At 70.9% G+C, this 55949-nt stretch carries 53 protein-coding genes, 1 tRNA gene and 2 pseudogenes (2 of these 56 only partly in view); 16 read left to right on the forward strand and 40 right to left on the reverse strand.

Annotation, left to right across the window (positions count from 1 at the left end; genetic code table 11):
• The 5 genes from IH68_RS0116540 to IH68_RS0116560 form a co-directional block, all read right to left on the reverse strand.
• On the reverse strand, positions 1-329 hold the beginning of the coding sequence (locus tag IH68_RS0116540; RefSeq protein ID WP_030935498.1) for a transporter substrate-binding domain-containing protein. The gene continues 694 nt to the left of window position 1, outside the view; the window shows 329 of its 1023 coding nt (coding positions 1-329); the start codon lies at positions 327-329; its stop codon lies beyond the left edge, outside the window.
• A gap of 52 nt (positions 330-381) precedes the next feature.
• Positions 382-1179, reverse strand: coding sequence for an amino acid ABC transporter ATP-binding protein (locus tag IH68_RS0116545; RefSeq protein ID WP_030935501.1), 798 nt, complete (start codon positions 1177-1179; stop codon positions 382-384).
• A complete protein-coding gene (locus IH68_RS0116550) occupies positions 1176-2156 on the reverse strand; it encodes an amino acid ABC transporter permease (RefSeq protein ID WP_030935504.1) in 981 nt (326 codons plus the stop codon). Before IH68_RS0116550 ends, IH68_RS0116545 begins: the two co-directional genes overlap by 4 nt.
• Before the next feature lie 161 nt (positions 2157-2317).
• Positions 2318-2476, reverse strand: coding sequence for a hypothetical protein (locus IH68_RS56375; protein ID WP_159403681.1), 159 nt, complete (start codon positions 2474-2476; stop codon positions 2318-2320).
• A 111-nt stretch (positions 2477-2587) separates the two neighbouring features.
• Complete coding sequence (locus IH68_RS0116560; protein WP_030935506.1) at positions 2588-3451, reverse strand: glutathione S-transferase C-terminal domain-containing protein; 864 nt, start codon at positions 3449-3451, stop codon at positions 2588-2590.
• A gap of 408 nt (positions 3452-3859) precedes the next feature.
• Here IH68_RS0116560 and IH68_RS0116565 point away from each other — a divergent pair, with 408 nt between their 5' ends.
• Positions 3860-5128: a hypothetical protein gene (locus IH68_RS0116565; protein WP_030935508.1), complete on the forward strand. Its 1269-nt coding sequence runs from the start codon at positions 3860-3862 to the stop codon at positions 5126-5128.
• A 25-nt stretch (positions 5129-5153) separates the two neighbouring features.
• On the opposite strand, the gene IH68_RS0116570 is transcribed toward IH68_RS0116565, so the two are convergent.
• The 12 genes from IH68_RS0116570 to solA form a co-directional block, all read right to left on the reverse strand.
• Positions 5154-6437, reverse strand: coding sequence for an NAD(P)/FAD-dependent oxidoreductase (locus IH68_RS0116570; RefSeq protein WP_030935511.1), 1284 nt, complete (start codon positions 6435-6437; stop codon positions 5154-5156).
• A 40-nt stretch (positions 6438-6477) separates the two neighbouring features.
• Positions 6478-7143: a haloacid dehalogenase type II gene (locus IH68_RS0116575; protein ID WP_030935514.1), complete on the reverse strand. Its 666-nt coding sequence runs from the start codon at positions 7141-7143 to the stop codon at positions 6478-6480.
• A gap of 47 nt (positions 7144-7190) precedes the next feature.
• Positions 7191-8129 (reverse strand): aldo/keto reductase, encoded by a 939-nt coding sequence (locus tag IH68_RS0116580; protein WP_030935517.1) that lies wholly within the window; start codon positions 8127-8129, stop codon positions 7191-7193.
• Between the two features lie 22 nt (positions 8130-8151).
• Entirely contained in the window at positions 8152-9597 is a 1446-nt protein-coding gene (locus tag IH68_RS0116585) for an aldehyde dehydrogenase family protein (RefSeq protein ID WP_030935520.1), read from the reverse strand.
• Positions 9594-10547, reverse strand: a complete 954-nt coding sequence (locus tag IH68_RS0116590) for a succinylglutamate desuccinylase/aspartoacylase family protein (RefSeq protein WP_030935523.1) — start codon at positions 10545-10547, stop codon at positions 9594-9596. The genes IH68_RS0116585 and IH68_RS0116590 overlap by 4 nt, the downstream gene beginning before the upstream one ends.
• A 26-nt stretch (positions 10548-10573) precedes the next feature.
• A complete protein-coding gene (locus tag IH68_RS0116595; protein WP_030935526.1) occupies positions 10574-11965 on the reverse strand; it encodes an aminotransferase class III-fold pyridoxal phosphate-dependent enzyme in 1392 nt (463 codons plus the stop codon).
• Entirely contained in the window at positions 11962-12828 is an 867-nt protein-coding gene (locus tag IH68_RS0116600) for an ABC transporter permease (protein WP_030935530.1), read from the reverse strand. The genes IH68_RS0116595 and IH68_RS0116600 overlap by 4 nt, the downstream gene beginning before the upstream one ends.
• Entirely contained in the window at positions 12825-13745 is a 921-nt protein-coding gene (locus IH68_RS0116605) for an ABC transporter permease (RefSeq protein ID WP_051833484.1), read from the reverse strand. The genes IH68_RS0116600 and IH68_RS0116605 overlap by 4 nt, the downstream gene beginning before the upstream one ends.
• A gap of 5 nt (positions 13746-13750) precedes the next feature.
• Positions 13751-14884: an ABC transporter ATP-binding protein gene (locus IH68_RS0116610; RefSeq protein WP_030935536.1), complete on the reverse strand. Its 1134-nt coding sequence runs from the start codon at positions 14882-14884 to the stop codon at positions 13751-13753.
• On the reverse strand, positions 14877-15980 hold the full coding sequence (locus tag IH68_RS0116615) for an ABC transporter substrate-binding protein (protein ID WP_030935538.1): 1104 nt from the start codon (positions 15978-15980) through the stop codon (positions 14877-14879). The genes IH68_RS0116610 and IH68_RS0116615 overlap by 8 nt, the downstream gene beginning before the upstream one ends.
• Before the next feature lie 52 nt (positions 15981-16032).
• On the reverse strand, positions 16033-17004 hold the full coding sequence (locus tag IH68_RS0116620) for a succinylglutamate desuccinylase/aspartoacylase family protein (RefSeq protein WP_037884880.1): 972 nt from the start codon (positions 17002-17004) through the stop codon (positions 16033-16035).
• A 102-nt stretch (positions 17005-17106) separates the two neighbouring features.
• A complete protein-coding gene (gene solA / locus IH68_RS0116625) occupies positions 17107-18222 on the reverse strand; it encodes an N-methyl-L-tryptophan oxidase (protein WP_030935543.1) in 1116 nt (371 codons plus the stop codon).
• 272 nt (positions 18223-18494) lie between these two features.
• On the opposite strand from solA, the gene IH68_RS0116630 reads away from it, so the two are divergent.
• Positions 18495-19244 (forward strand): IclR family transcriptional regulator, encoded by a 750-nt coding sequence (locus IH68_RS0116630; RefSeq protein WP_030935546.1) that lies wholly within the window; start codon positions 18495-18497, stop codon positions 19242-19244.
• A gap of 120 nt (positions 19245-19364) precedes the next feature.
• Here IH68_RS0116630 and IH68_RS0116635 read toward each other — a convergent pair whose 3' ends face one another.
• Entirely contained in the window at positions 19365-20921 is a 1557-nt protein-coding gene (locus tag IH68_RS0116635; RefSeq protein ID WP_030935549.1) for a hypothetical protein, read from the reverse strand.
• A 316-nt stretch (positions 20922-21237) separates the two neighbouring features.
• On the opposite strand from IH68_RS0116635, the gene IH68_RS0116640 reads away from it, so the two are divergent.
• Positions 21238-22842 (forward strand): PucR family transcriptional regulator, encoded by a 1605-nt coding sequence (locus IH68_RS0116640; protein ID WP_030935552.1) that lies wholly within the window; start codon positions 21238-21240, stop codon positions 22840-22842.
• A 185-nt stretch (positions 22843-23027) separates the two neighbouring features.
• On the opposite strand, the gene IH68_RS0116645 is transcribed toward IH68_RS0116640, so the two are convergent.
• On the reverse strand, positions 23028-23930 hold the full coding sequence (locus tag IH68_RS0116645) for an EamA family transporter (RefSeq protein WP_030935555.1): 903 nt from the start codon (positions 23928-23930) through the stop codon (positions 23028-23030).
• 69 nt (positions 23931-23999) lie between these two features.
• Here IH68_RS0116645 and IH68_RS0116650 point away from each other — a divergent pair, with 69 nt between their 5' ends.
• Together IH68_RS0116650 and IH68_RS0116655 are read left to right on the forward strand one after the other, a co-directional pair.
• Positions 24000-24902 (forward strand): LysR family transcriptional regulator, encoded by a 903-nt coding sequence (locus IH68_RS0116650; RefSeq protein WP_037884882.1) that lies wholly within the window; start codon positions 24000-24002, stop codon positions 24900-24902.
• Positions 24903-25020: 118 nt separating this feature from the next.
• The gene (locus IH68_RS0116655) at positions 25021-25314 is read left to right on the forward strand and encodes a hypothetical protein (protein ID WP_030935561.1); all 294 of its coding nucleotides are present in this window, start codon (positions 25021-25023) and stop codon (positions 25312-25314) included.
• Between the two features lie 8 nt (positions 25315-25322).
• Here the strand turns inward: IH68_RS0116655 and IH68_RS0116660 are convergent, their stop codons facing one another.
• A complete protein-coding gene (locus IH68_RS0116660; RefSeq protein WP_234341382.1) occupies positions 25323-27227 on the reverse strand; it encodes an ABC transporter ATP-binding protein in 1905 nt (634 codons plus the stop codon).
• A 200-nt stretch (positions 27228-27427) separates the two neighbouring features.
• Here IH68_RS0116660 and IH68_RS55205 point away from each other — a divergent pair.
• From IH68_RS55205 to IH68_RS0116680, 4 genes and pseudogenes are all read left to right on the forward strand, one after another.
• Positions 27428-27812, forward strand: a pseudogene (locus IH68_RS55205) (aldo/keto reductase); the annotation flags it as partial.
• A gap of 229 nt (positions 27813-28041) precedes the next feature.
• Positions 28042-28965 (forward strand): LLM class F420-dependent oxidoreductase, encoded by a 924-nt coding sequence (locus tag IH68_RS0116670; RefSeq protein ID WP_030935567.1) that lies wholly within the window; start codon positions 28042-28044, stop codon positions 28963-28965.
• A gap of 87 nt (positions 28966-29052) precedes the next feature.
• Positions 29053-29877, forward strand: coding sequence for a DUF1684 domain-containing protein (locus IH68_RS0116675; RefSeq protein WP_030935570.1), 825 nt, complete (start codon positions 29053-29055; stop codon positions 29875-29877).
• Between the two features lie 588 nt (positions 29878-30465).
• Positions 30466-31695 carry a SpoIIE family protein phosphatase gene (locus IH68_RS0116680; protein WP_030935572.1) on the forward strand — a complete coding sequence of 410 codons (1230 nt, stop codon included), beginning with the start codon at positions 30466-30468 and terminating at the stop codon, positions 31693-31695.
• 88 nt (positions 31696-31783) lie between these two features.
• On the opposite strand, the gene IH68_RS0116685 is transcribed toward IH68_RS0116680, so the two are convergent.
• Together IH68_RS0116685 and IH68_RS0116690 are read right to left on the reverse strand one after the other, a co-directional pair.
• A tRNA-Pro gene (locus tag IH68_RS0116685) sits at positions 31784-31857 on the reverse strand.
• Positions 31858-31969: 112 nt separating this feature from the next.
• A complete protein-coding gene (locus IH68_RS0116690; RefSeq protein WP_030935573.1) occupies positions 31970-33418 on the reverse strand; it encodes an MFS transporter in 1449 nt (482 codons plus the stop codon).
• A gap of 237 nt (positions 33419-33655) precedes the next feature.
• Here IH68_RS0116690 and IH68_RS56380 point away from each other — a divergent pair, with 237 nt between their 5' ends.
• On the forward strand, positions 33656-34228 hold the full coding sequence (locus IH68_RS56380) for a TetR/AcrR family transcriptional regulator (RefSeq protein WP_037884883.1): 573 nt from the start codon (positions 33656-33658) through the stop codon (positions 34226-34228).
• Positions 34229-34344: 116 nt separating this feature from the next.
• Positions 34345-35046: a M56 family metallopeptidase gene (locus IH68_RS0116700; RefSeq protein WP_030935576.1), complete on the forward strand. Its 702-nt coding sequence runs from the start codon at positions 34345-34347 to the stop codon at positions 35044-35046.
• Here IH68_RS0116700 and IH68_RS0116705 read toward each other — a convergent pair.
• The 3 genes from IH68_RS0116705 to IH68_RS0116715 all read right to left on the reverse strand — a co-directional run bounded on the left by IH68_RS0116705 (position 34982) and on the right by IH68_RS0116715 (position 38499).
• Entirely contained in the window at positions 34982-36061 is a 1080-nt protein-coding gene (locus IH68_RS0116705) for a DUF4037 domain-containing protein (RefSeq protein WP_420718990.1), read from the reverse strand. The genes IH68_RS0116700 and IH68_RS0116705 overlap by 65 nt on opposite strands.
• 343 nt (positions 36062-36404) lie before the next feature.
• Positions 36405-37406, reverse strand: coding sequence for an ABC transporter permease (locus IH68_RS0116710; RefSeq protein WP_234341385.1), 1002 nt, complete (start codon positions 37404-37406; stop codon positions 36405-36407).
• A 52-nt stretch (positions 37407-37458) separates the two neighbouring features.
• Complete coding sequence (locus tag IH68_RS0116715; protein WP_051833488.1) at positions 37459-38499, reverse strand: substrate-binding domain-containing protein; 1041 nt, start codon at positions 38497-38499, stop codon at positions 37459-37461.
• 307 nt (positions 38500-38806) lie between these two features.
• On the opposite strand from IH68_RS0116715, the gene IH68_RS0116720 reads away from it, so the two are divergent.
• Together IH68_RS0116720 and IH68_RS0116725 are read left to right on the forward strand one after the other, a co-directional pair.
• Positions 38807-39568, forward strand: a complete 762-nt coding sequence (locus IH68_RS0116720; RefSeq protein ID WP_078912484.1) for an ATP-binding cassette domain-containing protein — start codon at positions 38807-38809, stop codon at positions 39566-39568.
• 92 nt (positions 39569-39660) lie between these two features.
• The gene (locus IH68_RS0116725; protein ID WP_030935590.1) at positions 39661-40095 is read left to right on the forward strand and encodes a VOC family protein; all 435 of its coding nucleotides are present in this window, start codon (positions 39661-39663) and stop codon (positions 40093-40095) included.
• A 32-nt stretch (positions 40096-40127) separates the two neighbouring features.
• Here IH68_RS0116725 and IH68_RS0116730 read toward each other — a convergent pair whose 3' ends face one another.
• The 14 genes and pseudogenes from IH68_RS0116730 to IH68_RS0116795 all read right to left on the reverse strand — a co-directional run bounded on the left by IH68_RS0116730 (position 40128) and on the right by IH68_RS0116795 (position 52442).
• Positions 40128-40343, reverse strand: a complete 216-nt coding sequence (locus IH68_RS0116730; protein WP_030935593.1) for a hypothetical protein — start codon at positions 40341-40343, stop codon at positions 40128-40130.
• Between the two features lie 115 nt (positions 40344-40458).
• Positions 40459-41334: a VCBS repeat-containing protein gene (locus IH68_RS51760; RefSeq protein ID WP_051833490.1), complete on the reverse strand. Its 876-nt coding sequence runs from the start codon at positions 41332-41334 to the stop codon at positions 40459-40461.
• A 60-nt stretch (positions 41335-41394) separates the two neighbouring features.
• Positions 41395-42141 (reverse strand): PP2C family protein-serine/threonine phosphatase, encoded by a 747-nt coding sequence (locus tag IH68_RS0116740; protein ID WP_030935600.1) that lies wholly within the window; start codon positions 42139-42141, stop codon positions 41395-41397.
• A 138-nt stretch (positions 42142-42279) separates the two neighbouring features.
• Positions 42280-42924 (reverse strand): response regulator transcription factor, encoded by a 645-nt coding sequence (locus tag IH68_RS0116745; protein ID WP_030935604.1) that lies wholly within the window; start codon positions 42922-42924, stop codon positions 42280-42282.
• A gap of 32 nt (positions 42925-42956) precedes the next feature.
• The gene (locus tag IH68_RS0116750) at positions 42957-44318 is read right to left on the reverse strand and encodes a sensor histidine kinase (RefSeq protein ID WP_030935606.1); all 1362 of its coding nucleotides are present in this window, start codon (positions 44316-44318) and stop codon (positions 42957-42959) included.
• A 77-nt stretch (positions 44319-44395) separates the two neighbouring features.
• Positions 44396-45016, reverse strand: a pseudogene (locus tag IH68_RS0116755) (ATP-binding cassette domain-containing protein); the annotation flags it as partial.
• A 113-nt stretch (positions 45017-45129) separates the two neighbouring features.
• Entirely contained in the window at positions 45130-45915 is a 786-nt protein-coding gene (locus IH68_RS0116760; RefSeq protein ID WP_030935610.1) for an alpha/beta fold hydrolase, read from the reverse strand.
• Positions 45916-46006: 91 nt separating this feature from the next.
• Positions 46007-47332, reverse strand: coding sequence for an MFS transporter (locus IH68_RS0116765; protein ID WP_030935611.1), 1326 nt, complete (start codon positions 47330-47332; stop codon positions 46007-46009).
• A gap of 118 nt (positions 47333-47450) precedes the next feature.
• Positions 47451-48401, reverse strand: a complete 951-nt coding sequence (locus IH68_RS0116770; RefSeq protein ID WP_030935619.1) for a VOC family protein — start codon at positions 48399-48401, stop codon at positions 47451-47453.
• Complete coding sequence (locus IH68_RS0116775) at positions 48398-49510, reverse strand: 4-oxalomesaconate tautomerase (RefSeq protein WP_030935622.1); 1113 nt, start codon at positions 49508-49510, stop codon at positions 48398-48400. The genes IH68_RS0116770 and IH68_RS0116775 overlap by 4 nt, the downstream gene beginning before the upstream one ends.
• A complete protein-coding gene (locus tag IH68_RS0116780; RefSeq protein ID WP_030935625.1) occupies positions 49507-50211 on the reverse strand; it encodes a 4-carboxy-4-hydroxy-2-oxoadipate aldolase/oxaloacetate decarboxylase in 705 nt (234 codons plus the stop codon). The genes IH68_RS0116775 and IH68_RS0116780 overlap by 4 nt, the downstream gene beginning before the upstream one ends.
• Positions 50208-50957: a PIG-L deacetylase family protein gene (locus IH68_RS0116785; RefSeq protein ID WP_030935628.1), complete on the reverse strand. Its 750-nt coding sequence runs from the start codon at positions 50955-50957 to the stop codon at positions 50208-50210. Before IH68_RS0116785 ends, IH68_RS0116780 begins: the two co-directional genes overlap by 4 nt.
• Positions 50958-51145: 188 nt before the next feature.
• Positions 51146-51796: a GntR family transcriptional regulator gene (locus tag IH68_RS0116790; protein ID WP_030935631.1), complete on the reverse strand. Its 651-nt coding sequence runs from the start codon at positions 51794-51796 to the stop codon at positions 51146-51148.
• A gap of 142 nt (positions 51797-51938) precedes the next feature.
• On the reverse strand, positions 51939-52442 hold the full coding sequence (locus IH68_RS0116795) for a MarR family winged helix-turn-helix transcriptional regulator (protein ID WP_030935634.1): 504 nt from the start codon (positions 52440-52442) through the stop codon (positions 51939-51941).
• Positions 52443-52742: 300 nt separating this feature from the next.
• Between IH68_RS0116795 and IH68_RS53150 the strand changes: the two genes are divergently transcribed.
• From IH68_RS53150 to IH68_RS0116810, 3 genes are all read left to right on the forward strand, one after another.
• Positions 52743-53186, forward strand: coding sequence for an alcohol dehydrogenase catalytic domain-containing protein (locus IH68_RS53150; protein ID WP_234341389.1), 444 nt, complete (start codon positions 52743-52745; stop codon positions 53184-53186).
• The gene (locus IH68_RS0116805) at positions 53071-54066 is read left to right on the forward strand and encodes a sensor histidine kinase (protein WP_234341392.1); all 996 of its coding nucleotides are present in this window, start codon (positions 53071-53073) and stop codon (positions 54064-54066) included. Before IH68_RS53150 ends, IH68_RS0116805 begins: the two co-directional genes overlap by 116 nt.
• A gap of 120 nt (positions 54067-54186) precedes the next feature.
• Positions 54187-55662: an MFS transporter gene (locus IH68_RS0116810; RefSeq protein ID WP_030935658.1), complete on the forward strand. Its 1476-nt coding sequence runs from the start codon at positions 54187-54189 to the stop codon at positions 55660-55662.
• 58 nt (positions 55663-55720) lie between these two features.
• Here IH68_RS0116810 and IH68_RS0116815 read toward each other — a convergent pair whose 3' ends face one another.
• Positions 55721-55949 carry the end of a maleylacetate reductase gene (locus IH68_RS0116815; RefSeq protein ID WP_030935660.1) on the reverse strand. Its footprint extends 854 nt past the window's final position, so 229 of the gene's 1083 nt are visible here — the last part of the coding sequence; its start codon lies off the right edge, out of view — the gene reads right to left on this strand; its stop codon occupies positions 55721-55723.

Raw genomic sequence — 55949 nt, forward strand, 5'->3', positions numbered from 1 at the left:
CCGGTGAGGGTCCTCTGGTCGCTGCCGACGTAGGCCAGCGGCGCGAAACCGGCAGGCAGCGCGCCGATGCCGATCTCCAGCTTGCCGCTGCTCTTCACGGACTTGGGCAGTTCCGCGCTGATCGACTTCACCTCGGAGACCTTGAGGCCGGTCTGCTCGGCGGCGCCGTTGGAGAGCTGACCGACGGTCACGCTGCCGGAGGCGGCGCCGGTCGTGGTGGCGGCGTCGCTGTCCCCACCGCAGGCGGCGAGCCCGGTGGCGAGGGAGGCGACCGCGGTCGCCGCGGTGATGCCGCGTATCAGGCTGCGTCGGGTGAAGTGGACAGACATGGCCGTTCCTTGTCGCTGAGAGGGAGAAGGTGATGAGGGAGAAGCGGTGCGGTCAGAGGACCTTGCTGAGGAAGTCCCTGGTCCGCTCGTGCCGGGGCTTGTCGAGGACCTCGGAGGGCGGGCCCTGTTCGATGATCTTTCCGCCGTCGATGAAGACGACCCGGTCGGCGATCTCGCGGGCGAAGCCGATCTCGTGGGTGACGATGACGAGAGTGGTGCCGCTGGTCGCCAGGTCCTTGATGACGGCGAGGACTTCGCCGACGAGTTCCGGGTCGAGGGCGGAGGTGGGCTCGTCGAAGAGGATGACGCCGGGGCGCAGGGCGAGGGCGCGGGCGATGGCGACGCGCTGCTGCTGGCCGCCGGAGAGCCGGCGCGGGTAGGCGCCGGTCTTGTCGGCGAGACCGACCCGGCCGAGCAACTCACGGGCCAGTTCCTGCGCTTCGGGCTTGCTGAGCCTGCCGGTGGCGACGGGGGCGGCGGCGACATTGTCCAGGACCGTCAGGTGCGGGAACAGGTTGAAGTTCTGGAAGACGAAGCCGATGCGGCCGCGCTGGGTGAGGATGGCCCGCTCGCTCAGCTCCTTCAGCCGGTCGCCGTGCCGCTTCACGCCGATCAGCTCGCCGTTGATGCTGACGTGGCCGATCTCCGGCTTCTCCAGGTGGTTGATGACCCGCAGCAGGGTGGACTTGCCGGAGCCGGACGGGCCGAGGATCACGGTCACCTCGCCCGGGCGCACCGTCAGGTCGACGCCGTTGAGCACACGGTGGGCGCCGTACCACTTGTGCACGTCGTGCACCTCGACGGTGGCGGCCTCGACGTCGGCCAGGGGCTTGAGGGTCTGGGCGCTCATACGGCGGCCTCCCTGCGGATGCGGGCTCGCAGATCGCTGAGACCGGCGCGGAGCTTCTGCAACGGCGTCGGCGGCAGGCTGCGGGTGGCGCCCCTGGCGAAGTACCGCTCGACGTAGAACTGGATGACGGAGACGATGCTGGTCAGGATCAGGTACCAGACGGTTGCGACCAACAGCAGCGGCACGATGTCGCCGGGGTAGGTGGCGCCCATGGACTGCGCGGTGCCGAACAGGTCCAGCAGCGACACGTAGAAGACCAGCGAGGTGCTCTTGATCAGACCGATGAGCTGGTTGACGTAGTTCGGGGTGATCGAGCGCAGCGCCTGCGGGAAGACGATCCTCGTGAACTGGTAGCTCTTCGGCAGGCCGAGGGCCGCCGCTGCCTCGTGCTGGCCCTGGTCGACGGAGAGGATGCCGCCGCGGACGACCTCGGCCGCGTACGCCGCCTCGTTGAGGCTGAGGCCGATGACGGCGACGACCATGTCGGTGGCGAGCCTGGACTCGTCGAAGGAGACGAAGGCCGGTCCGAAGGGGACGCCGACGCTCAACGTCTTGTACAGGGCGCTGAAGTTGTAGAGGAAGAGCAGGACCACGATGAGCGGGATGGAGCGCAGCGCCCAGATGTAGGTCCAGCTGACGGCGCGCAGCACCGGGCTCTTGGAGAGCCGGGCCAGGGCGAGGACGATGCCGCCGGCCAGGCCCAACACCGCGCTGTAGGCGGCGACTTCGAGGGTGATGAGCAGTCCGTCGAGGATGTTGGGCCGCAGGAACCAGTACCCGAAGCGGTCCCACTGGTAGAACGGGTTGGTCGTCAGGCCGTGCACGAACTGGGCGGCGAGGACCAGGACGACGGCGGTGGCGATCCAGCGTCCCGGCCTGCGCAGCGGCAGAACTCGCTGGGCGGCCAGGGGTTTTGACGGTTCGTCGGCGGGCGGCGCCTCGGCGAGGGCGACGGCCGCGCCAGGGGGTTCACTCATGGTGGGCTCCGGCGGAGTCGGACACCCCCGCAGGCCGCGGCAGCCGTGCGCGGGAGCGGATTGCTCAGCGCACGGGTGTGCAGGGGCACCGGGGGTGGGGAGGACAACGGCACACCGCACGGGCGGTGTTCGTCAGGGAGTGCGGGGGCTGCGGGGAGGTGTCAGCCCCGGCAGCGGGCACAGCCCGGTGCGGTACACAGTGCGCTGCTCACGCGGAGCAGATCGACGGCCCGGTTGGCGGCGAACAGGTTCAGCAGGTTCGCGTACGGCTGTACGCAGCCCTGAGGGCGGCGGGCGGCCGTCCTGGGAGCTGCGTACATGGCGTCACCATCACTGTTCCGGCCCTTGTGGGCCTCGCACTTACCGAAAGGTGGGCAAAGTTAAGACAGTTGCCGGAGGGAATGTCAACGCCGGTCCACCGAGTGGAACGGCTAGCGGGCGGCGTGGGCCGTCCAGTCCAGGATCTGGACGGCGGCTCCGGCCGCCTCCAGGCCCTGGCAGCGGGCGTGGTGGCGCCGGGCGATGCCGTCCAGGTCGAGGTGGGTGCCGAAGGCCGGGTGGGCGGCCAGACGGCGGGCGTAGGCCCACAGGGTGGGATGGTCGGCGATCTGTTGGACGGCACAGGCGTCCAGGTGATTGCGGTGCACGGTGTCGAGTTGGACCAGCGCGACCCACAACTCGACGTCCGCGGCGGTGACTTCGTCACGGATCATGTACGTCCGCCCCACCAGCCACCGCTCCAGTGCACCGAGGGTTTCGAGCAGCGTCCCGAGCGCCGCCGCGCGCTCCGACTCCTCACCGCCGGCCGATCCGGCGCGCTGCGCGGCGTCCTCGATGCCCTGCGCGCACATCCGCTCGACAGCCTCGATCTCCGACTCCGCGCCGCACGGGTAAGGCGAGGGTCGGTCGCTGCCGAAGCGGCGGGCGAGGTCGCGCATGATGTCCGGGGCGTGCGTGCTGACGATCCGTCCGGACCAGTCGTCGCTGAGCACGGGTGCGACGGCCGGGCCGGTGTAGTGGTGGGCGCTCGCCTCGTACAGCGGGCGCAGGGCGCGGTGGCTGCCTTCGGGGGTGTCGGGGACGGCGGGCAGGAAGGTCGCCGGACAGACGGTGTCCAGGCCGAGCAGGCTGTGGGTGACGGCGATGCGCAGGCCGTCGGGACACGCGGTCGACAGATGGAGGCGGTAGCGGCCCGGTACGGCGTAGTGGCCGCTGCGGGCGTCGCTGCCGATCCGGCCGCGGAAGGCGGGCGCGGGCTGGGCGAAGGTGTGGGCGGCCAGAGGCGTGACGGACATGGATCTCCCCGGGAGAGGGCGCGGACGTACGCGCGGCGGAAGCGACGTCGGGCAACTCAGCCCTGGGGGCTGATCGCACTGCAGACACGCTGCAGATCGATGTGACGGCGGCAGGTGAGGAGAGGCGAACGGATCACTCGGACGGTGACCGGCTCAAGGCGCCCCATGCGTTTCCCTACCCATTCACTAGGATTCTCCTCTGGAGTGTCGTTCCGGCTCGCAGCCACGTCAAGAGGGCCGTCCCGCAATGCGGACAGCGCGGTGGACACACCCCACCCCCTGGCGTCACCGCCGCATCGCCGACCCCGGTGCAACCATTAGCCGCCCACGCATGTCTCCTGTGGGTGAACTGGCGTTACCGCGCGGTTCGTTCGTCCGTCGCCGATGCTTCACCCAGAGGACCCCCACATGCTGCACCGCTCCCCCCGCCTGCGCCCGCTCCGACAGACCGCCGGCGTCCTCGGCGCCGTCGCCCTGATCGCACTGGGTGCCGCGCCGGCCGTCGCGGACGACGACTCCGGAGCCGTGCTGACGCTGGGAGTCATCGACCCGATCGACGGGGTGAAGCCGGGCAGCACGGTCGCGGTGCCCGCCACGTTCACCAACAGCGGCAGCGCCGCCATCGACAAGGTCTATCTGTCGTACTCCGTCACCCGCGGCCTCAGCCACACCGAGCTGCCCTCCAACTGCCTACGCTACGAGGTGGCTTCGTTCGACGAGGAGCCGAGCAAATCCGTTGCGGTCTGTGAGTTCGACCAGACGGTGAAGACCGGCGTCGTCTACGCGCCCGAGAAGCCGTTGACGCTGAAGGCCCAGGACCACGCCCTGTACGACAGGCTGCGCGTGACCGTCGACACCGACGACCCCGCCCCCGGTGACGGCGCCTCCGCACCCGTCCGCGGCACGGCCCCCGCGGTCAGGCTGGCCGAGCAGCCCGGCGCCACTGCGGCCCGTCCCGGCTACCGGCCGCACCCGAGCTGGGACGCGGAGGACGCCAAGGTGACCTCCGACAACACCGCCGACTTCCAGGTGACGGGAGCCCGGCTCAAGGGCAAGGTCGGGGACACGGTCGGGCTGACGGTGAAGTTCACCAACGCCGGGCCCGGCTGGGTGCTGCGGGACGGGGACATCCCGGTCACCAAGGTCAGGATCAAGGTGCCGGCCGGTACGACGGTGACCAAGGCCCACGACTACTGCGACAAGGTGGCCACCGGAAGCTACGAGTGCGGCACCAGCGAGTCCTGGGAGGACGAGGGCGAGGGAGAGACGTACACCTTCAAACTGAAGATCGACAAGGCCGTGCCGGGCGCCAAGGGCTCGGTGGCGCTCGCCGGTGCCTCCCGGCCGTTCGACAAGCACAAGGCGAACGACACGGCCGACATCGCGCTCGACGCCACCGGCAGCAGCGCCTCGACGGGCGGTACCGGCTCGACCACGTCCACCGGGGGCAGCGGCACGGCGTCCACGGGCGGCTCCGGTTCCAGCGGTAACTCCACCTCCACCGGGGGCGGCTCGTCCACCGGCGGCACCTCCACTGTCTCCTCCTCCGACAGCGGCGACCTGGCGAGCACCGGCTCCGGCGCGACCCTGCCGATCGCGGGCGCGGCGGCAGCGGCCCTCGCCGTCGGCACGGGAGCCGTCGTCGTGGCACGCCGCAGCCGCGTCGCCCGGCGGTAGGCCCGACGGCGAGACGCACCCGGGATCAGCGCAGCCGGTCCTTCGCCTTGTAGTACGCCCCACCGAACGGCAGGAACCAAGCGGTGCCGTTGTAGAAGGGGACCGGGACCTTGGGGAAGCCGAGGCCGCGCAGTGGGTTGGCCTCCGGGCGGCCGTCCATCATCTCTGCGACCGCCCGGCCCATGTACGTGGCCATCTGGACGCCGTGGCCGCAGTACCCCATGGAGTAGTACAGGCCGTTCGCCTCGCCCGCGTGCGGGAGGCGGTCCCAGGAGAAGCCGACCATGCCGCCCCAGACGTAGTCGATCCGCACGTCGGAAAGCTGCGGGAAGATCTCCGCCATCTCCCGCTTCAGGATGTCTCCGCTCTTGATGTCGGAGTCGGGGTTGGAGGGGGCGAAGCGGGCCCGGCCGCCGAAGGCGAGGCGGTTGTCGGGGGTGAGGCGGATGTAGTGGCCGATGTTCTTGGAGTCGACCACCAGGCGGGCGTTCGGGATCAGCTCCTTGGCCCGGGCCTCCCCCAGCGGCTCGGTGACGACGATGAAGCTGCCGACGTTGATGAGCCGTTTGCGGAACCAGGGCAGCGCCTTGTCGGTGTAGGCGTCCGTGGCCGCCATGACCTGCTTGGCGCGGATGGTGCCGTGCAGGGTCTCCACCAGGAAGCCGCCGGCCGGGAGGCGGGTCAGGCCCGTGGCCGCGTTGCGTTCGTGGATCTCGGCGCCGGCGCGTTCGGCGGCCTCGGCGAGGCCGTGGACGTACTTGCCCACGTGCAGTCCGGCGCTGAGGGGGTCGAGCAGGGCGCCGTGGTAGTAGTCCGAGCCCAGCTCCGACCTCAGTTCGCTGCGGGTGAGCAGCCTGGTCTCGTGGCCGAAGTTGTCGGCCAGGTCGCGCTGGGTGGCCTGCATCGACTCGAAGTGCTGCGGTTTGAAGGCGACTCCGAGGCGTCCCGAGCGGTGGAAGTCGCAGTCGATCTGCTCCTTCTGCGTCAGCTCCTCGACGACGTCCACGGCGTCGCGGAAGGAGTCGTACAGCTCGCGGGCCCGCTGCTGGCCGTAGCGCTTGCGGGCCTCGCCGACACCGATGGTGATGCCCTGGGTGCACATGCTGCCGTTGCGGCCGGAGGCGCCCGAGCCGACCTTGTCCTTCTCGACGAGGACGACCCCGGCTCCCTTGCCGGCGGCGTGGTAGGCGGTGGACAGGCCGGTGAGGCCGCCGCCGACGACCACCACGTCCGCCTCCTCGGGCAGGCCCTTTCCGGAACGGTCGGGCAGGGCGGGGGCGGTGTCGAGCCAGTAGGGGATCTGTTTCATGCCGTGCGTCCTCACATCCGTCTCACATCCGTACGAAGGTTCAGCAGCCGAGCAGCGCCGGCAGGCCCGACAGGTCGCGCAGCTCGTCGTACGGCTGGTAGTCGGTGCTGCCGGGGCGGCCGTAGCGGTTGATCCACACCCGGCGCTTCAGGCCGAGGTCGCGGGTGGGGATGAGGTCGTACTCCCAGCCCTGGGCGGTGTGGATGACCTGGGAGGCGTCGACACCCATGGTCTTGTACGCGTGCTCGAAGGTCTGCCGGTCCGGCTTGTAGGCGCTCGCTTGCTGGGCCGTGATGACGTGGTCGAACTCGACGCCGATGTTGGCGACGTTCTGCGCGATGAGGTTGTCGTCGGTGTTGGAGATGATGGCGATCTCGTACCTGCTCTTCAACGCGCGCAGGGCGTCCGGGACTTCGGGGAAGGGGCCGAAGGTGGGCACGGCCTCGACGAGGGCGTCGCCGTCGGACGTGCGGTACTCCAGGCCGTGCAGGCGCATGGCGTTCCGCAGGCTGGAGTGCAGGACCTCGTGGTAGGGCCGGTACGCCTCCAGGACGGCCTGGAAGCGCATGACGCGGAAGTCGTCGAGGAACTCGTCGACGTCCAGGCCGTCCAGATCGAGCCGGTCGGCGAGGACCTTCAGGGTGGTGGGGGCGAGCTGGAAGTCGATCAGCGTGCCGTAGGCGTCGAAGGTGACGATCTCTCGCATGGTGCGGTCAGCCTCAATTCGCTTGGTTTGTAGGGGAGTTGACTGCTTCAGACGATGCGTTCGCCGGGGGCGACGATCGCGTCGAGTGCGGTCAGGTCGGCCGCGTCGGGGATCCAGTCGGCCGCCGCCGCGTTGGTGGTGATCTGCTCGGGGGTCATCGCGCCGCAGATGACCGAGCCGACGGCGGGCAGTGCCGCGAGTGAGCCGACGGCGACCTGGAGGAGGGTGAGGCCGCGTGCGGCGCCGTACGCCTTGAGGGCCTCGACCAGGTCGAGGGCCGCGTCGGTGAGCCAGCCCTGCCGCCAGGACAGGCGGCTGCCGGGAGGCGGCTGTTCGCCGCGCCGGTACTTGCCGCTGAGGAGGCCGTTCGCGAGGGGGTAGTAGGGCAGCAGGCCCACACCGTGGTGCAGACAGGCAGGGATCAGGTCGATCTCGGCGCTGCGGTCGAGCAGGTGGTAGCGGGCCTGGGTGGAGACGAAGGCGTCGGTGAGTTGCCCGGCCGGAAGGTTGGAGCAGCCGAAGTACTGGATCTTGCCCTCGCCGACCAGTTCCCGGAGCGCGGCCACCGTCTCGTCGAGCGGGGTGACGCCGTCCGGCTCGTGGTACTGGAACAGGTCGATCCGGTCGGTGCCCAGGCGGTGGAGGGATGCCTCGACGGCGTGCCGGATGTAGGGGCGGGCGCCGCGCGGGCCGTACCGGTCGGCGTCCGGACCCATCTCCATGCCGAACTTGGTGGCCAGTACGACCTGGTCGCGGTGGCCCTTGAGGGCGGCGCCGAGGAGTCGTTCGCCGTCACCCCGCGCGCCGCCGCGGTCGCCGGATCCGCCGTACATGTCGGCCGTGTCGAACAGGGTGATCCCGGCGTCGAGGGCCGCGTGGACGACGGCCCTGGTGCCCTCCTCGTCCAGACGGGAGCCGAAGTTGTTGCCGCCGACGCCGACCACGGAGACGGCCGGGCCGCGGTCGCCCAGCGGGCGGTATCTCATGGCCGGGCCTCTCTCTCGGCGGTCATGTCCGGTCTCCGAAGCCGATGCAGACGTTCTTGGTCTGTGTGTAGCTCGCCAGTGCTTCGAGGCCCTTCTCCCGGCCCCAGCCGCTGTGCTTGTAGCCGCCGAAGGGGAGTTCCACGCCGGTGCCGACGCCGGTGGCGTTGACGAAGACCTGGCCGGCCCGGATGCCTTCGGCCAGGCTCATCGCCTGGTCGAGGTCGCGGGTCCAGACGTAGGAGGACAGGCCGTAGGGGCTGTCGTTGGCGATCTGCAGGGCCTGGTCGGCGTCGTCGAATTCGATGACCGTGACGACGGGGCCGAAGATCTCCTCGCGGGCGAGTCGGGACTGGTTCGTCAGGCCGGTGAGGACGGTCGGCTCGATGTAGTAGCCGCCGGCCAGTTCGGGGGCGGACGGGGCGCCGCCGCCGACGCGGACCGTCGCGCCCTCCTGCCGGGCCAGGTCCAGATAGCCCAGCACCCGGTCGCGCTGCCGGGCGGCGACCAGGGGGCCGATGTCGGGGTCCGTCAGGCCGGGACCGACGCGCAGGGCGGCGATCTTCTCCACCAGTCGGTCCAGGAAGTCCTCGGCACCTCGCTGGAGCAGCAGCCGCGTCCCGGCCGAGCACATCTGTCCGGCGTTGCTGAAGGAGGCGCCCATGATGGCGGTCAGTGCCAGGTCGAAGTCGGCGTCGGCGAAGACGACGAACGGCGACTTGCCGCCCAACTCCGTCACGGCAGGTACGACGTTGGCGGCGGCCGCCTGGGCGACCTTGATGCCGGTGGGCACCGAGCCGGTGAAGGTGACCTGGTCGATGCCGGGGTGTCCGGCGAGGGCGGCGCCCGTCTCGCCGTCGCCGGGGACGACGTTCAGAACCCCGGGTGGCAGGCCGCATTCGAGGGCGATCCTGCCGATCTCCAGCGGGGTGAGCGGCGCCTCCGGCGACGGCTTGAGCACCACCGTGCAGCCTGCGGCCAGCGCCGGGGCGGAGCCCCGGGCGGTGTTCTGGAGTGGGTAGTTGAAGGGGATGATCTGCCCGGAGACACCGATCGGCTCGCGGACGGTGTAGTCGATCAGGCCGGGGCCGAGGGGGATCGTGGAGCCGCTGAGCTTGTCGGCGAAGCCGGCGTAGAACTCGAAGTAGCGGGCGGCGGCCTCGACATCGGCCTCGGCCTGGCTGAGGGGTTTGCCGACGTCCTGGCTCTCCATCCGGGCCAGGTGTTCGCCCTCGGCTCGGATCGCATCCGCGATGCGGTGCAGCAGCCGGCCCCGGTCGGCTGCGCGCATCTTGGCCCACTCGGGTGCGGTGAAGGCCGCGCGGGCCGCCGCCACCGCCTGGTCCACGTCCGCCGGACCGGCCTGCGCCACCCGGGCGATGGTCGTGCCGTCGGACGGGTCGAGGACGGTGAAGGTCCGTCCGTCGGCCGCGGGGGCTTCCTTGCCGTCGACGAGTAGCAGCCGGGTCATGGCCGGATCTCCCCCTGCACCTCGCCGAAGATGACGACCTCGTCGCCGGGCCGGACCGTGCGGATGCGGCGCACCCACAGGATGATGCCGTCCTGCGGGGCGCGGACCTCCTCCAGCGTGTTGCCGTAGTGGTCGACGATGTGGGCGATCAGATCGCCTTCCTTGCAGCTCTCCCCCGGCTCGGCGTGTCCGACGAAGAAGCCGCCGGCGGCGGCGCGGGCGAAGGTGCCGGAGACCGTGGTGTAGGTGTCGCGGAGCTTCGACTCGCCCTCAGTCATGTCGAGTTGGCGCATGATGTTGCGGATCGAGTCGATGTGCAGTTCGACGGTCTGCTCGCGATAGGTCCCGCCGCCCGCCTCGATGGTGATCGCGGGCTTGCCCGCCGCGAGGGTGGGGTGGCGGACCGTGCCGCCCCACTTCCCACCCTTCCAGACCAGTTCGTGCCCGGCGGCGAGGGCGAGGTCCGTGGCCAGGTCCTCGTATCCGCCCTGGAGGATGACGAGCGGGGCGATCTCGCCGAAGGTGCCGCCGGTGTGCAGGTCGACCAGGGCGTCGATGGCGGGGACGACCTGCTCGACGAAGGTGGCGGCCAGCCGCAGGGAGTACGAGCCGTCCGCGTCGCCGGGGAAGATGCGGTTGAGGTTGAGGTGGTCCAGGCCGCCGGCGCGGGCGGCGGCCTCGAAGGCGGGGGTGTTCATGCAGGGGATGCCGACGACGGTGCCTCGCAGCGTGGACGGGTCGATCTCGGCGAGCACGCGGCGGACGGCCTCCTGGCCGTCGTACTCGTCGCCGTGCACACCCGCGTCCACGCACAGCACGGGGCCGTCCTGGGCACCGTTGACGACGATCAGCGGGATGCCGAGTTCCACACCGTAGGTGCTGGTGCCGACCGGGATGAGGCCCTGGGCGCGCTCGCCGGGGGCGACGGTCAGCGGACCGATGGAATACATGAGGTGCTGCCTTTCGAGTGCGGGGGTCACAGGCGGGCGGACGCCTCGTCGAGGGTGTCCGCGATGATCTCGGCGATACGGTCGAGGAGCCCGCGGTCGCTGATCAGCGGGGGCGCGATCTGGACCAGCGGGGCGGTGCGGTTGTAGACGCGGGCCAGCAGTCCGGCCTCGCGCAGCCGGCGCGGGATCAGGCCGGCGATCAGGTCGGTGCGGGCGGTGTCGCTGAAGGCGCCGTCGTCGAGGTCTCCGGCGAGTTGGAGGGCGTAGAAGAATCCGGCGCCGCGGACGTCGCCGACGATCGGCAGGTCGGCGAGGGAGGCCATGCGCTGCGCGAGGTGGTCCTGGTGGCCGCGGACGTTGTCCAGGATCCGGTCGCGCTCCATGATCTCCAGGCTGCGCAGGGCGATCGCGGCGCTGAGCGGGTGACCGGCGAAGGTGTAGCCGTGGTTGAGGACCGCGCCGGGTTGATTGATGACCTCAACTACGCGGTTGCTGACCAGAGTTGCGCCCATGGGGGCGTATCCGGCGGTGATGCCCTTGGCGACGGTGACGATGTCCGGGCGGGCGTCGTAGCGGTCGCCGCCGAACCACTCCCCCAGTCGCCCGAACGCGGTGATGACCTCGTCGGCGACGAGCAGGAAGCCGTAGCGGTCGGCGAGTCGGCGCAGCCCCGGCCAGTAGCCCTCGGGCGGGGTGATGCAGCCGCCGCGGTTCTGCACCGGTTCGGCGATCAGCATCGCAATGGTCTCCGGGCCCTCGGCCAGGACCGCGGCCTCCAGCTCGGCGAGCAGCCGGGCGGTGTATGTCTCGTCGTCGACGTATTCGGGCGCGAGGCCGAAGCGGTTGGTGTGGGACACGAACCGGGTCTCGATCGCGCCGGGGCCGTAGGGCTCGCGCAGCCCGGGGTCGTCGGTGAGGGAGAGGGCGCCGATGGTCAGGCCGTGGTAGGCGCCGCGCCGTGCGATGGCCTTCACCCGGCCGGTCTCGCCGCGCAGGGCGTGGTAGCGGCGGGCGATCTTCCAGGCGGTCTCCACCGCCTCCGCGCCGCCGCCGGAGAAGAAGGTGTGCTCGATGTCGGCCGGGGCGATCCGGGCCAGCCGTTCGGCGAGTTCGATGGCCGTGGGGTGCGCGGAGGCGGACCACAGCGGGCTGAAGCACAGCTCGCGCAGCTGCTTGTCCGCCGCCTCGGCGAACTCGGGGGCGTAGGAGTAGCCGAGCTGGCAGCAGTACAGGCCGGAGAGGCCGTCGATGTAGCGGCGGCCGTCCGCGTCGTCGACATACGGTCCCTCGCCGCGCCGTATGACGAAGAGGTTCTCCCCGTCGGCACCGAGCGAGCCGTTGGGGGTCATGTTGAGCAGGAGGTGTCTGGCCGCGGTGGCGGACAGTTCACCGGCGGGGGTGCGGGTGCTGGTGGTCATGGAGTCTCACTTCCGGCGGGCAGGACCACGGCGGGCTCCGTGGGCAGCAGGCCCTGCTGCCTGCCGGAGCCGCTGAGCCGGCGGACGACGCCGACCAGGGCGAGGGCCACGACGGCGACCGCGATGAGGATCGCGCTGACGGCGGTCACGGACGGGTCGACGTTGTACTGGAGGACGTTGAACACCTGGACGGGCAGGGTGACGGTGTCGACGGAGGACAGGAACTGGGAGATGAAGAACTCGTCGAAGCTGGTGATGAAGGAGAAGATCGCGGCGGCCACCACTCCCGGCATGGCCAGCGGGAAGGTGATGCGGCGGGCGATGGTGAGGCGGCCCGCGCCCATGCTGGCTGCCGCGTCCTCCAGGCGTTCGTCGATGCCCTTGAGCGTGGCCATGAGGATCATCACGGCGATCGGTGAGGCGAGCACGGTGTGGCCGAGCGCTATGGCGATCGGGCTGCCGAGCATGGCGGCCGGTTCGAAGAGCAGGAACAGGCCGAGGGCGATGACGACCTGGGGGATGATCAGCGGGGCGAGGACCAGGCCGTAGACCGCCGAGCGCAGCGGCAGTTCGCTGCGGACCAGGGCGGTGGCCGCGGTCATGCCCAGGATGAGGGAGAAGACGGTGGTCATGGCCGCCACCAGGGCGCTGAGGGCGAGCGCGGCGGGCCACTTGCTGCCGTCGGCGAACAGCTGCTGGTACCAGCCGAACGTCCAGGCGCTGGGCGGGAAGTTGCCGAAGGCGTCCTTGCCGAAGGAAGTGACGACGATGACGACGATCGGCAGGGCCAGGAACAGCAGGATCAGGGTGGACAGGACGGCCAGGGTGATACGTCCGGCGACGGTGGAGCGAAGCTCGATCATGACGTCGTACCCCGCTTCTTCAGCGCCTCGCCCGCCGATTTCAGCAGCCTGAGCAGCAGCAGTCCGGCGAAGGTGAGCAGCAGCAGGATGATGCCGAGCGCGGAGGCGCCGTTCCACTGGTTCTGCTTCATCACCTGCTCGTCGATGAGCGAGGCGACCATGGTCTGCTTCTCGCCGCCCATCAGGGCGGGGGTGAGGTAGTAGCCGAGACAGAGGATGAAGGACAGGACACCGGCGTTGACCAGGCCGGGGGCGACCAGTGGGACGTACACCCGGCGGAAGATGGTGATCCGTCCCGCGCCCATGCCGGCCGCGGCCGCCATCAGCCGGCGGTCGATGCCCTTCATGACCGCGTACAGCAGCAGGACGGAGTACGGCAGCATCACGGCGGTGGTGCCGATGACGACGCCGGTCTCGTTGTAGAGCAACTGGAAGGGTGCACCCGGGAAGTGAAGGTCCGTCAGGACGTTGTTCACGACGCCGTTGTCACCGAGCAGGATGATCCAGCCGTAGGTGCGCACCAGCGCGCTGATGAAATGCGGGACAACGACCACCAGCATCACCAGGCCCGCCCACAGGGGCTTGAGGCGGGAGATCGCGGAGGCCAGCGCGAAGCCGACGACGAGGGCGAGCAGTGAGGTCTCGACGGAGATCCGCAGGGTGGTGAGGAGGATCTCCAGGTTCGCGCCGCGGAAGGCGTCGGTGTACCAGTGGAGGGTGAAGCCGCCGTCCGCGCCCTTGAGGCTCAGCATCAGGGTGCTGAAGATCGGATAGACGAAGAGGATCAGCAGGTAGACGACGACCGGGGCGGCATTGAGCAGTCCGAAGCGGGTGCGGCGGTCGGACAGCGCGCGGCTCAGCCGTTTCCTGCGGGGCACCGGAGCGGCGGAGCCGGACACGGGAGCGAGTACGGCCATGGCTGTCACCCTCCGTGTTCCGCGTCGGAGAAGACGCTGACGTTGGCGGGGTCCGCGGTGAGGCCGACGCGCTCGCCGAGGGCGGGGGCGTGGCCGGCGGGCAGTTCCAGCCTGACCGGTTCGGTGGCCGCGCCGCCGGCGGGGCGGACGGTGACGCGCACGAGGGTGCCCACGTAGGTCACTGTGTCGACGGTCCCGGTACAGAACCCGTCGCCCGGCGGACACAGGGCGAGCCGGCCGGGCTGGATCGCCGCACGAACGCGTGCACCGGCGGGGACGTTCTGCGGGCGGGCCGTGAGCAGGCCGCCGTTGTCCAGCCGTACCCGCGTGTAATCCGCCGTGTGCTCCTCCACCTGCCCCGGAAGGAAGTTGGCGGCGCCGAGGAAGTCGGCGACGAACGGAGTGCGAGGACGCTCGAAGAGCTCCTGCGGGGTGTCGAACTGGTCGATCCGCCCGTCCCGCATCACCGCGATCCGGTCGGAGAGGACCAGCGCCTCCTCCTGATCGTGCGTCACATAGATCACCGTCAGGCCGAGTTCCTGCTGGATGCGCTTGATCTCGGTCTGCAGCTGGTCACGCAGCTTCTTGTCGAGGGCGCCGAGCGGCTCGTCCATGAGGATCACCGGGGGCCGGTAGACCAGGGCCCGGCACAGGGCGACGCGCTGCTGCTGGCCGCCGGAGAGTTCGCGGGGGCGGCGCCGCGCCATGGCGGACAGTCCGGCCATCTCCAGGGTCTCGCCGACCCGGCGGCGCAGCTCCGCCTTGGGTGTACCGCGCAGTTGCAGCGGGAAGGCGACGTTGTCCCACACCGTCATGTGCGGGAAGAGCAGGTACTGCTGGAAGACGAAGCCCAGGCCGCGCTTCTGCGGGGCCAGGCGGGTGACGTCACGGCCGCCCACGACGATGCTGCCGGAGTCGGGCTCGCAGAAGCCGGCGATCATCATCAGGGTGGTGGTCTTGCCGGAGCCGGAGGAGCCGAGAAAGGTGACGAACTCGCCGGCGGCGATCTCCATGGAGACCTCGTCGACGGCCGTGACGCCGCCGTAGGTCTTGCGAAGTCGCGTCACCGACAAGGGTTTTCCGCTGCCGGTCAGAGTCTGCGACACGGCTGGTGAAGGCCTCACGTCGGTCTCAGGCATGCGACCACTCCTGCCAGCGCTTGGACACCGCGTCCTGGTTCTTGATCCACCACTCGACGTTCAGGTCGAAGCCGGAATCCAGGTGCGCGGGCGAACTGCCCAGGTTGGCGGCCGTGGTGGCGGAGAGCTTCTTGTACGCGGCGGGCACGGAGGGTGCCATGGGGTAGATCTCGGCGTACGCCGCCTGCACCTCGGGCCGCAGCGAGAAGTCGACGAGCTGGTAGGCGGCGTCGAGGTTGGCTGCGCCCTTGGGGATGCCGAGGCCGTTGCTCTGCCGGCGGGCGCCGTTCCACTGGTAGGCGAGCGGCGCGCCGCCCTTGATCAGGGCGTCCAGCCGGCCGTGCCAGACGCTGGAGGCGTCGACCTCCTTGCGGCCCAGCAGGACTCCGGGCAGGGCGCCGGTGTCCCAGAACTTGCGGACGTGGGGCTTGATTTCGCCGAGCAGCTTGAAGGCGCGCTCCACGTCGAGGGGGTAGAGCTTGTCCAGCGCCACACCGTCCGCGAGGAGCGCGAACTCCAGCTCGGGCAGGTCGGCGTCCAGGGCCTGCAGCGAGCGGTTGCCGGGGAACGCCCTGGTGTCCCAGAAGTCGGCCCACGAGGCCGGCTTCTTCCCGCCGAAGGCGTCGGTGCGGTACGCCATCACGCTGGCCCAGTAGTTCTTGCCGACCGCGTTGGAGGTGACGAGGTTCTTGGCGATGCCGGCGCTCTTGAAGTTCTTCAGCCGGTCGTAGTCCAGTTCCTCGGTGGCGCCCTCCTTCTTGAAGAGCACGAAGTCGGCCATCGAGTCGTCGATCACGTCGAACTGCGGGCGGCCCTGCTTGATCTGGGCGAGCATCTGGGCGTACTCGATGTTCACCACCTTGACCTGGATGCCGGTCTCCTTGGTGAACGTGTCGTAGACCGCTTGCTGGTTGGCGTCGCCGTAGGTGCCGCCGCTGTTGCGGACCACGAGGGTCTTGGAGCTCTTGCCGCCGCTGCCGACGGACCGGCTGGTGCCGGTGCCGCAGGCACTGAGCGAGGTGGCGGCGGCCATGCCTGCGGCAAGGCCGCCGACTCCGCGAAGGAACGCTCTGCGGTCTGTCCGGACTTCTCTCACCGGGATCCTCCTGGTGGTGCGGTACGTGATCAGGGGAGCGTGGGGGGCGGGGTCAGTGGGGAGCGGGGGCTGCGATGGCGGCTAGTTCGGCGCCGGGGGCGACCGTCAGGCCGCGCATGCCGTAGAAGATCCGCCCGCTGGCGGGGGTGTGGACCTTGTGCTCCTGGCCGTCGACGGGGTCGATGACGTGGCCGATGACCTGGCCCTCCGTCACGTCGTCGCCGACGGTGAATTCGGGGTACCACAGGCCCGTGGCCTCGGCGGTGACGCCGGCGGCCCAGACCCATGCGCGCACGCTGGGCGTCTCTTTCGGCTCCGTGTCCGTCGCGCCGAGGCGGCTCAGCACGCCGTAGAGGCCGTCGACGAGCCGGCGGGCGGTCTCGGGGTCGCGCTCGCCGAGTTGGCCGGTCTCGACGAGGATCGCCGGGACGCCCTGGCGGGAGGCGGCCGCGTGGCTGTTGCCACCGTCGGCATTCAGGCCGACGATGACGTCCTCGATGCCGACGGAACGGGCCATGTCGGCGGTTGTGGCGTCGAGTTCGGGGTCCTGGGTGAGGCGGTATCCGACGAAGTCCGTGAGGCCTTCGTCGATGCCGCCGGAGTGCAGGTCGACGTATGCGTCGGCGCCGTCGAGGAGATGTGCGAAGAGCCAGGCGGCGAGCCGTTCGGTGGGGCTGCCGTCGGGGTCGCCGGGGAAGACACGGTTGATGTTGATGCCGTCGAGCGGGGAGCTGCCGAGGCGGCCCTGGTAGACGGCCGGCGGGTTGGCGACCGGGCAGACGATCAACTGGCCGTGCAGCTCGCCCGGTTCGAGCAGGGCCGCGAGCCGGGTGGCCGCGTCGATACCGACGAACTCACCGCCGTGCACGCCTGCCGTGATGACGACGCGAGGGCCGGGACGGGCACCGTTGACCAGGGTCAGCGGAATGTCCACGGTGAGGCCGCCGAGGTCGACGGGGACGCTGCCGCGCACCTTGGTACCGGGCTCGGCGCACAAGGCGCCGATGGACAGGGCATCAGTCATGGTGGTCAGGCCTCCGCTCGGCCGAGAAGGCACAGACCGGCCCGGACACTGCCGCGCACCTTCGCGCAGGGCTCAGCACGCAGAGCGCCGACGGACAGGACGTCAGTCACGGCGGAAGTCGGTGGGCTGCGGCGAGGTGCCGTCGAGGGCGAGGTCGGCGGCGATGTCGCCGAAGGCGGGCGAGAGCTTGAAGCCGTGGCCGGAGAATCCGGCGAGCAGGACGACGTTCTCGGCGCCGGGCAGCGGGCCGACCAGCGGGCGGCTGCTCTCGGTGTAGCCCTCCATGTAGACGGAGAGGCGGATCGGGTCGGGGTCGAGGTCCGGCAGGTAGCGGCCGATCAGCTCGGTGAAGATCTCCAGCTCCGCCGGCTCCACCGTCCGGTCCAGCCGGTTCGGGTCACCGGCCGGGCGGTGCAGGGCGCGGGAGAGGCCGAGCTTCACGGAGACGCCGTCCGGGGAGGGCAGGCCGTAGCAGTGGGTGGGCGCGGTGCGGATGAAGGCCGGGCGCTCCTCGCCGGACCAGGCGTCGACGGTGGGCACGTACCAGGCGCTGATCAGCCGTCGGACGTCCACCTCCCACGGCAGGTCCGGCAGCAGGTCGTTGACCCACGGGCCGGGGCTGACCACGGCCGCGTCGAAGCGCTCGGATCCGGTGTCGGTGCGGATCTCCACGCCGTTCGGGAGAGGGACGATCTCACGGACTGTGGTGTAGCGGTGGATACGCGCGCCCAGTTGCTCGGCGCGGCGGGCGGCGGTCTGGATCGTCAGCTCGGGTCGGATGAAGCCGGCCCGGCGGTCCAGTACGGCCGCGTCGCCGTCCTCGATGCGGAACTGCGGGAAGCGCTTCGCCAGGGATTCCGCGTCGAGCACCTCGTGGTCCAGGCCGTGCTCGGCGATGGACTGAAGGACGGTGGCCATCTGCTGGTGTGCGGTCGGGCCCATCAGCAGGCAGCCGGTCAGGCGGCGCAGTTCGCGGCCGGTCTCCTGCTGGAGCTGTTCCCACAGTCCGTCCGCGTGCTGGAGCAGCGGCACATAGCGGGAGTCCTCGAAGTGGGCGCTGCGGAAGATCCGGGTCTCGCCGCCGGCGGCGCCGCGGTCGTGGCCCGGGGCGAAGCGGTCGTAGCCGACCACCTCCGCTCCGCGGGCCGCCAGGCGCCAGGCGGCCTGGCAGCCCATCGTTCCGACGCCGACGACGGCAACGCGCTTGCTGGCTGACACGAAGGTTCCTTTCGTACGCCGGGGGCAGAAGTGCTGAACGCCCGGTATGCGGACTCTTGGCTTCCGGCGGAGGCGGCCGCTGCGGATTCGGCGGCTACGAGGTCGCGTCTGGCGCTGTCCGGAGCGATGGGCTCAGGTCGCTCTCTTGAAGGACCGTGCCACATTGTGGAACGCTGTGCTAGAATCTGGCACGAGCTTGACAGTGGCTTTCGGAGGGAGTCAAGGGGTGTGCGCTAGGGATCCGCAGAGTTAACGGGGGAAATCAGATGGAAATGAAGAGCGTCACGAGGTCACTGCGGATCCTTGAGGCAGTGGCGCAGCACCAGCCGGTGACCGTGGGGGAACTGACCAAACTCTTCGGGCTGCCCAAGTCGACCGTGCAGCGCACCCTGGTCACGCTCAGCGAGGCGGGATGGCTGCGCGCGAACCGCAAGGACACGACACGCTGGGAGATCGGCGCCCGGGTGCTCGCCGTCCGGCCTGCGGCACTTCAGGGATCGAGCCTGTTCGCGGCCGCGCGGGAGCCGATGATCCGGCTGCGGGACGCGGTGAACGAGACCATCCACCTGTCGGTGCCGGACGCCTTGCAGTGCATGGTGGTCGTGGACCGGGTGGACTGCGATCACGCGGTACGGACCTTCCACACCATCGGCGACACGTCGCCGCTGCACGCCACGGCCACGGGGCGCGCGATTCTCGCGCATCTGCCCCCGGCCGACGTGGACGAACTCATCTCGCGCGGCCTGGAGAGCTACAGCGAGGACACACCGGCCGACGCGGATGCGCTCCGTGCGGAGCTGCAGCGGGTCCGGGCCGACGGCTACTCCGTCAACCGCAACCAGTACCGGCCCGACGTCTGCGCCGTGGCCGCGGCGATCCTGGACGACGACGGCACGACGCCGCTTGCCTCGGTGGCCGTGTCCATGCCGGATTCCCGCTACGAGGCCGAGCACCTGCCGGAGTTGGGCCGGCTGGTGGCGGACACGGCGACGGAGATCGGAGCGCGGCGCCGGGGGGCGTGAGGGGGCGGTTCGGCCGCACCTCAAAGGGTCGCGGGGCTGCCCTGACATGCGGCTCCGCCGCGCGGGCGCGACCAGCCACAGCGCACCCGCAGACAATTCACCGCACACCCCGCGGAGCGCTCAGCTCTTCTGCAGGGCGCGACTCACGCCCGCGATGACGGCCGTCGTCAGCACCCAGCCGAAGGCGATCAGCAGATAGGCCAGCCACTGGAGGGTGCCGCTCGTCCAGTACCAGGTGGTGCGCTGGCCCAGACCGCCGATCGGGATCAACAGGTCGAGTGTGTAGACGAGGGGCTGGAACCGCGGCCCCTCGCCCGCCTGCACGCGTGTGGGAGTGTGAGCGCGGAACGTCAGGGTGCCCAGCAGGGTCAGCACGAGCAGCCAGACACCCGCCAGCCAGGGGCGGTAGCCGTAGCCGACGGTGGCGTCCAACAGCTGCCCCCAGGCGCGGGCCGCCGGCCGCAGCGTGCGCCGCCGGTGCCGCTGCTTGGCCAGCAGCACCCGGCGGGCGTCGTCGTCGTGGCCGGCCTTGCGGTACCAGCTCGCCAACTGCTCGTACGGCTGGGGGCTGTAGCCGGGGCTGCGTCGTATCCACCGCAGACGGTGGGCCACGGAGTCCGGCCGCCCCACCGCCTCCCGCCGTTCGCCCGCCACAGCCACCCTGATGGAGCCGTAGACGAAGCCGTCCAGCTCCACCGTCTGCGGCCAGCTGTGCTCGCTGTCGTGGAGATACGACACCTGTGCGCCCCGCAGATCCACTGTCCCGGACGGCGGGCGGGCGAGGGTGAGGTCGAAGTCGACGGCCTGCATGAGCATGCAGAGCAGGGCCGGACCGTCGCCGTCGGGTGGCCCGTTCAGGACGGCGCCCTCGAAGGTCACGTTGTCGGAGACCCGGGTGCCGCGCAGGCGGACGGTGCCGTTCGCGGTGAACCCCCGGGAGAACTCGAGCGTCGAGGCCACGGCGTTGTCCAGGGCGAGGGCAACACCCCGCGGGCCGGGGCGCTCCAGCCGCGCGCCCCGCATGAACAGCCCGCCCGGCAGCTGCGCCCCCAGCAGCCGGACTTCACCGTGTGCGACGAAGCCGCCCCCGCAGAAGACACCCCCGTCCGTGACCAGGCCACCGGCCGACAGGGCCCACCCCTCGGGCGCGAGCAGTTCTGCCTTGTTCAGGATCACTCCGCCGGTCACATGAGTGTGCGTGAGGGAGAGAGCGCTGAGCTCCCGGTGGAAGGCGGAGACCGGGCCGGCCTCCACGGTCGACCGGAGCAGGTCGAGACGTCCTTCGATACGGGCCGACCCGGCTTCGAGCCCGGGCACCCGGCTGCCGGTGATCGCGACGGTCCGGGTCTCGGCCCCGAAGAGGCTGACGTCCTGCTCGAACCAGCAGTCCTCGAACCAGAGGGGGTGATCGATCCGTGCGCCGGCCAGGTTGATCCGGCCGGAGATCCGCGCGCCCGCGAGGGTCAGAGCGCCCACCGCGCCGGGCTGCGGGGAGTGCGCACCGAGCAGCAGCGCGACGATCACCTCGGCCCGGACGGTACGCCCGGGACCCCACTGCCCGCCGCCGGCCACCCGGTCGTCCTCGGCCACACCGGACCGCAGGTCCACGCGGCGCCCTTCGGGGAACGCGTCCCACAACTCTCGTTCCGGTGGAGTCAGTTCGTCGTATGACAGCACACGGACAGGGTAGTGATCTTTCCTCGTCGGCGGCCTGCCCCTGCGCGCTCCCGGCCTGGCTCACCTCACCGGGATCGCGAGGTACTGGTACTACAGGAACTCCTCGGGTGCTCCGGTCCTACGAGCGTCCCGGCCGCCGCGCGGCGGCCACAACGCCTGAACTGTCCGGCCGGAGCACCGTGTTCGGACGTTGTGTCAGCCGCGCTGCGCGGCAATGCGCCGATTCGGGGCGCCCGGACGCGGTCCGGTGCCTCTTGCGCAGGTCAGCGCCGCTTGTCACAGTGTCCAGGCAGGCAGGCCGATGCCCGGAGGCTCCATGTGTGAGAACGCCGACACGGCAAGCCGTCCGTTGACGGTCGCCGACGCGCTGGCCCTGCCCGTGCTCGCCGCGGGGCAGCCGCAGGTCGTCACCGGGGTGGACCGCCTCGACCGGCGGGTGCGCTGGGTCCACATGACCGAACTGACCGACCCGGCGTCCTTCCTCAAGGGCGGCGAACTCGTCCTGACCACCGGCATGCCCCTGCCCGAGGAACCGGCCGCGGTGCGGCGGTACGTGGACGAACTCGCCGACGTCGGGGCGGCAGCGCTGGTCATCGAGCTGGTACGGCGCTACCACCGGCCGCCCGAAGCACTTGTCGACGCCTGCCGGGCCCGCGGTCTCCCCCTCGTCACGCTCGCGGCGGACGTCAACTTCCTGGAGGTCACCCAGGTCGTCCATGCCCTTCTGCTGGGCAACCAGACGGACGCGATGCGCCGTACCCAGCGCATCCACGAGGCGTTCACCGCGCTGACGCTGCGCGGTGCGGGGCCCGAGGACGTGGTACGCGCGGCGGCGGAGATGAGCGGCCGTACCGTCGTGCTCGAGAACCTGGTGCACCAGGCGCTGATCTGCGAACCCTCCGGCAGCACGATGGAGGAGGCGCTCACCGGCTGGGAGCAGCGCTCCCGGGGCGTGCCGTCCCGCGAGCGCACCGAGGTGTGCGGCGGCGAGGGCTGGCTCGTCGCGCCGGTGGAGTACCAGGGCGAGCGCTGGGGCCGCGCCGTGATGCTCCCGGCCCGCAAGGGGGACTTCGGGGCCGAGGACGTCACCGTGCTGGAGCGGACCGCGATGGCCCTGACCATCGCCCGCCTCATCCACGCCACCCCCTGGGAACGCACCGCACACCGCAGCGCCCTGCGCGAGCTGGCCGAACAGCGCCACCACTCCCCCGAGGACGCCCGCGCCCGCTTCGCCGCGCTGGGCCTGCCCGCCGAGGACTGCGGCTTTCTCGCCGTACTGGTGGGCACGCGCGCGGCGGACGACGCTGCGGAGGGCCGGCTGTCCGAGGAGCTGCGGGCCGCAGGGGTGCCGGCCCTCGTCGGTGTCCTGGCCGCAGGCCGGCTCGGCATCCTTCTCGCCCTGCGCGCCACCCGGCCGTGGCGGCCGACGGTCGAGCGGCTGAGCCGCACCGCGTTCGCCCTCGATCCGGAGGCGGTGGTGAGCGTCGGCTCCGAGGTCACGCAACTCGCCGACGCCGCCCGCTCGTTCCGCGAAGCCGGCCGCGCGGCGGAGGCGGCCCTGCCCGGACTGCCCCTGCCCGAGGGCCGTTCCTACCACGAACTGTCCGACATCGGTCTGCGCCGCCTGCTGTATGCGCTGCGCGAGGACATCCGCGTCCAGGACTATGCCGAACGACAGCTCGGCCGACTCGTCGACCACGACACCCGGCACGGCACGGACCTGCTGACGACCCTGCGCCACTACCTCGACTCGGCCGGCAACAAGACCACCGCGGCCCGCCGCGGCGACCTGTCCCGGGAGACCGTCTACCAGCGCCTGCGCACCATCGAGAGGCTGCTGGAGTGCGACCTGGAATCGGGCGAACAGCGCACCGAACTGCATGTGGCGCTGGCCGCCCTGGACGTCATGCGGGCACGTTGACACAGCCCTCGCGTGCCGTCCTCGACCATGGTCCGGTGTCCCGCAGCGGCATAGCCCGGCCGTCCGCCTGACAACCCACCCCGCGGGGCGCCTCAGCGGCCGCCCGTGCCGACCATGGCCCGAAAGCCTTCGCCGATACGACCGCCATGCCGCCGCCCACCTCACAACCCACACCGCGGGGCGCCTCAGCGGTTGCCCGTGCGTACCGCGCCCACGCTCGCCGTGACGACCAGCGCGATCGCGGCGCACTGCGGCAGCGACAGCGCCTGGCCCAGCACCAGATAGCCCGCCAGAGCGGCAAGGGCGGGCGCCAGGCTTGTCAGCACCGCGAACGTCGCCGCGGGCAGTCGGCGCAGGGCGAGCAGTTCGAGGGTGTAGGGCAGTGCCGAGCTCAGCAGGGCGATGACCAGGCCCAGGCCGAGCACGGTGGGCTCCAGCAGCGTGCCGCCCGCCGCTCCGATGCCCAGCGGCAGGCTGACCAGTGCGGCGACGGTCATCGCGATCGCCAGGCCGTCCAGCCGCGGGAAGCGGGCGCCCGCGCGGGAGTTGAGCACGATGTACGCCGCCCACATTGCGCCGGCGCTCAGCGCGAGGGCCACACCGGCGACGTTGAGCCGGTCGAAGCCGTCCTCGCCCAGCAGGAAGACCCCGGCCAGCGCGAGTCCGGCCCACAGCAGGCCGGCGGCGCGGCGCGAGGCGAGAACGGACAACAGGAGCGGGCCGAGCACCTCGACGGTGACCGCCGCACCCAGTGGGATGCGGTCGATGGCCTGGTAGAAGAGCAGGTTCATGCCCGCGAGGGCCAGACCGAACCCGCATACCACGGCCCAGTCGGCGCGCGAGTGCCCGCGCAGCCGCGGCCGGGTGACAACCAGCAGCAGCACCGCGGCGAACGCCACCCGCAGGGCGACCGCCCCGAACGCACCGGCGCGGGGGAAGAGCAGCGCGGCGCAGGCCGACCCGAACTGTACGGACACCGCTCCGGCCAGCATCAGGCCGACCCCGCCGAGGCTGCCGCGGCCGGGCGCATGACGGACGAGGACGGGCGCGGGCGTCGCCGCGGACGAGGTGCGAGCGGTGGAGGTCATGCCGTCCACGCTAGGAACCCGGCTGCGGCCTGTGAAATGCCGATTCGGCTGCGGTTATGCTCCGGAGGCATGACCATCGAGCTGCGGCATCTGCGGGCCTTCCTCGTCATCGCCGAGGAGGGCAACATCACCCGTGCCGCGGCCCGTCTGCGGCTGAGCCAGCCCGCCCTCTCCCGCACCCTGCGCCAGCTCGAGGACCACCTGGGCGGCCGCCTCGTCGACCGCTCCACCCACCACCTCGAACTCACCGCCGAGGGCCGCACCTTCCGCGACAAGGCCACCGCCGCTCTCGCCGCCGTGGACACGGCTCTGGACGCGCGCAGCCTGCGGAGCTGGCCGCTGCGTCTGGGCCACCCCTGGGCGGCGCTCGGCGACCACACCATCGCGCTGCTGCGCCGCTGGGACGAGACCCACCCGGACGTACCGCTGCACCTGCTGCGCATCGACGACCGTACGGCGGGCCTCACCCAGGGCAGGGTCGACGCGGCCCTGCTGCGCGGCACGGTCCCCGCGGCCGGGCTGCGCACGGAGCTGCTGGTGTCGGAGGAGCGGGTGGCGGTGATGTCGGCGGACAGCCCGCTGGCCGCACTCCCCCAGGTCACCCTGGCGGACCTCGCCGCCCATCGGATCGCCCTCAACACCGTCTCCGGCACCACGACGATGGACCTGTGGCCGGCCGCGGCCCGCCCCGCCGGCACCCTCGAGGTCACCAACACCGACGAGTGGCTCATGGCCATCGCAGCGGGCCGCGCCGTGGGCATCTCGACGACGGCCACCCCGGGCAACCACACCCACCCGTCGCTGGTCTTCAGGCCGCTCGTGGACGCGCCGCCCGTGCCGGTCGTCCTCGCCTGGCGCGAGGGCCCCGGACACCCGGCCGTCCCCGACCTGCTGGCGCTCAGCCGGGAGGTACTGGCGGACGGAACGGCCGGTCAGCGGGCCGGTTCGCCGACCCCACCGCCGGTGGAGTAAGTGCAGTTCACCCTGGTCGGCCGTGCGACGCTGGTCTTGGGCTCGGGTCAGGAGGCGGCCATGACGTGAGACAGCCTTCCGCTTCCAGCTGGCGGGGGCCGCGCCCTGCGCGCCGGCCGTGTCGACCTTCGCGATCATCGCCGCGGCCCGGGAATCGGGCCCGTTCGACTGTCACAACCTGCTCACCGACATGATCACGCTGCAGGCGTTCAACGGCTCCGCCGCAATGACCGCGCTGCTGCTGGGGGCGGTCGTCAGCGAGCGGATCCAGACCCGGCAGGAGCTCGCCCGGGCCTGCGGGCAGTTCGCCGACATGGTGGCCAGGATGGCCACCGGAGACCTCCGCCCCGCGCTTCCCCACCGGCACAACAAGAGGGAAGGGCAGGGCGGACAGGCCCCCAGACGGGCGTGATCCGCCGGTCAGTGCAGGTCGGCGCGGGCGGGGCCGTCTTCCAGGGCAGTGTCTTCCAACGCGGTGTCTTCTGTCGCAGTGTCTTCCACGGCACTGCCTGCGACGCCACCGTCGTCCACGGCACCGTCGTCGAGGAACCCGCCCGACTGGTGCTGCCACAGCTTCGCGTAGGCGCCCTCCGCTGCGAGCAGTTCCTGGTGCGTGCCCTGCTCGACGATCCGTCCGCGGTCGAGTACGACGAGCCGGTCCATGCCGGCGACCGTGCTCAGCCGGTGCGCCACCACGAGCGCCGTCCGACCCTCCATGAGCCGCCACAGCGCCTCCTGGACGAGGACCTCGCTCTCGGAGTCCAGGGCGCTGGTCGCCTCGTCGAGCAGCAGGATCGGCGCGTCCCGCAGGATCGCCCGGGCCAGGGCGACCCGCTGGCGCTGTCCGCCGGACAGCTTGATGCCGCGCTCGCCCACCATGGTGTCGAAGCCGTCCGGCAGCACGTCGGCGAACTCGGTGACGTGCGCCGCCTCGGCTGCGCGGCGGATCTCGGCGTCGGTGGCGTCCGGCCGGGCGAAGGCGATGTTCTCCTTCAGCGTGCGGTGGAACATCGCCGGGTCCTGCGGCACGTAGGCGATCAGGCCGCGCAGGTCGGCCTGGCGCATCCGGCTGATGTCCTGACCGCCGACCAGGATCCGGCCGCCATCGATGTCCATCATCCGCAGGAGGAGGCGCGACAGTGTGGTCTTGCCGCCGCCCGAGCGGCCGACGAGCCCGATCTTCGTCCCGCTGGACACGGCCAGGTCGAGCCCCTGGAAAAGCGGATCCCCTCCCCCGTGGGCGAAGGTCACCCGCTCGAAGCGGACGTCGGCGGGCCCCGGCAGCAGCGGCTCCGGCGACGGCGGGTCGAGCACGGTCGGCGGAACCAGCAGCAACTCGGTGAACTGCGCGGCCTCCGTCATCGAGCTCTCCAGGCGGCGGTAGATCTGGTTGAACTCGAACATGATCTTCGTGGCGTTGCTGTAGTACGTGAACGCGACCACGACCGCCTCCACCCCGTGCTCACCCCCGCCGAGCGCGACCGCGAGCAGCAGGCCCAGCACATTGGTCAGTACGGACATCGGCGCGACCAGCGTGTCGATGCGCAGGTTGCCGTAGTCCCACGACCTCAGCGTGAGCCGCCGCGAGTGGGCGACGCGGGTACGGTGCTCGGCGGCCTCGCGGCGCTCCGCGGCGAACGCCCGGACCGTGTCCATGTTCATCAGACTGTCGGCGACATGCCCCGACACCCGGGCGATCGCCTCCTCCCGCTGGTCGACGAGGCGCTGGCGGCGCCGGATGAGCGGCGCCACGCACAGCGCCGTCACCGCGATCATCGCCAACAGCCCGACGACGAGCAGCGGTTCGTAGCGCCACAGCACCACCGACCCGAACAGCAGCGGTACGAGGCTGCCCGTGACGTTGAACGTCAGTGTGTCGGCGAACTCCTCGAAGCGGGAGGCAAAACTCAGCACCCGCTTGGTGAGGGCACCGGCGAAGTTGTCGTGGAAGAACGCGGCGTCCTTGGCGAACAGCTCGTCCATGCCGAGCACGTACAGGTGCTCGATGCCGAGGGCGTCGAGGCGGTTCAGGCAGTGCAGACCGATCCGCCACAGCGCCTCCGCCAGCAGCAGGACACCGGCGAAGGCAAGGACGTACGGCAGCGTCGAACCGATCCCGATACCGGCGTCGCCGGCGATACGGCCGACGAGCTTCGCGACGACCAGCGGCGCGATGTAGCTGATCCCGATGTTGCCGAGTGCCGGGAGCAGCATGCCGGGCACGGCCCACAGCCGAAGCCGGCCCAACTCCCGTCCGTAGTAACGAAGTGCGAGGAGCACAGCGCCCCTGCGCGGGGGCACCTTGCTTGCTTGAGGTAATCCCATCCCGATCCCGTGTGGTTGTGCGGCGGGATGGGAGTGTCCCGCGACGACACCCACGGCGTCCAAGCGTTTTCCGGGCTGATGGGGCCTTCGCCCCATGTGTCACTCGGGCGCGACGGCCACAACGGTTTCCCGGCAGACAGGGCCGCTCGGCGCTCCTCCGGTCGGCTGCGGGCCGGCTCAACCGTCCTGTTCGGTCTGCCATCCGCGAGGTCACCGAGAACAGTCTGCGCCACCTCGGCACCGACCACATCGACGTCCTCTACCAGCACCGCATCGACCCGGACGTCCCCATCGAGGACGTGGCCGGCACGGTCGGCGAGCTGATCGCGGAAGGCAAGGTGCGCTACTTCGGCCTAAGTCCTCCCGGTCGTCCGCGAGTTGGGCATCGGTTTCGTGCCCTACTCCCCGCTGGGCCGCGGCTTCCTCACCGGCGCGATGAAGCCGGCCGGCGAGTACCCGGCCGACGACATGCGCAGCTGGGACGAGCGCCGGCAGCCGGGCAACCACGAGAAGGACCTGGCCGCCGTACGCGAGTTGACGGCCCGCGCGGAGGACAAGGGCATCGCGGTGACCCAGCTCGCCCTACGGCCTCAATTACGAGAACGAGTTTCGAACACGGCGGCCGACCGCCACGTCCAGATCGTCGCCGCCATGGTGCGCGACGGGCTGTGACACCGGGACCGGTCGCCTGAACAGGAGCGATGCGGGCAGGGTCAGCGGTCGAAGTCCTCGGGGCAGCCGCCTCACACGACTGACATGAAGCTGTCACACACGGAGCGGAATGCGGGTTCACCAAGCGTCCGTTCTGACTGACATGACTGTGGGAGTAGCACTCAACGCATCCGACGCACAGAACCAGGTCGACGCCACCGTGCAGCTGGCCCAGGAGGCCGCGGAAGCCGGGCTGCGGTCGGCCTGGTTCGGTCAGACCTTCGGCGCGGACTCACCCCAGCTCGCGGCGATCGTCGGACGCGAGGTGCCCGCACTGCAGGTGGGGACCTCCGCGATCCCCGTCTTCGGCCGCCACCCGCTGCTGGTCTCCAGCCAGGCCCAGACCGCCCAGGCCGCGACGCACGGCCGCTACCACCTCGGTCTGGCCCTGGGCACGAAACTGCTGACGGAGACCGGCTTCGGCCTGCCCTTCGAACGCCCCATCGCCCGCCTGCGTGAATTCCTCACCGCACTACGGCAGTTGACCGCAACCGGCACGGCCGACTTCCACGGCGAACTGCTCACCGCCACCACTCCGATCCCTGCGCTCGTCCCGGGCGCCGGGAGCGGCGTCCCCCTGTTGGTCGCCGCGATGGGGCCGCAGGCGCTGCGGGTCAGCGGTGAGCTGGCGGACGGGATCCTGCCCTATCTGGCGGGACCGCGCGCCCTGGCGGAACACATCGTCCCCGCTCTGACCGCAGCGGCCGAGGCCGCCGGCCGTCCCGCGCCCCGGATCGTGGCCCTGGTGCCCGGCGTGGTCACGGACGACGTGGACGGGGTGCGGGCGAAGGCCACCGAGAACCTCGCGTTCTACGAACAGATCCCGTCCTACGCCCGCGTCATCGAACTCTCCGGCGGCCGACGGGCGGCCGACCTGGCCGTGATCGGCGACGAGAAGACGGTCGAGGCCGAGGTACGGCGTTACCGGGACGCCGGCGCCACCGAGGTCGTGTTCTCGGGCACCGAGATCGCCGGCGAAACGGACCGCCGGCGCACCTGGGCCCTCCTCGGCGAACTGGCCGGCTGAGCAAGCCCGTCGACCGCCCGAACCTCAGCTCCCCTGCACGCCCGTACCCCTGCGCGAGGCCGAGCCTCGCGGGACGAAGGAGACCGTATGACCATCGAGGCCACCGCAACCGACCTCCAGACCTTCACCGAGAACTGGCTGGACTGGTACCGCGCTCAGGAGGCCCGGCTCGCCGACCCGCACGGTTTCCTGGCGATCACCGGCCAGCACTGGCTCGACGACCGGCCGCAGCGCTTCCCCGACGCACCCGGCGCCTGGCACACCGGCCCCGAGGGAGTCGTCGTCACCCTCGCCGAGGACGAGGAACTGGTCGTCGACGGAACCCGGGTGCGCGGTGAACACCGCTTCGGCGTGCTTCCCGAGCGCAGCGACGTCCACGCAGTCTGGGGAGACGCCGTCATCGAGGTCGCCAAGCGCGGTGGCAACGACATCGTTCGCCCCCGGCACCCGGACGCGCCGCTGCGCACCGCATTCATCGGAACACCCGCCTACGCGCCCGACCCGCGCTGGGCCGTGACCGGCCGGTACATCCCCTTCGACGAGCCGCGGCCGACCACCGTGGGCGCCGCGGTCGAGGGCCTTGAGCATGTCTACGACGCTCCGGGCAGGGTCGAGTTCGAACTGGACGGGCGGCAGCTGTCCCTGACCGCGTTCCCGGGACGTGGTGCGGGCAGTCTGATGCTGCTGTTCACCGACGCGACCTCCGGGGTCACCACCTACGCCGCCAACCGGTCCCTGGCACTCGATCCGCCCGCCGCCGACGGCACGGTGGTCCTGGACTTCAACCGCGCCGCAAACCTGCCCTGCGCGTACACGGACCTGGCCACCTGCCCGCTGCCCCCGGCCGAGAACCGGCTGCCGGTGGCCATCGAGGCGGGCCAGAAGATCCCCCACGAGCGCGGCGGTTCCTGAGCACCACTGCCTTCCGACCGGGATGCCGACGGAGAGTCGGAGACGACCGCCGCCCTTCCGGCCGGGATGCCGACGGAGAGTCGGAGACGACCGCCGCCCATGGTCGACATGGACGACGGCCGCCCGGCGCGAGGAATCGCACTCTCCCCTGGTACGGCATCTCGCGCGGGATCGTCCTCGCGACCTGGGGCGTGCGGGAGTCCGCCCCAGCTCGAAGCCGCCGCGAGGACGAGGGCTGGGCCTTGCGGATCGTGCGCCGTGCAGGCAGCCCTCGGCACCGCTGGTCGGGTAGCCGGATTTCCGGTCCGAAACCCTGAACGTGGCAACAGCAGGACCGACGGGGCGCATTTCGGCCTGCCCGGCCCGCATGCAGCCTGCGCAGATATTCACATGCGCAACCACCCCTTGGTCTGCTGCGAGGCCTCGCGCACCGCACACGTGACCGACGCTGCGGACCTATGTGGTCATCCGGCGTGTGCATGCCCGGCCGCCGGTACCCGGGGCCAGTCGTCCTCACCCGAGCGCAGGGACTCAAGGGACCGTAGCGTGAGGGAGTGGGGGCGGCCGGAGGTGGTTGCGTTGCCGGAGATGGATTACGCGGCGTTGTTCGCCGCCACGCCGAGCCCCTATCTGGTGCTGGGCCCGGACCTGGTCATCGTGGAGGTCAACCAGGCGTACCTGGACGCGACCGGCCGCACACATGAGGAACTGCTCGGCAAGCACATCTTCGAGGCGTTCCCCGACAACCCTGCCGACCCCGAGGCGGACGGCGTGCGCAACCTCAGCGCCTCCCTGCACCGGGTGCTGGGCCTGCGGAAGCCGGACACCATGGCGCTGCAGAAGTACGACATCCCGGTCATGGACGAGCACGGAGCGTTCGAGGAGCGGTGGTGGTCCCCGATCAACACACCGATCCTCGCCCCGGACGGAAGCGTGCAGTGGATCATCCACCGTGTGGAGGACGTCACCGCCTTCGTGCAGTCCCGCGTGGCCGGAAACCGGCCGCCGGTACAGCAGCTGACCAAGCGCGACGCGCTGGAGGCTGAGCTGTACGCACGCGCCCGTGAGCTGCAGCGGCTGAACGAGGAACTGCGACTGGCCCACACCCGCGAACGCCAGGTGGCCGTCGCCCTGCAGGAGGCCATGCTCCAGGTGCCCGACCTGGCTCGGCACTCGGACGTCGCGGTGCGCTATCTGCCCGCGACCGGGTCACTGAACGTGTGCGGCGACTGGTACGACATGGTCGACCTGTCCGACGGCCGGTTCTCGGTGGCGGTCGGCGACGTCGTCGGCCACGGCCTGGAGGCGGCCGCCGTGATGGGCATGCTGCGCAGTGCACTCAGTGCCGCGATCCGGGCACTGGAGTCGCCCGCCCGGGCACTGGAGGTGCTGGGCCTGTACGCACGGTCCGTCGACGGCGCGCTGAACACCACCGCCGTGAAGGCACTCATCGATCCGCGCAGCCAGTTGATCATCTACAGCAACGCGGGACACCCGCCGCCCGTCCTGATGCACGCGGACGGCACCTGCGAACTGCTGGACAAGGCCACCGACCCGCCGCTGGGAGCCCGGCCCCAGCACGTGCCCCGCCCACAGGCCGGGCAGGCCTACGGGCCCGGGGCCACGCTCGTGCTGTACACCGACGGGCTGATCGAACGACGCAGCGAGGACATCGACAAAGGGATCGCACGACTGGCCGAGGTCGTGCGCCTGCACCGCACCCTCGGACCGGAACGCCTGGCCGACACTCTCCTGGGCCACCTCGGCGTAGCAGGAGGGGCCCACGACGACATCGCCCTCGTCATCGTCCGGCTGTGACCTTCCGGTGCCACGTGACCCCGAAGCCGGAGACCCGCACAGAAGAAGGGCCCTCACAGGCTCTCGCCTGCGAAGACCCTTCGCACCGTCGGGACGACAGGATTTGAACCTGCGACCCCTTGACCCCCAGTCAAGTGCGCTACCAAGCTGCGCCACGTCCCGGTGCGCTTCCCGCGGTGCACCGCGGGATCACGCAGGTCAACCTTACCGTACGTACACCGGTGTTACCGCCGGGCCCGGTGGCCGACCCGACAGTCCGGGTCGGCCACCTGCGTCAGCCGCGGGTGCCGGATGCGACCGCTTCCGGCTCGGTGGATGTCCGGTCGGCGGCGCGGGCCGGACCGGTGGGGCGTGCCGTGCGTGCCGTCGGGACCAGCAGGGCCGCCAGTGCTGCGGCCAGGCACAGCGCCGCCAGCAGGGCGAAGCCGTGGGTGTAGCCGGAGGCGTACGGAAGGCCGGAGGGCTGGAGCCGGCCGGTGACCAGGACGCTGGTGACGGCGGCGCCGATGGAGCCGCCGATGGTGCGGATGTTGGCGTTCATGCCGGTGGCGGCGCCGGTCTGGGAGGCCGGGACGCTGCCGACGATCAGGTTGGCCATGGAGGCGAAGGCCAGTCCGATGCCGAGGCCGAACACGCCCGAGACCAGGGCGACTTGCCACTGCGCGGAGTGCCAGAGGGCGAGGATGCCCAGGGCGAGGGCACCGAGTGCGGCGCCGGTGGTCAGCAGCGCCTTCGCGCCGACCACGGGCTCCAGACGGCCGCTCAGGATCCCCGAGAAGAACATCGCCACCAGCATCGGCAGCATCAGGAGTCCGGAGGCCGTGACGCTCGCGCCGAAGCCGTAGCCCGCGGCGGGGGGCGTCTGGACGAAGGCAGGCAGGAAGGACCAGAGCGCGTACATGCCCGCACCGAACAGCAGGGCCGCGGTGTTGGTGGTCCACACGGTCGGCAGCCGCATGACGCGCAGGTCGATCAGCGGGGTGCGGGAGCGGGCCTCGGACAGCAGCCACAGGGCGAACAGGGCGCCGGCCGCGGCGAACAGGCCGATCACCTTCGCCGAACCCCAGCCCCACTTGCTCGCCTGACTGAGCGGCAGCAGCAGGGTCACCAGCCAGGCCGAGAGCAGGCCGGCGCCCAGCCAACTGACCTTGCCCTCGGCCCGGTTGGGCGACTCGGGCACGTAGCGGAGCGCAATGAGCACCGTGACCGCGACGACGGCGACCGGGATCCAGAACAGCCAGCGGTAGTCGAGCGCGGACACGATGGGTCCGGCCGCGACGATGCCGACGCCGCCGCCCGCGGCGATCACGGCAGACAGGTTGCTGATGCTACCGCTGACCTGGGACGGGGCGAACTCGTCACGGATGATGCCGAAGGAGAGCGGGAAGAGGGCGCCGCCGACACCCTGGACGACCCGGGCGACGATCAGGACGCCGATGGTCGGGGCGAGCGCGGCGAGCAGACAGCCGAGCAGTACGACGAACAGGACGGCGACCAGGGTGCGCTTCTTGCCGATCAGGTCGCCGACGCGGCCGAGGATCGGAGTGAAGACCGAGGCGGACAGCAGATAGGCCGTCATCACCCAGGTCGCGGTGGACTGGGAGGTGTGCAGCGCGTGCTGGACGGTCGGCAGGGCCGGCGCGATCAGCGACTGCAGCATGGCGAACACACCGGCGCCGGTCGCGAGGACCGCGAAGGTGAGACGGGTGGACTTGCGGGGCATGAAGGGCCTCTCCGAACGAGCGGGGTGCGGCCGGGGTTCTCGGGCCACGGTCGTGCGGGCCCGGAGCGCCGGTGGGCGGATTCGGGCACGCCGACGGCCGCGGTGAGCGGTCGCGGAAAGGTGGTGGACTTGCCCTCCACTGGTAAAGTGGAGGAGTACCTCCACTCTAGCGGAGGCACACATCCGCTTCAAGTACCGGAGGCATTCCTCCGTATCGATCCAGCCCTGGAGGCACCCGTGACGTTTCCCGTCGGCGAGATCGTGGCGTCCCGGCGGCCGCACCGTAAGGACGCCGCACGCAACTACGACGCCCTGCTGGACGCGGCCCGCGAGGCGTTCGCGGAACACGGCGCCGACGCGTCCCTGGAGGACATCGCGCGTCGCGCGGGCGTGGGCATCGGCACGCTCTACCGCAATTTCCCGACCCGCCGCGACCTGTTCGAAAGCGTCTACGCGAACGACGTCAACGAGCTGTGCCGGGTCGCCCAGGAGGTCGCCGAGCTGGAGCCCTGGGAGGCACTGACGGCCTGGCTGCGCCGGTTCGCGGGATACATGGTGACCAAGCGGGCGGTCCGGGAGGCCCTCAACGACGAGTCCGAGATCTTCCAGGCCTGCCGGGAGTCGATGTACGCGGCGGGCGGACCGCTGTTCGAGCGGGCCCAGGAGGCGGGCGAGGCGCGCAAGGACATGGACTTCGTCGACCTGCTGCGGATGGTGGCCGGCATCACGGCCACGGCCTTCGACGACGACGCCCAGCGGGACCGCGTCCTGGCGATCGCGCTGGACGGGGTGCGCACCACCGCCCGCTGACACCGGCGGCGCGGCTCACGGGACCGCCGGCGCCGCTCCCCCGCCCTACCGGCCGTGTTCGCGCAGCAACCCAACGGACAGGCCCCGCTCCTCGCAGGTGTCGAGGATGCGGGGCAGTGCACCGAGGGGGCGACACCGAACTGGCCGTCCTGGACGACGCGTCACCGGCCGCCTTCGCCCTGCCCGGCGCACCCGGGCGGATCGTGGTCTCCCACGGCAGGCTGCGCTGCCTCGGCGACAGGTTACGCGAGGCGCTGCTGGCCCACGAGCGGGCGCATCTGGGCGGCAGGCACCATCTCTTCCAGACCCTTTGGCGGCTGACCGCGGCCGTCAGTCCACTGCTGCGCCCGCTGGCCGACACGGGCGGTTTCATCCTGGAGCGCTGGGCCGACGAGGAGGCCGCCGCGCAGGTCGGCGACCGGCGGACCGTCGCGCGCTCGGTGGGCCGCGCCGCCCTCGCCTCCGCGGCGCACCCGCCCCGCACGGGCATGCAGATCGCGGCCGGAGGCGCCGTACCGCAACGGGTACGCGCACTGCTCGCACCGCCTCCACCACGGCGGGCGCTGCCGTTCCTCGGGGGCGCGTTGCTGCCGGCGGTGTGCTGCACCAGCCTGGCGAACGCCGCGTCCGACAGCGAGGACATGATCGAGAGCGCGCAGCGGCCGGGGTGCCCGGCGGGCCGGTGCGGCAGCTTGGGCACCGGCACGGGTGGTGCTGCCTGCGCGATGGGCCCGGGCACTGAGTGTTGGGCCGTCAGGCGGAGAGCCCCGGTCCGGCTATGTAGCGGATGCGACGGTCCGTGTGGTTCCGGTCGGTGACGTCGGTGCTGTCCACGTACTGGTCGATCGAGCCGACCGGGGGGAGCGTGCGCAGGGCGGGATCGCCGATCGAGGCCATCAGGGCATCGGTGAAGCGGTAGGCGTCCAGGACCAGGAACGGCCTGGTGTGGAAGTGACGGACCTTCACGTCAAGAGGTTCGGTCAGCCCGAGGCTGTTGTGCATGCCGGCGGCCAACTCGTATGCCGGGGACAGGTTCTGCTCGCGTTCCTGCCAGCTGCGCGCCGACAACGCGTCCGCAAGGAGCGGGGTGAGTTCCGCGGCGCAGGGCAGTGCGGCGAACGCGGTGCCCAGCCACTTGCTGTAGGGCGGGTACACCCGGTGCATCAGGAGGCACAGCTTCATCAGGTCGCGCACCTGCCGGGCGGCGACCACCGCGGAACCCAACTCGTCACCGACCTCGCCGCAGCGCCCGACGAACGGTTCCTCCTGAGACAGGCGCATCCACTGGCAGGCCAGCACATAACGCCACACGTCATCGGGATACCAGGCCAGAGTGATGCGGTAGGACTCGAGCAGGCCGAGGCCGTCGTGGAAGACCGCGCCGCCGGTCAGCTCCCGCAACAGTTGCGTCGGAACCATCAGCCATTCGCGCACCGACAACCCCTGGGCCGGGTCGGCGCCGAGCTGCTCGGTGAAGAAGGCCTGCAGATCGTTGACGTGGACCCAGTGCCGGGCCGGTGTGCCGTCGGGAAAGGAAAACCGAACCGGGTAGCCGCGGAACTCCGCCGGCAGCCGCCGGTCGAGCTCCGCGTCCAGGTGCTGCGCACGGGCTCGGAAGTCTTCGCCGGCGAGGAACACCTGCAGGCGCGGCCCCCAGGCGTGGTCGGTGGAGCGTACGGTGTCGAGACCCTGCACCTCCGAGCCGTAGCCGATCAGCGCCGCCGAGTACGCCACGCCGTGCAGCGCGTTGTGCAGGATCGGGGCGACGACCTGCCTGTAGAACAGCTCGGCCAGCTCGAGACCGGGAAGGAAGTGGCGCGTCACGCCCGCCACCCTGGCAGAACCCCGTGGATGGCGGCCAACTGTTATCAGCATCCGCGTCGTTCCGCGGGCACGTCCGAACGGCGACGGCGGGACCTGAACGCGCAAGGATGGCCGCCATTCCGCGCCTGCGGTGCCGTAGATCAGGCACGTGCGGCGCGGAATGCCGGTCCTGCGTCCGGTCGTGGCGAGCACGAGCGTGCAGACGCCGTTCGACTCGTGTCGCTCCGTGCCACATGAGGACAGCCATGACGGACGGTCCTTCTGCAACGGAAGTCTGGCGCCCCTGGGACGTGCCGGCGCACTGGTCTCGACACAACCTGAGACCGAGTCCGCGAACGCCGGCGCGTCGGTGTCAGCGCGCGGAGCCTCGGCGCAGGACCTTGTCGACGGCGACCGTGACGACGACGAGGGTGCCGGTCGCGACGTCCTGGTAGAGGCTGTCGATGCCCGCCTGGGTGAGGCCGGAGCGGAGCACGGTGACGATGAGTGTTCCGATGAGCGTGCCGGCGACGCTTCCCCGGCCGCCGAAGAGGCTGGTCCCGCCGATGACCACGGCGGTGATGCTCTCCAGGTTCGCCGTCTGGTAGGAGTTCGGGTCGGCGTTGGGGATACGGCCGAGGGCCTGCCAGGCGGCGATGCCGTAGAGGAGACCGGCGGTGACGTAGACCGACAGGACCGTGCGCTGCACGTTGATGCCGGTCAGGCGGGCGGACTCGGGTGCGTTGCCGACGGCGTAGATGTGCCGGCCCCAGCCCGTCTTGGCGAGGCCGTACCAGAAGAACGCGTACAGACCCACGAGCAGGAACGTCCCCCAGGTCACGAGGACACTGCCGACGTGGACGCCGTTCCCCCAGAAGACCAGCAGATCGTCGGTGACCGGAAAGCTGCGGGAGTTGGAGTAGAGCCTGCCCACGGCGTAGATGACGGTCAGCGCACCCAGCGTCACGATGAAGGGCGGCAGGCCCAACCGGGCCACGAGCAGGCCGTTGACCAGCCCGAGCAAGGTCGCTGTGACCAGGCCGAGCAGCAGCGCCGCCACAGGGCCGTGCCCCTCGAAGACGAGCTTGGCCATGACGAGCGTGCCGAGGACCGCGATGGCCCCGTTCGCCAGGTCGATGCCCGCGGTGAGGATGATCAGGGTCTGGCCCAGTGCCAGTGTGCCGATCACGATGGACTGCTGCAGCACCAGGGCGAGGTTCTCCGGCGTCAGGAACGTGTCCGTCGTCAGCGAGAAGACCAGTACGGCGACGGCCAGGGCCGCGAGGGGACCGACGGTCGGTGTGCGCAGGGCGTACCGCAGCGCGTCCCGCAGTGCGGTGCCCGGCTCGCCGTCGGCGGCAGCACTGGTGGTCACGGGAGATCTCATGATCCGTTACTGATCCCTTCGCCCGGTCGGCGCCCGAAGGTCACCCCCAGCAGTGCCGGAGTCCCCAGCCCGTGTCGCGGGACGCCAGCCCCTGCACCGGCTTGTCGGTGATGAGTTGCGTGCCCGTGTCCGTGAAGCCGGAAGGTTTCTTCCCGTGCCTGGCGAACTCGGTGACCGCGGCCACGCCCAGGTCGGCCATCCTGACCGGGAACTGCATGACGGTGGCGGCGTACTTGCCGGCTCTGACGTCGCGCACGCCCTCGCATCCGCCGTCGATGGATCCGACGGTCACCCGGTCGTCGAGACCGCGTGCCGCGAGGGCCGTGTAGGCGCCGTCGGCCACCGGTTCGTTGATGGTGTAGACCGAGTTCACGTCGCTCGTGCGCTGCAGCAGGTTCTCCATCGCGGTCTGTCCTCGGTTGCGGTCGCCGTTGGTGATCGCCCGTCCGCGGATCGCCGGCGAGTCGTCCGTTGTCCCGAAGCCGCTGAGGAAGCCGTCGTGGCGCTGTTGACTGACCGTGGAACCCTCCGTGCCGTCGAGCATGAACAGCTTGGGGTCCCGGCGGCCGAGCACAGCCCTTACATAGGCACCCTGGAGGCGTCCGGCCTTGAAGTTGTCGGTCGCGTACGTGGCCGCCGCTGCGTTCTCCGGGTCCGTCGCGGTGTCCAGCGCGATCACCAGGATGCCCTGCCGACGGGCCTCGGCGATGGCGCCCAGGATCCCCGTCGTGTTGGAGGGTGTGATCAGGATTCCCCGCACATGGCGGGCGATGAGGCTCTCCACCGCGTTGACCTGGCCTTCGTTGTCGCCGTCGAACTTGCCGGACAGCGCGATGAGCTTGGCGTCCTTCCTCTTCGCCGCGTCCTGGGCGGCCTCGCGCAGGGCCACGAAGAACGGATTGGTCTCGGTCTTGGTCACCAGACCGATCGTGACCTTCCCCGTCCGCCGACCCTCCGTGGAGGCCTGGTTTCCGCCGCAGGCCGCGGCGCCGAGCAGCATTGTTCCCACCAGGAGGAGCGTCGGCACCGGTCGGGAACGCCGTGGCCGGCCGCGCCTGCGGACGGTGTAGTGGTGTGCCATCGGTGACACCCTCCTCCGGCCGATTCCAACGTCGTGGGAGTCCCTACGATCCACACCATGTGTCCGGATTGTTCATACATATCGCACTGTGTCGCTCCAGTCTCCTCTTCGGCCGACCGCGGCTGGAGGCGCCGGTCGGACGGCTGCGTGCGTTCTGCGTTGCGTCCGTCCCGGTGGCGACGAAAGATGGTGGTCGGAACGGGGTGCCCGCTGGTCCTGTCGAGGGGTGGGCCGGACTCACCCGCGGCCGGGGTTCCACCGGGGCCGTGCGGCGTCACCTCGGTCGCGCGGAGAAGGTGAGGTTCGCGTGACTGGGCCGCCGTTGCTCGCGCTGCGCGGGATCTCCAAGCGGTTCGGCGCCGTCCAGGCCCTCAAGGACGTCGACCTGGAGGTCCACAAGGGCCAGGTCGTCGCTCTTCTGGGCGACAACGGTGCCGGCAAGTCCACCCTGATCAGGGTCATCTCGGGTGTGGATCCCCCCGACAAGGGCGTCATCGAATGGGAGGGGCGGGCCGTCCAGATCAGGACTCCGCGGATCGCCCAGCGCCTGGGCATCGCGACCGTGTACCAGGACCTGGCATTGTGCGACGACCTCGATGTCGCCGCGAACCTCTTCCTGGGGCGGGAGCGGCGGTGCTCCGGTGCCCGGGGCCGCCTGTTCCGGTCGATGGACGACAGCGGGATGCGCAGGGAGGCACGCGCGCAGCTCGACACGCTGGGCATCCGCGTCCCCGATGTGCGTGCTCCGGTCGCTTCGCTGTCCGCGGGCCAGCGGCAGACCGTGGCGATCTCCCGCGCGCTCCTCGGCCGGCCGAAGGCCGTCCTCCTGGACGAGCCCACCGCGGCGCTCGGCATCTCACAGGCCGGCCACGTCCTCGACCTCGTCGAGGAGCTCCGCGAGCAGGGCATCGGAGTGATCCTCATCAGTCACAACCTGGGAGACGTCAAGGCGGTCGCGGACGAGGCGGCGGTGCTGCGCCTCGGCTGCAACAACGGTTTCTTCCATGTGCCGACCTCCCCGCAGGACCGGATCTTCTCCGCCATTGTCGGCGCCACGAGCAACTCCTGACGCTCGCTCACCCGTCCTCCGTTCGACCTGCGGACCCATCGGAATTGGGCAGCCGATCTCCCCGCTATGGATCTCCCCGCTATGGTGCACCGGTGTCATCACTCAGACAGTTCCAGGTCACCTTCGACTGTGCAGAACCCGAGCGCGTCGCTCGCTTCTGGTGCGAGGTGTTGGGGTACGTCGTACCGCCGCCGCCCGAGGGGTTCGCCAGTTGGGACGATTTCGATCGCTCGCTGCCGCCCGAGGATCAGGGTGCCTCGTTCGCCTGCATGGATCCCTCTGGCGTCGGCCCGCGAATGTACTTCCAGCGCGTTCCCGAGTCCAAGGTCGTCAAGAATCGGGTGCACCTCTGCGTGCGAGCCGGTACCGGGCTCGTGGGTGAAGAGCGCCTCGCCACACTGGAGGCGGAGTGCGCACGGCTGGTCGCGCTCGGTGCGGTGCGCGTGCGTCTGCTGCGTGCCGACGGCGTCAATGAGTCGTGCATCGTGATGCAGGACATCGAGGGCAACGAGTTCTGTCTCGACTGAGTTGCCGTTGGGCCTCTGCCGGGCGGTGGCTGCTAGTCGGTCCCGCTCTGCAGGACACGGCGAGCCGCCTCGGCCTCTGCTGCCGGCGGCGAGAGTTCGTCGAGGGTGTCGAGCTCGTCATCCGTTTCCAGTTCCCGTTCCCAGGCCGCCGCAAGGCGTTCCTGCTCCTGGCGCGACTTGGCGCCGACGGCCTCGCGCTGCTCCGGGTCCAGGGCTGCCAGGAATCGTCCGACCGGGTCCGTGCGCATACGGTGCTCCTTGCCGCAGGAAGAGGTGCCACCCTGCCCCAGCATGGCTGAACGCTCCCAGGTCGGCCGCTCGACGCTGCCGGAGAACACCCCGTTGGGTCTCTTCGCAGCCGGATCAGCGGGTGGCAGGCCGGCTACGGGTGGCGATGGGCCGACGTACCGTGCTTCGTGGCGATCCCGGGCAGGTACCCAGGCCGGCCCACCCGTCCTTCTGCTCGGCGAATTCCTGTCCCCACCGGGGCAGCGGCTCATCCGGCACCACCAGGTCAGGACCGAGTTTCTGTCCTTGGAATGTCTCGAATGCGCCGTCGCCGGTCGTCTGGTGAATCAGCAGCCGGGCGGGGCCCGGGTTGGCGCCGGCACTGCGCTGGGTGCCCGCAACCGCGCGCAGACCGTCGATGTAGTAACCGTGACTCATCCGGATCGAACCCCGGCTTCTGCCCTTGAGGTCACGGCCCAGCGGTCCCCAGCGCACTTCGTGCATGCTCGCCGAGTCGACCGGATCGTCGCTCTTGGGGAGTGCGGTGTACGTGACCGCCATGTCCACGCGGCCGTCGTGGTCGAAGTCTCCGAACGCCGCCCGGAAGCCCTCCTCGGGCGATGCGTGGGCCTTCAGGCGGCCTTTCGCCGCGGTGACGATCGACCACACGGGCTGCCGGGCCCGCTTGTTGCCAGGTCCCTCGAACGTGACGACCGTGCGCCCGTCGCGGTCCTTGCTGTCGTGCACCTCGTCCACCACGCCGTCGCCGTCCACGTCCGCGTACAGCGTCCGCCCGTCCGGCGAGGCGCAGATCGGCTGTTGCCTGCCCGGGTTGCGCACGTGGGGGTCCGCGCTCGTCTCCTGGCTCGTGGGCCACAAATACCAGCCCACCCCCACCGCTGCGATCACGGCGATCGAACCGCCCAACAGCCATCTGCCACGCCGCGCTGCCAGGGCGCCGGGCGCGTTCACGGGCGTGTTCTTGCGCTCGGATATGTCGTCACCACGCATTTGAAGACCCTAGACGAATGGTGGCGACATGGGCCGTGAAGATCACGATCAACAGCGGGATCATCCGTCGTCCGCGACCCGTACGACCGCCAGCGTGATGTTGTCGGGCCCGCCCGCAGCGATCGCGGCCTTCCACAGCTCGAAGGCCGCCCGGCCGTCGTTGTGGTCCCTCAGCAGCTCCTCGATGACGTCCGTCGTCAGCGGGTCGGTCAGGCCGTCCGTGCAGACGAGGTAGCGGTCGCCGGGTGAGAGGGGCGCCGCCGTCACATGGGGGCTGATGGCCCGGTAGCCGGGGCTGCCGCCCAGGCACTGGGTGACCAGGGACGTGGTGCGCTGCCCGGGGGCGAGCGGGGGGCTGTCGTCCACGCTCACCTGGCGCAGGCCGTCGCGGGAGGCGGCGAGGACCCGGCTGTCGCCCACGTTGAAGATCAGCAGCGAGCCGGGCCGTACGACGATACCGGCCACCGTCGTTCCCATGGCGGTGAACTCGCTGCCCTCTGCCGCGGCCTGGTACACGGCACGGTTGCAGGCGTTCAGCACGGCGCGCACGGCTTCCTCGTCGTCCATGGCAGGGCCGATCGACGCGATCCGGCGGGCGACCAGGGCGCTGGCCACGTCGCCGCCGGGATGCCCGCCGAGACCGTCGGCGACCGCGACGACCAGGGGCGTCCCGAGCGGGAAGACCAGGGTCTGCGGACTCTCGGTCACGGTGGCGCACAGGGTCCACGGCCCGACGACGAGGCTGTCCTCGTTCCGCTCGCGCAGCAGCCCGGGATGGCTCACCGCACTCACCGCGACGTACTGCATGGAGCGCCACCACCCCCTTCCCGCGTCGGAGGCACCAGGGGATACCGGGACATGTCACTGGAGGACGCGCTCCCACTGCAAGTCTAGGAGCGGCTCGTCGTTTCTGCTGGTCAGCAGCCCTCTCCAGGCGTCAGCCGCTCACGCCTCCAGGTAACGCAGCACCGCCAGCACCCGACGGTTCGCGTCCTGAGAAGTCGCAAGGCCCAGCTTGCCGAAGACGGCGGCCACATGTTTCTCCACCGTGCCGGCCGACACCACCAGGGTCTGCGCGATCGCGGCGTTCGACCTGCCCTGGGCCATCAGCGCCAGCACCTCGCGCTCGCGTGCCGTCAGCGTTTCGAGGTCCTCGCCCCGGCGGCCGGCACCGGCGAGCTGGGTGACGACCTCGGGGTCGAGGGCGGTCCCTCCGGCCGCGACCCGCGTCAGGGCGTCGGTGAACTCGGCCACGTTCGCGACCCGGTCCTTGAGCAGATAGCCGACACCGGCCGAGCCCTCGGCGAGCAGTCTCTTCGCGTACTTCGTCTCGATGTACTGGGAGAACAGCAGCACCCCGGTCCCGGGACACTCCCGCCGGATGTCGATGGCGGCGCGCAGGCCCTCGTCGGTGTGGGTGGGCGGCATACGGATGTCGACGACGCCGACGTCCGGCCGGTGCTCGGCGACGGCCTCCCGCAGCCCCTCGGCGTCGCCCACGGCGGCGCACACCTCGTGCCCTCGCTCGGTGAGCATCTGGGCCAGCAACTCCCGCAGTACGGCGGCGTCCTCGGCAATCACGACACGCATACCGGCATGCTCCCTCACCTCTCGCCGCCCGCTCACGCGTGCATCGGCAATGCCACGGTCACCGACGTCGGCCCGCCCTCGGGGCTGCTGACGTGCAAGGTGCCGTCGACCGTACGTACCCGCTGCAGCAGGCCCGTGAGACCACTGCCCGCACCGGGCGCGGCGCCTCCGGACCCGTCGTCGGTCACACACAGCCGCAGCAGGCCCTCCTCGTGGGTGACGCGCAGGACCGCACGTCGGGCGCCGCTGTGCTTGATGACGTTCGTGAGCAGTTCGGCCGCGCAGAAGTAGGCGATGGTCTCGATTGCCGGCGTGGGCCGCTCCGGGACGTCGACAGCCAGCTCCACGGCTACGGTGCTGCGGGCCGCCAGCGTGGCGAGGGCGTCGGGCAGGCCGTCGTCCAGTACGGGCGGATGGATGCCGCGGGCCAGATCGCGCAGCTCGCTGAGGGCTTCGGTGGCGTTGGTGTGGGCGGTCTCGATCAGGCGGCGCAGCCGCGCGGGGTCGGCGACCGGTTCGCCCTCCGCGCCCAGCCCCTCCTTCGCCATGTCGAGGCTCATGGCCAGCGCGACGAGCCGTACCTGCGCGCCGTCGTGCAGGTCCCGCTCCAGTCGGCGCAGCAGGGCCGCGGAGTCGTCGACGGCGAAGGCGCGGGTCTCCTCCAAGTTCCGTACACGCTGGGCGAGTTCGCCTGGCCCCAGCAGGGCACGCACCAGCCAGCGGTCCACGGCGACGATGGCGCGGGTGACCCACGGCGCCGTGAGGAGCGTGACCGCACCGATCGCGGCGGCCACGAAGGTCCCCGCGAAGGTGGTGCTGTGCGGGGCGCCGCCGCCGGCCGGGACGGGCGTGATGGTCGGCATGCCCTCCCCGCCGGGGTGCGGACGCTGCCCGAGCGCGGCCCAGCGCAGCGGAGCGGACAGATTGAGCAGACCGGTGAGCCACCAGCTCACGGCATACAACTGCACGACTGCGACGGGCAGTTTGACCAGCACGTACACCACCGAGCGCCATCCGGCGGCGTCCCGCAACCGCGCGTCGAGCCGCGCGAACGCCTTGCCGACGGGCCGGAGTTGCGACGGAGGCGGCACCCTTTCCCCCAACAGCTGGGCGGCCAGCCCTCGGTGCAGGGTCGCAAAGGTCCGGGCGAGCCCCGTCGAGACGACGACGAGCAGCAGCCCCAGCACGGCGCCGACGAGGGAGACGGTGAGGCCGGCTCCGACGGCGAGCAGAACGAGGACGAGGACGAAGCCGACGACGGCAACCGGAAACCCGGCCAGGCAGTAAGCCACTTCGGCCCAGGCACGAGCGGTGAACGGCGCTCGTAGCACGGCCCGCGGCCGGGTGAACCCGGTGGCCGCATCATCGGCGACACGTTCAGATGTGTCGTGCATGGCTCCAGTGTCCCGTCAGTCGTCTGCGGCAGCGTCGTGGCTGGTCGCGCCCACGCGGCGGCAGCCGCAGATCAGACCGCGAGGAGTCGGCCCTGGCCGATGACGATCAAGTGGTCGGCGGTGAGTGCCATTTCGCTGATGAGGTGACTGGACAGCAGGACGGTGCGCCCCTCGTGGGCGAGGGATTGCATCAGGTTGCGGATCCTGCGCACGCCCTCCGGGTCGAGCCCGTTGACCGGTTCGTCGAAGAGCAGCACGGCGGGGTCGCCGAGCAGCGCGGCGGCGATGCCGAGCCGCTGCGACATGCCGAGCGAGAAACCACCGGCCCGTTTCCTTGCCAGGTCGGTGAGGCCGACGGTGGCCAGGACGGTCTTCACCCGTGCGCGGGGAATGCCGCCCGCGGCGGCCAGCGCGGATGGATGCGTCTCGGCGCTGCGGCCGGGGTGATGGGTGCGCGCCTCGAGCAGCGCGCCGACCTCGCGCAACGGCCAGCGCAGCTCGTCGTAGGGCCGGCCGTGGATGCGGACGGTGCCCCGGTCGGGGCGGTCCAGGCCCATGATCAGGCGCATGGTGGTGGATTTCCCGGACCCGTTGGGGCCAAGGAAGCCGGTGACGGCGCCCGGCCGGACGTCGAAGCCGAGGTCGTCGACGGCGAGAGTGGATCCATGGCGTTTGCTGAGACCGCGCGCTTCGATCACGGCTGCTCCCTGGTGGCTGCTGCACTCATGCCGTCGAAGCTAGGCGCGCGCCGCGACGCCCGGAACGCGGTTGGCCTCCGTGTTCACCTGGGGGATTTCCCCCAGCCTGAGCTTCAGCGCGCCGCGGCGACCGCGTCCACGATCACGTCGGCGACCCGTGCGGGCTGTTCGACCAGGACGAGGTGCCCGGCGTCGGGCACGGTGACCATCCGGACCTGCGGGCAGGCCTCAAGGCCCCGCCGTTCGACGTCGGTCAGGCCGATCTCGTCGTGGTCGCCGCGCACCACCCAGGCCGGGACGGCGGCCTCGCACAGCCGTGGGACCAGTGCCGGATACCGGTCCAGGTATTCGTAGTAGCGGCGCACGATGCGGCGGCAGGTGGCCGGGTCGTTGTCGGCCATGTCCGCCGCCAGCGCCTCGGCCCGGTGTGCGGGCATTTCGCGTTTCATGGCCTTGGGCAGCATCTTCAGCATGCCGGTCCAGGCCGCGATGCCGAGCCCGGGCACCCGCCCGAGAGTGTTCATCACCGCCAGGAACTTCGCCTCGTCGCCGCGCGAGAAGGTGGGCGACAGCAGCACCAGCGGTCCGTGGAACAGGCCGGCCGCCGCCATCTCGATCACGACGTTCGCTCCGAGGCTGTGCCCGACGGCCACGTCGCAGCCCGATTCGGCGGCGAGGTCCGCCATGAGCCGGGCGTAGTGCTCCATGCTCACGTCCTCGGGCGCCGTGGTTCCGCCGAATCCGGGCATCGTGGCCGCGACCAGCCCCAGTTCCGCCAGCGCCGGTTCGGCCATCACATCGGCGTAGAACTCGGTCGAGCACAGCCCGCCCGGAATCATCAGCACCCGGTGCGGCGCCTGCTCCGGCCCCGCACGGCGGACATCCCACCGCTCGCTCATACTCCGAGCCTGACGCCGGACGCCGGCCCCCGCATCCGCTGCGGGGGCCGGTGTCCGTCCTCCTGCCCCGTCACCCGGGTACGGCCGCTGGTCAGTGGGCGGTGGCCAGCTCCTGGCCGGTGCTGCTCGGGGTGTCGGACCTCGGGCTGCGCAGTGCCGCGATGCCGATGAAGACCATGGACGACAGGCCGGCCAGCGCGAAGGCGGTGAAGCCGAAGTCGCCGTTGCCCGCGGCGAGCAGCTGCCCGCCGAGCCACGGGCCGAAGACCGCGCCGAAGCGGCCCATGCCGGAGGTCCAGCCGACGGCGGTGGCGCGGTTGTCCGGGGAGGAGCGGATCGAGACCGTCGCGTAGATCATCGTCTGGGCGCTGTTGAGGAAGACGCCGGTGAGGAAGACGACCAGGGTGGTCACGGCCATCGGCATGTGGACGCTGAGCAGGAAGACGCCCGCCGCGGTCAGCGCGAACCAGATCGCCGAGATGCGCGGGGCGCCGAAGCGGTCGGCCGCCCGACCCGCGACCAGCATCCCCACGATGCCGCCGAGGTTGAAGACGACGACGAAGGTGAGGGCGTTGGCGAGCGCGTAGCCCTCGGTGCGCATCAGAGTGGGCAGCCAGGTGGCGACGCCGTAGACCAGGAGCAGTCCGCCGAAGGAGGCCAGCCAGTACAGCAGGGTCTGGATCCACTCGCCGCCGCGGAACAGACCGACCAGCGCGTCCCAGCGGTCGGCGGCGGTCTTCTTGCCGGTTGCGGCAGGCAGCTCCACGTCGTAGCGCGCGGCGAGCGCCTGCGCCTCTTCATCCCGTCCCTTGGCGACGAGGAAGCTCAGCGACTCGGGAAGCAACTTGGCGAGCACCGGGGCGAAAGCGATCGGGACGACGCAGACCCAGAAGGCGGCGCGCCAGCCGACCGGGTCCACCAGCCACTTCGCCACGTATGCGGAGAGGATGCCGCCCACGTGGTGCGCGGTCATCAGCATGCCGATGACGATGGCGCCGCGGCCGCGCGGGGCGTAGTCGGAGACCATGCTGATCGCGGTGGGCAGCAGACCGCCGAGGCCGACGCCCGCCAGGGTCCGGCCGAGGCCGAAGACCTCGACGCTGCCGGATATCGCGCAGAGCCCGGAGGCCAGCGAGAACAGCGTCACGCAGGCCACCATCAGTGTCTTGCGGCCGATCCGGTCCGCGACCGTGCCCGCGGTGAGAGCGCCGACCAGCATGCCGAAGGTGGCGTAGGAGCCGAGGTCGCCGGCCTGGTCGGCGGTGAGGCCGAAGGTCTTCGTCTCCAGCAGGTGGGGCAGGACGGAGCCGTAGATGAACATGTCGAGGCCGTCGAAGAGCACGGCCAGCCAGCACAGCCCGACGACCAGGAGGGCCAGTCTGCTGCCGCGAGCGGTCAGGGAGGGGGAGGAGGACATCTTCGTTTTCCTCTCGTGGAACAGGGTGCCCCGACGCTAAGGAGAGACCGCAAGATTCGTCAACGTTTTTGTCAACAATCTCATCGACAATAAAGCCGCGCCGGGGCGACAGGGGCCGTCAGGCGACCGGCGGCGTGCCGTGCGTGTGGAACGACTCGATGGTCTTCAGGCCCCAGGCCTGCCCCTTCTTCCGCTCCTCCTCGGTCCAGGTGACCAGCGGCCAGTCGGGCGCGAGCACGAGGCGGGTGAGCGGGTTGCACAGCTCGATGCGGTTGCCGCCCGGCTCGTAGACGTAGAGGAAGAACGTCTGCTGGATGGCGTGCTTGTGGGGGCCCGTCTCGATGTACACGCCCGTGTCGATGGCGAGATCGGCGGCGCGCAGGATGTCCTCGCGGGTGTCGGTCGCAAAGGCGATGTGGTGCAGCCGCCCGGTCGAACCGGTCCAGTCCTCGGTGTAGACGACGTCGTACGACTTGTTCGTGTACGTCAGCCAACGCGCCGCGATCCGGCCGGAGTCGAGCCGGATCTGCTCCGTCGGCCGCGCCCCGAGCACGTGTTCCTGGAACTCGGCGCTCGCGAGCACATCGGCCGCGAGGAAATTGATGTGGTCCAGTCGCCGCACACCGACACCCCGGTTGGGCTTGGCCTGCGGCTGGTTCTTCAGCGCGGGCCTGAGCTCCTCGGGCGCCCGGTAGTGCTCGCTCTCCCAGTACAGGGCGTGCTCGTGCCCGTCGGGGTCTGTCGTCAGGTACAGCTTGCCGAGGCCGGGTTCGTCCTCGACCCACTTGCCGGAGCCGCCCGCCTCCTCGATCGTCTTGACACGGCGGTGCAGCGCCTCCTCGCTGGAGGTGCGCAGGGCGAGCCGGCCGAGGCCCGGCTGTTCGCGGGCGGTGAGGACCAGGCTGTGGTGCTCGTAGTCGTCGAAGGTCCGCAGCCGGACCGTGTCGCCGTCCTGGCCGTTGACCGTGAGGCCCAGGTAGTCGGTGAAGAAGGCGACGCTGGCGTCCAGGTCCGGGGTGAAGAGCTGGGCATGGCCGATGTGGGCGATGTCGCCGAGCGGCGGGGTCATCGGTGACCTCCTCGGGGGTGCGGGGGGATGGGTGCCGTCTCGGCGGACCGCGGGAAGACGGTTCCGTCGAAGATCTTGCGGGCCGTACGGACCACGGCCGTCCGCCGAGCGGTGGGCAGGCCGTCGGGAGTGGTGGCGAGGCTGCTTTCGATGTCCAGGAATCCGGTGGGGTGTTCGATACGGATACGGTCGCCGCCGGCATCGAGCCGTGCGAGTTCCGCCGCCACTCCGCCCTCGATCCGCAGGCCGGCGGCCACACTGGCCGCGCCGAGCACACCGATCGACGTATGGCAGCGCACCGGGATGAAGGTGCGGGTGGAGATCGCGCCACCGGCGCGGGGCGGTGCGAGCAGGGTGAGCTTGGGCACGGTGGTGTCGGAGACGTCGCCGAGGCCCATCAGCCGGCCTGCTTCCAGGCGGATTTCACGCAGCCGGCCGGCGAGCGCGAGGTCCTCCTCCAGGTCCTTGGGCGACTCGTAGCCGGTCACCTTCAGGGACGAGGCCGCGATGAGCACCGTCGGCATGCCGTTGTCCACGCAGGTCACGGGTGTGCCGTCGATGTCGTCCAGGACCTTGCCGGTGGGCAGCAACTGCCCTGCCCCGGCCGGGAATTCAATGACCACAGGGGCTGCCGTCCCCGGCACGCCCGAGATCTCGGCGTCTCCCGTGCAGTCGACGCGACCGCCGGGGGTCGGGAAGGTCGCCGTGGCGAAGTCTCCGGTGTTGACCATACGGATGCGGACGGAGGTCTCCTCCTCCCCCGCCGTCACCAGACCGCGTTCGACGGCGAACGGCCCGATGCCAGCGAGAATGTTCCCGCAGTTCTGACGGTCACTCACTTCTGCTCTGTCGACGGCGACTTGAAGGAACAGGTAGTCGACGTCGGCGCGCGGGTCGGCCGAGACGGACACCACGGCCACCTTGCTGGTGAGGGGGTGTGCGCCGCCGAGCCCGTCGATCTGCCGCTCGTCGGGGCTGCCCATGATGCGCAGCAACAGCGCGTCACGCAGGGCCGGTTCGGCGGGGAGGTCGTCGGCGAGGAAGTAGGCACCCTTGGAGGTGCCGCCCCGCATCAGCAGACAGCGGACCCCCTCGGGCCGACCGGTCACGGCCGCTCCCCCGCGTACTCCTCGTACGTCCGGTACTCGACGCCGAGCCGTTTGAGGGTGTCCCTCAACCCGTAGCGGTCCAGGCCGAGTTGGCCGTCCAGGAAGGCGGCGCGGGTGGCCGCCTCCTTGGCCTCGCGGGCCTCCGCCTGCTCCGCCGTCTCGCGGGCGCGTTCACGGGGGACGACCACGACGCCGTCGTCGTCGGCGAGGATCACGTCGCCGGGGCGGATCACCTGGCCGTCGATGGCGATCGGCACATTGACCGAGCCGCCGGTGGCCTTGACGGTGCCCTGCGAGGAGACGGCCCGGGACCAGGCGGCGAAGCCCATGTCCCGGAGCTCCTGGGTGTCGCGGATCCCCGTGCCGAGGACGACACCCCGCACGCCGCGCTGCTTCAGGGCGGTCGCGAACAGCTCGCCGAACAGACCGTCCGTGCAGGGCGAGGTGGTGGTGACGACCAGGATGTCGCCCTGGCCGCACTGCTCGACGGCGGCGTGGATCATGAGGTTGTCGCCGGGCCAACTGAGCACGGTGACGGCCGTACCCGCGACTCGTACACCCTGCTGGACGGGGCGGATGTCCGGGCCCAGCAGGCCGGTTCGGCCCATCGCCTCGCTGACGGTCGCCACACCGAAGCCGGCCAGCGCCTCGACGTCCTTCGCGTCGGCCTTCGGCGGGTTGGTGACGATCACGCCGCTCATGCCAGCTCCTTCGCGATCTGCGGGAACGGCCGCATGTACGCCTCGGCCATGGTGTTGTGCGCAAGGCCCAGGTTCGGTCCGGCGTTCCGTTTGAGCTGGACGCCGCGGCGGACGGCGAGATCCGTGTAGTACGCCCACAGGTGCTGCTGGGCGGCCAGGCACTCCATGGCCTTGCGCTTGGTGTCCCACACCTCGGTGATGTCGAGGAGGACCTCGGGCCGGAAGCCGCTCATCTCGGGCTGGTGCGGCTCGAAGTAGAAGACGGGCGGGGCCCCGATGATCTCGCCCTCGCCCGGGTAGCCGATGGCCTGGGCGAGGATGCGGGCCTCCAATGCCATGCGGTTGGCCGCCGGGTGGTCGCCGTTGTACGGGTCCTCGACCGGGTGGGTGAGCACCACGTCCGGCTGCGTCTCGCGGTACACGGCGACGAGTCGGTCGGTCAGCTCGGCGGTGGGGATGAGCGGGTAGTCGCCGGCGTCGAAGAAGCGGACCTCGGCGCCGAGAGTGGCGGCGGCGCGCTCGGCCTCGTCCCGCCGTATCGCCTTGATCTCGTCGAGCTTCCTGCCCTCGCGCCATGCCTTGGCGGACTCGCCGCGCTCGCCGAAGGTCAGACAGGCGATGGTGACCTTCTCCCCGCGGGCCGCGGCCAGGGCGATGGCGCCGCCTGCCCGCCACACGAAGTCCCCGGCATGCGCCGTGACGACGAGGGTGGACCGCGGGGAGGCGGGCGCGTTGGCCTGGGTCATGCTGGCATCTCCCAATTTTCTGGGCGGCTCACCTCCGGGGTGCTCCAGCCGGTGTCGGGGCTGCGACCGTGCTCAGCCCTTCGGGCCTCCGCGCGCTCGCAGCCTCGACACCGGCACACCCCTTCGGCTCGCTCGCCTCGGTGACAGGTGGGCGCCCGCCCTGTCAGCGGCTCTCGGCCGCGCGGCTGTCAGTCGCGCAGCGCCTCGATCACGCTGGTGAGGTGGGCGCGGACGGCCGTCTCGGCCGCCTGCGGGTCCCTGGCTCCGATCGCCTCGATCATCGCCAGGTGCTCCTTCAGGGAGTGCTGCGGACGCCCCGGCCGCAGCGCCAACTGGAAGCGGTGTCGCACCAGTTGGGCGTTGAGCCGCTCCAGCAGGTCCACGGCCGTCTGCTGGCCGGAGAACTCGCGCACCTTGGCGTGCAGCTCCTGGTTGAGCTCGGAGTAGGTCACCGGCTCACCGTCGGCCACCGCCTTGGCCATCGCCGTGCCCAGCTCCGTCAGCTCGGCGAGCTGCTCGTCACTGGCCTCCACGGCAGCCTTCGCCGCGCACAGTCCTTCCAGGACCATGCGGCACTCGGTGATGGCGACCGCTTCCTCGACGGTCACCACCCGCACCCGCGAGCCGCGGTTGCGGATCCGCTCGACGAGGCCCTGGGCCTCCAGATCGATGAGTGCCGCGCGGATGCTCGCCCGTGTCACACCGAACTGCTCGGCGAGCTCGTTCTCCACCAGCCGCTGCGCCGGTGCCATCTCGCCATGCAGGATCGCCTGCCGCAGCTGCGCGAGCGCGTGCTGTTTGGCCTGCTCTCCGGTGCTCGGACGGGCTTCTTTCGGCATCGCTGCCCTCCCTGAGTGAGTGCCTGTCGAACCTAAATCTAGCCAGACAAGATTGTCAACAATTTTGTCTGCCACATTGCGGGCATGCTTCGACACCTCCTGCCGCGAGAGGACGGGAGGCCCAGGGGTACGTCAGTGCCGGTCAGACGGCCGGAGGCCCCGGCAGCGGATTCTCGGCGTGGGCGACGAAGTCGTGCACCAACCGGCGGAAGAGCGCGGCGAGTTGCTCCAGATCCTCCCCCGACCAGTCGGCCAGGGCCATCTGCAGCCCGCGGCGGTTCACCTCGCGGATGCGGTCGACCGCCGCCAGGCCGAGGTCGGTGATCTGCACCCGCTGGGCCCGCCGGTCGTCCGGGTCGGCGATCCGGACCACATGACCCCCCTCCTCCAACTGCCGCAACTGCCGGGTGACATGCGAGGCCTCCACGGACAGCCGCACCGCCAGCACTCCGGGGCGCATCGGCTCGCTCTCGGCGATGTGCCGCAGGATGGCGACGGCGGCCCGGTCGAGCGCCAGCCCCGCCATGGCCATCAGGCGCTCATGCTGCCGCGCCCGGCCGGCCAGGTACGTGACGCGCGTGAGTGCCCGCTCGATGTCGTTCACGTTCGCCGGGACCGACGTTGAGGCGGATCGCTGTGCCGGCATGCACCGAGGGTAAATCTAATTGCCTGACTTAAGCAACATGAAGATGATTGCTTGACTTAAGTAATGTTACCGTGCTTGCCTGAGTCAAGCACGCCAGTGGGACACAGACCGGGGCCGCACCGAGCGGAGGCGGCCCCAGCGCGCCGGCTCCGTGGGGACGGGGAACGGCGCAGTCACCGGGTCCGGCCGCCTGCACACTCCCCCGGCCGGCGCCGGGCCCGGTGACACCTCACGGGTCCGCGCAGCGACACCCCTCACTCACCTCACCCACCCCGGAAAGCGAGTCTGCCGATGCCCACCATGAAGTCCGTCAGGACCGGTGCCCAGAACCACATCGACCTGGTCGACGTCGAGCGTCCCGCGCCGGGGCCGAAGGACGTGCTGGTCAGGATCCGCGCCTGCGGCATCTGCGGCACCGACACCTTCTTCCTGCATCTCGGCGGCATGCCCGCCGGTGCCGACGGGTCGATGCGCTCCATCCCGCTGGGCCACGAACCGGCCGGCGAGATCACCGAAGTGGGCGCCGAGGTCACCGAGCTGAAGGTCGGCGACCGTGTGGTGGTCAATCCGCAGGGCGTGCCCTCCGGGATCATCGGCTGCGGCGGCGAGCACGGCGCGATGAGCGAGGGTGGTGGCCCTCGTGTGCGGCGCCGTCACCGCCGCGCTCGGTTACCTCCTCACCGTCCTGCTGCTCGGGCCGCTCATGGTCGCGTTGTACTCGCTGGCCGTCGGAACGGACCGTAGGACCGCCAACTCCTTTGCCTTCAGCGGCATCGCGCTGCTGGTCGGCACGGGACTGATCACCGGTCTCGCCGCTGAACCGCTGGTTCTCAAACTGCTGGGCCCCACCGCCTGGCTGCTGCTGCCCACCTCCCTCGGCACGGTGACCCGGCTGCGCGCGGCCTATCTGGACGCCGTGCAGGAGCGTGCCGAGCATGCCGAGCGGACCCGGGAGGAGGAGGCGCGGCGCCGTGTCGCGGAGGAGCGCATGCGTATCGCGCGCGATCTGCACGATGTCGTCGCCCATCACCTGGTGCTGGCCAACCTTCAGGCCGGCGCCGTCGCCAAGCAGTTGCCCGCACGGCCGGGCGAGGCGCTGCGGCTCGCCTCCGCCCTGAGCGGCACCACGGCATCGGCACTGCGTGAACTCAAGTCCACCGTCGGCCTGTTGCGGCAGGCGGGCGATGCGGACGAGCCGCTGGGGCCCACCCCGGGGCTTGCCCAACTGCCCGATCTGGCCGCCTCGTTCCGGCACGCCGGGCTCGAAGTCACCGTCACCACCGAGGGCGAGCCCGGGCCGCTCTCCGCGGGTGCCGATCTCACGGCGTACCGCATCGTGCAGGAGGCCCTGACGAACGTCACCAAGCACGGCGCCACCCGCGCGGCCGAGGTGCGGCTCGTCTACTCCCGGGACCGGCTGGCGGTGACGGTCGCCTATGACGGGGGCCCAGTGCCGGTGTCGTCCGCTCCCCCGGGCGGCGGGTACGGCGTCATGGGCATGCGGGAGCGGGCACGTTCGGTCGGCGGTCGCTGCCGTGCGGGGCCGCGGGCCCGGGGCGGTTTCGAGGTGGTCACCGAGCTGCCGCTCGCAGCGCAGGAGCGGGAGGAGACCGCGGCCCGGTGAACCGCCCTCCCCGCGTGGGCCTCGTCACATGGACACCCCGACCCATTCGCTTGCTTAACTCAATCAATCCCTCTTATGCTTGCGTAAGTCAAGCAATAAGCCCTTGCTGGAGGCCCTGCCATGTCCGAAGCGCCCGCCCGACCCGCCGCCGCGGGGGCATCCGCCCCGCCCAGGCCGAACGCCGTGGTGGCGGTGCTGGCCCTGGCCGGGGTCGTCGTCTCGTTGATGCAGACCCTGGTCATTCCGATCGTCCCGGAGCTGCCGTCCCTGCTGCACGCCTCTGCGTCCAACACCGCCTGGGCCGTCACCGCCACCCTCCTGGCGGCCGCGGTGGCCACCCCGGTCGTGGGCCGCCTCGGCGACATGATCGGCAAGCGGCGGATGCTGCTGGTCAGCATCGTGCTGCTGGTCTCCGGTTCGGTGGTCTGCGCACTGGCCGACTCGCTCCTCCCGATGATCGTCGGTCGTACGCTGCAGGGTCTCGCCGCCGCCGTGGTGCCGCTGGGCATCAGCATCATGCGGGACGCACTGCCCGCCGAGCGGCTGGCGGGTTCCACCGCGCTGATGAGTGCCTCCCTGGGTGTGGGCGGTGCGCTGGGCCTGCCGGCTGCCGCGTTCATCGCCGACAAGTGGGACTGGCACATCCTGTTCTGGACCTCGGGCGCCCTGGGTGCCGTCGCCTTCCTGCTGGTGCTGCTGATCGTGCCCGAGTCCAAGGTGCGCACCGGTGGCCGCTTCGACCTGGTCGGTTCGCTCGGTCTGTCCGCCGGTCTGGTCTCCCTACTGCTGGCCGTGTCCAAGGGCGGTGACTGGGGCTGGACCAGTGGCACGACGCTCGGCCTGGGCACCGCCGCCGTCGTGATCCTGCTGGCCTGGGGCTGGTGGGAGCTCAAGGCCAAGCAGCCGCTCGTCGATCTGCGCACCACCGCCAAGCCGCAGGTGCTGTTCACCAACCTGGCCTCGGTCGCCCTCGGTTTCTCGATGTTCGCGATGTCCCTGGTGCTTCCGCAGCTGCTGCAGCTGCCGACCCAGACCGGCTACGGGCTGGGCAAGTCGATGCTGACGGTCGGCCTCGTGCTCGCCCCGCAGGGCCTGGTCATGATGGTCATGTCCGCCGCGTCCGCGAAGCTCACCCAGGCCAAGGGCCCGAAGGTCACGCTGATGATCGGCGCACTGATCGTGTCCGCCGGCTACGGCCTGAACATCCTTCTGATGTCCGAGGTCTGGCACCTCATCCTGGTCTCCTGCATCATCGGCGCCGGTGTCGGCTTCACCTACGGCGCGCTGCCCGCCCTGATCATGGGCGCGGTCGACCCGTCCCAGACCGGTGCGGCCAACAGCCTCAACACACTGATGCGGTCCCTGGGTACGTCGTTCGCCAGCGCCCTGGCCGGCGTCATCCTGGCCCAGATGACCACCGACTTCGGCGGTCACGCCCTGCCCTCGGAGAACGGCTTCAAGGTAGTCATGGCGATCGGTGCCGTGGCCGCCCTGCTCGCCTTCCTGGTCGCCTCCTTCATTCCGCGCCGGCAGCCGGCGGCGCAGGCCCCGAAGGACGCGCCCGAGCAGGTGGAGGCCGCAGCCGGGCAGGCATGAGACCCGACCGTCCGGCGGATGCCGTCGTCCCGCACCCGCGGGCGACGGCCCTTCCGCGTCAGGCGGCGGGGAACACCGGTGCCGCGCCCTCGTACGCCGCCCGCAGCACGGCGAGCGCCCCGTCGGCCGTGACCTCGCGGGGATTGGCGTAGGCCTGGCCCGCGGTCTGCGCGGCCGCAACCGCCAAGTCGCCTTCCTTCAGGCCGAGTTCGGCAAGGGAGCGGGGTGCGCCGAGGCGCCCGGCCAGCTCCCGCAGGGCGTGCGGGGCGTCGTCCGTGTCCAGCGCT

Origin of the sequence: Streptomyces sp. NRRL S-646, assembly GCF_000720765.1 — a bacterium.
Classification (GTDB): domain Bacteria; phylum Actinomycetota; class Actinomycetes; order Streptomycetales; family Streptomycetaceae; genus Streptomyces.

What these genes read in the sequence shown, in the direction of transcription:
- IH68_RS0116545 (WP_030935501.1), bottom strand. Translation starts at nt 1,179, where the DNA reads ATGAGCGCCCAGACCCTCAAGCCCCTGGCCGACGTCGAGGCCGCCACC.
- IH68_RS0116550 (WP_030935504.1), bottom strand. Translation starts at nt 2,156, where the DNA reads ATGAGTGAACCCCCTGGCGCGGCCGTCGCCCTCGCCGAGGCGCCGCCC.
- IH68_RS56375 (WP_159403681.1), bottom strand. Translation starts at nt 2,476, where the DNA reads ATGTACGCAGCTCCCAGGACGGCCGCCCGCCGCCCTCAGGGCTGCGTA.
- IH68_RS0116560 (WP_030935506.1), bottom strand. Translation starts at nt 3,451, where the DNA reads ATGTCCGTCACGCCTCTGGCCGCCCACACCTTCGCCCAGCCCGCGCCC.
- IH68_RS0116565 (WP_030935508.1), top strand. Translation starts at nt 3,860, where the DNA reads ATGCTGCACCGCTCCCCCCGCCTGCGCCCGCTCCGACAGACCGCCGGC.
- IH68_RS0116570 (WP_030935511.1), bottom strand. Translation starts at nt 6,437, where the DNA reads ATGAAACAGATCCCCTACTGGCTCGACACCGCCCCCGCCCTGCCCGAC.
- IH68_RS0116575 (WP_030935514.1), bottom strand. Translation starts at nt 7,143, where the DNA reads ATGCGAGAGATCGTCACCTTCGACGCCTACGGCACGCTGATCGACTTC.
- IH68_RS0116580 (WP_030935517.1), bottom strand. Translation starts at nt 8,129, where the DNA reads ATGAGATACCGCCCGCTGGGCGACCGCGGCCCGGCCGTCTCCGTGGTC.
- IH68_RS0116585 (WP_030935520.1), bottom strand. Translation starts at nt 9,597, where the DNA reads ATGACCCGGCTGCTACTCGTCGACGGCAAGGAAGCCCCCGCGGCCGAC.
- IH68_RS0116590 (WP_030935523.1), bottom strand. Translation starts at nt 10,547, where the DNA reads ATGTATTCCATCGGTCCGCTGACCGTCGCCCCCGGCGAGCGCGCCCAG.
- IH68_RS0116595 (WP_030935526.1), bottom strand. Translation starts at nt 11,965, where the DNA reads ATGACCACCAGCACCCGCACCCCCGCCGGTGAACTGTCCGCCACCGCG.
- IH68_RS0116600 (WP_030935530.1), bottom strand. Translation starts at nt 12,828, where the DNA reads ATGATCGAGCTTCGCTCCACCGTCGCCGGACGTATCACCCTGGCCGTC.
- IH68_RS0116605 (WP_051833484.1), bottom strand. Translation starts at nt 13,745, where the DNA reads ATGGCCGTACTCGCTCCCGTGTCCGGCTCCGCCGCTCCGGTGCCCCGC.
- IH68_RS0116610 (WP_030935536.1), bottom strand. Translation starts at nt 14,884, where the DNA reads ATGCCTGAGACCGACGTGAGGCCTTCACCAGCCGTGTCGCAGACTCTG.
- IH68_RS0116620 (WP_037884880.1), bottom strand. Translation starts at nt 17,004, where the DNA reads ATGACTGATGCCCTGTCCATCGGCGCCTTGTGCGCCGAGCCCGGTACC.
- IH68_RS0116630 (WP_030935546.1), top strand. Translation starts at nt 18,495, where the DNA reads ATGAAGAGCGTCACGAGGTCACTGCGGATCCTTGAGGCAGTGGCGCAG.
- IH68_RS0116640 (WP_030935552.1), top strand. Translation starts at nt 21,238, where the DNA reads ATGTGTGAGAACGCCGACACGGCAAGCCGTCCGTTGACGGTCGCCGAC.
- IH68_RS0116645 (WP_030935555.1), bottom strand. Translation starts at nt 23,930, where the DNA reads ATGACCTCCACCGCTCGCACCTCGTCCGCGGCGACGCCCGCGCCCGTC.
- IH68_RS0116650 (WP_037884882.1), top strand. Translation starts at nt 24,000, where the DNA reads ATGACCATCGAGCTGCGGCATCTGCGGGCCTTCCTCGTCATCGCCGAG.
- IH68_RS0116660 (WP_234341382.1), bottom strand. Translation starts at nt 27,227, where the DNA reads ATGGGATTACCTCAAGCAAGCAAGGTGCCCCCGCGCAGGGGCGCTGTG.
- IH68_RS0116670 (WP_030935567.1), top strand. Translation starts at nt 28,042, where the DNA reads ATGACTGTGGGAGTAGCACTCAACGCATCCGACGCACAGAACCAGGTC.
- IH68_RS0116675 (WP_030935570.1), top strand. Translation starts at nt 29,053, where the DNA reads ATGACCATCGAGGCCACCGCAACCGACCTCCAGACCTTCACCGAGAAC.
- IH68_RS0116680 (WP_030935572.1), top strand. Translation starts at nt 30,466, where the DNA reads ATGGATTACGCGGCGTTGTTCGCCGCCACGCCGAGCCCCTATCTGGTG.
- IH68_RS0116690 (WP_030935573.1), bottom strand. Translation starts at nt 33,418, where the DNA reads ATGCCCCGCAAGTCCACCCGTCTCACCTTCGCGGTCCTCGCGACCGGC.
- IH68_RS0116715 (WP_051833488.1), bottom strand. Translation starts at nt 38,499, where the DNA reads ATGGCACACCACTACACCGTCCGCAGGCGCGGCCGGCCACGGCGTTCC.
- IH68_RS0116730 (WP_030935593.1), bottom strand. Translation starts at nt 40,343, where the DNA reads ATGCGCACGGACCCGGTCGGACGATTCCTGGCAGCCCTGGACCCGGAG.
- IH68_RS51760 (WP_051833490.1), bottom strand. Translation starts at nt 41,334, where the DNA reads ATGCGTGGTGACGACATATCCGAGCGCAAGAACACGCCCGTGAACGCG.
- IH68_RS0116740 (WP_030935600.1), bottom strand. Translation starts at nt 42,141, where the DNA reads ATGCAGTACGTCGCGGTGAGTGCGGTGAGCCATCCCGGGCTGCTGCGC.
- IH68_RS0116745 (WP_030935604.1), bottom strand. Translation starts at nt 42,924, where the DNA reads ATGCGTGTCGTGATTGCCGAGGACGCCGCCGTACTGCGGGAGTTGCTG.
- IH68_RS0116750 (WP_030935606.1), bottom strand. Translation starts at nt 44,318, where the DNA reads ATGCACGACACATCTGAACGTGTCGCCGATGATGCGGCCACCGGGTTC.
- IH68_RS0116760 (WP_030935610.1), bottom strand. Translation starts at nt 45,915, where the DNA reads ATGAGCGAGCGGTGGGATGTCCGCCGTGCGGGGCCGGAGCAGGCGCCG.
- IH68_RS0116765 (WP_030935611.1), bottom strand. Translation starts at nt 47,332, where the DNA reads ATGTCCTCCTCCCCCTCCCTGACCGCTCGCGGCAGCAGACTGGCCCTC.
- IH68_RS0116770 (WP_030935619.1), bottom strand. Translation starts at nt 48,401, where the DNA reads ATGACCCCGCCGCTCGGCGACATCGCCCACATCGGCCATGCCCAGCTC.
- IH68_RS0116780 (WP_030935625.1), bottom strand. Translation starts at nt 50,211, where the DNA reads ATGAGCGGCGTGATCGTCACCAACCCGCCGAAGGCCGACGCGAAGGAC.
- IH68_RS0116785 (WP_030935628.1), bottom strand. Translation starts at nt 50,957, where the DNA reads ATGACCCAGGCCAACGCGCCCGCCTCCCCGCGGTCCACCCTCGTCGTC.
- IH68_RS0116790 (WP_030935631.1), bottom strand. Translation starts at nt 51,796, where the DNA reads ATGCCGAAAGAAGCCCGTCCGAGCACCGGAGAGCAGGCCAAACAGCAC.
- IH68_RS0116795 (WP_030935634.1), bottom strand. Translation starts at nt 52,442, where the DNA reads ATGCCGGCACAGCGATCCGCCTCAACGTCGGTCCCGGCGAACGTGAAC.
- IH68_RS53150 (WP_234341389.1), top strand. Translation starts at nt 52,743, where the DNA reads ATGAAGTCCGTCAGGACCGGTGCCCAGAACCACATCGACCTGGTCGAC.
- IH68_RS0116810 (WP_030935658.1), top strand. Translation starts at nt 54,187, where the DNA reads ATGTCCGAAGCGCCCGCCCGACCCGCCGCCGCGGGGGCATCCGCCCCG.